Origin of the sequence: Sphingopyxis sp. A083 (assembly GCF_001468495.1) — a bacterium.
Classification (GTDB): Bacteria; Pseudomonadota; Alphaproteobacteria; order Sphingomonadales; family Sphingomonadaceae; genus Sphingopyxis; species Sphingopyxis terrae.
In genome coordinates, this window is sequence record NZ_LNSK01000006.1 from 55,281 (window position 1) to 110,410 (window position 55,130).

56 protein-coding genes (2 of these 56 cut by a window edge) are annotated in these 55,130 nt (G+C 65.8%); 40 read left to right on the forward strand and 16 right to left on the reverse strand.

Annotated elements, in window-relative coordinates; all coding sequences use genetic code 11:
- From ATE59_RS12045 to ATE59_RS12065, 5 genes are all read left to right on the forward strand, one after another.
- On the forward strand, positions 1-1,021 hold the 3' portion of the coding sequence (locus ATE59_RS12045) for an MFS transporter (protein WP_003040213.1). 308 nt of this gene lie to the left of the window's left edge; 1,021 of the gene's 1,329 nt are visible here — the last part of the coding sequence; the start codon falls outside the window, past its left edge; its stop codon occupies positions 1,019-1,021.
- Positions 1,022-1,100: 79 nt separating this feature from the next.
- The gene (locus ATE59_RS12050; RefSeq protein WP_058812606.1) at positions 1,101-1,511 is read left to right on the forward strand and encodes a DUF2946 family protein; all 411 of its coding nucleotides are present in this window, start codon (positions 1,101-1,103) and stop codon (positions 1,509-1,511) included.
- Between the two features lie 77 nt (positions 1,512-1,588).
- Positions 1,589-2,092 (forward strand): DUF2244 domain-containing protein, encoded by a 504-nt coding sequence (locus ATE59_RS12055; protein ID WP_197409171.1) that lies wholly within the window; start codon positions 1,589-1,591, stop codon positions 2,090-2,092.
- Positions 2,093-2,262: 170 nt separating this feature from the next.
- A complete protein-coding gene (locus ATE59_RS12060; RefSeq protein ID WP_058812608.1) occupies positions 2,263-2,748 on the forward strand; it encodes a copper chaperone PCu(A)C in 486 nt (161 codons plus the stop codon).
- Positions 2,735-3,361, forward strand: coding sequence for an SCO family protein (locus ATE59_RS12065; protein WP_058812609.1), 627 nt, complete (start codon positions 2,735-2,737; stop codon positions 3,359-3,361). The genes ATE59_RS12060 and ATE59_RS12065 overlap by 14 nt, the downstream gene beginning before the upstream one ends.
- A gap of 39 nt (positions 3,362-3,400) precedes the next feature.
- Here the strand turns inward: ATE59_RS12065 and ATE59_RS12070 are convergent, their stop codons facing one another.
- The gene (locus ATE59_RS12070; RefSeq protein WP_058812610.1) at positions 3,401-5,212 is read right to left on the reverse strand and encodes a diguanylate cyclase; all 1,812 of its coding nucleotides are present in this window, start codon (positions 5,210-5,212) and stop codon (positions 3,401-3,403) included.
- 132 nt (positions 5,213-5,344) lie between these two features.
- On the opposite strand from ATE59_RS12070, the gene ATE59_RS12075 reads away from it, so the two are divergent.
- The gene (locus ATE59_RS12075; protein ID WP_058812611.1) at positions 5,345-6,568 is read left to right on the forward strand and encodes an NAD(P)/FAD-dependent oxidoreductase; all 1,224 of its coding nucleotides are present in this window, start codon (positions 5,345-5,347) and stop codon (positions 6,566-6,568) included.
- A 3-nt stretch (positions 6,569-6,571) separates the two neighbouring features.
- Here the strand turns inward: ATE59_RS12075 and ATE59_RS12080 are convergent, their stop codons facing one another.
- Positions 6,572-7,234 carry a DUF4126 domain-containing protein gene (locus tag ATE59_RS12080; RefSeq protein WP_082657412.1) on the reverse strand — a complete coding sequence of 221 codons (663 nt, stop codon included), beginning with the start codon at positions 7,232-7,234 and terminating at the stop codon, positions 6,572-6,574.
- Between the two features lie 92 nt (positions 7,235-7,326).
- Between ATE59_RS12080 and ATE59_RS12085 the strand changes: the two genes are divergently transcribed.
- Together ATE59_RS12085 and ATE59_RS12090 are read left to right on the forward strand one after the other, a co-directional pair.
- On the forward strand, positions 7,327-8,118 hold the full coding sequence (locus ATE59_RS12085; protein ID WP_058812612.1) for an NUDIX hydrolase: 792 nt from the start codon (positions 7,327-7,329) through the stop codon (positions 8,116-8,118).
- Between the two features lie 178 nt (positions 8,119-8,296).
- Complete coding sequence (locus ATE59_RS12090) at positions 8,297-8,527, forward strand: hypothetical protein (RefSeq protein WP_003040186.1); 231 nt, start codon at positions 8,297-8,299, stop codon at positions 8,525-8,527.
- Between the two features lie 127 nt (positions 8,528-8,654).
- Here the strand turns inward: ATE59_RS12090 and ATE59_RS12095 are convergent, their stop codons facing one another.
- Positions 8,655-9,515, reverse strand: coding sequence for a carbon-nitrogen hydrolase family protein (locus tag ATE59_RS12095; protein ID WP_058812613.1), 861 nt, complete (start codon positions 9,513-9,515; stop codon positions 8,655-8,657).
- An 85-nt stretch (positions 9,516-9,600) separates the two neighbouring features.
- On the opposite strand from ATE59_RS12095, the gene ATE59_RS12100 reads away from it, so the two are divergent.
- Complete coding sequence (locus ATE59_RS12100; RefSeq protein ID WP_082657413.1) at positions 9,601-12,543, forward strand: M16 family metallopeptidase; 2,943 nt, start codon at positions 9,601-9,603, stop codon at positions 12,541-12,543.
- Here ATE59_RS12100 and ATE59_RS12105 read toward each other — a convergent pair whose 3' ends face one another.
- Complete coding sequence (locus ATE59_RS12105; RefSeq protein ID WP_003040176.1) at positions 12,544-14,319, reverse strand: cation:proton antiporter domain-containing protein; 1,776 nt, start codon at positions 14,317-14,319, stop codon at positions 12,544-12,546.
- Between the two features lie 78 nt (positions 14,320-14,397).
- The gene (locus tag ATE59_RS12110) at positions 14,398-15,612 is read right to left on the reverse strand and encodes an NADP-dependent isocitrate dehydrogenase (RefSeq protein ID WP_003040174.1); all 1,215 of its coding nucleotides are present in this window, start codon (positions 15,610-15,612) and stop codon (positions 14,398-14,400) included.
- 146 nt (positions 15,613-15,758) lie between these two features.
- Here ATE59_RS12110 and ATE59_RS12115 point away from each other — a divergent pair, with 146 nt between their 5' ends.
- Together ATE59_RS12115 and ATE59_RS12120 are read left to right on the forward strand one after the other, a co-directional pair.
- A complete protein-coding gene (locus tag ATE59_RS12115; RefSeq protein WP_003040171.1) occupies positions 15,759-16,493 on the forward strand; it encodes a phosphatidylserine decarboxylase in 735 nt (244 codons plus the stop codon).
- Positions 16,493-17,266, forward strand: coding sequence for a CDP-alcohol phosphatidyltransferase family protein (locus ATE59_RS12120; RefSeq protein WP_003040168.1), 774 nt, complete (start codon positions 16,493-16,495; stop codon positions 17,264-17,266). Before ATE59_RS12115 ends, ATE59_RS12120 begins: the two co-directional genes overlap by 1 nt.
- On the opposite strand, the gene ATE59_RS12125 is transcribed toward ATE59_RS12120, so the two are convergent.
- On the reverse strand, positions 17,250-17,498 hold the full coding sequence (locus tag ATE59_RS12125) for a hypothetical protein (protein ID WP_058812614.1): 249 nt from the start codon (positions 17,496-17,498) through the stop codon (positions 17,250-17,252). The two genes, ATE59_RS12120 and ATE59_RS12125, sit on opposite strands and share 17 nt — an antisense overlap.
- 322 nt (positions 17,499-17,820) lie before the next feature.
- Here ATE59_RS12125 and rpsB point away from each other — a divergent pair, with 322 nt between their 5' ends.
- From rpsB to rpmE, 12 genes are all read left to right on the forward strand, one after another.
- Positions 17,821-18,630 carry a 30S ribosomal protein S2 gene (gene rpsB / locus ATE59_RS12130; RefSeq protein WP_003040161.1) on the forward strand — a complete coding sequence of 270 codons (810 nt, stop codon included), beginning with the start codon at positions 17,821-17,823 and terminating at the stop codon, positions 18,628-18,630.
- Positions 18,631-18,760: 130 nt separating this feature from the next.
- On the forward strand, positions 18,761-19,687 hold the full coding sequence (gene tsf, locus ATE59_RS12135) for a translation elongation factor Ts (RefSeq protein ID WP_003040157.1): 927 nt from the start codon (positions 18,761-18,763) through the stop codon (positions 19,685-19,687).
- 115 nt (positions 19,688-19,802) lie between these two features.
- On the forward strand, positions 19,803-20,525 hold the full coding sequence (pyrH, locus tag ATE59_RS12140; protein ID WP_003040155.1) for a UMP kinase: 723 nt from the start codon (positions 19,803-19,805) through the stop codon (positions 20,523-20,525).
- Positions 20,526-20,548: 23 nt separating this feature from the next.
- A complete protein-coding gene (gene frr / locus ATE59_RS12145) occupies positions 20,549-21,103 on the forward strand; it encodes a ribosome recycling factor (protein ID WP_003040152.1) in 555 nt (184 codons plus the stop codon).
- Between the two features lie 122 nt (positions 21,104-21,225).
- Entirely contained in the window at positions 21,226-21,912 is a 687-nt protein-coding gene (gene uppS / locus ATE59_RS12150) for a polyprenyl diphosphate synthase (RefSeq protein WP_003040149.1), read from the forward strand.
- 3 nt (positions 21,913-21,915) lie between these two features.
- On the forward strand, positions 21,916-22,593 hold the full coding sequence (locus ATE59_RS12155) for a phosphatidate cytidylyltransferase (RefSeq protein WP_003040145.1): 678 nt from the start codon (positions 21,916-21,918) through the stop codon (positions 22,591-22,593).
- 1 nt (position 22,594) lies between these two features.
- Positions 22,595-23,755, forward strand: coding sequence for a 1-deoxy-D-xylulose-5-phosphate reductoisomerase (locus tag ATE59_RS12160; RefSeq protein WP_058812615.1), 1,161 nt, complete (start codon positions 22,595-22,597; stop codon positions 23,753-23,755).
- Complete coding sequence (rseP, locus tag ATE59_RS12165; protein ID WP_058812616.1) at positions 23,748-24,881, forward strand: RIP metalloprotease RseP; 1,134 nt, start codon at positions 23,748-23,750, stop codon at positions 24,879-24,881. Before ATE59_RS12160 ends, rseP begins: the two co-directional genes overlap by 8 nt.
- 73 nt (positions 24,882-24,954) lie before the next feature.
- A complete protein-coding gene (gene bamA / locus ATE59_RS12170; RefSeq protein WP_003040136.1) occupies positions 24,955-27,648 on the forward strand; it encodes an outer membrane protein assembly factor BamA in 2,694 nt (897 codons plus the stop codon).
- A complete protein-coding gene (locus ATE59_RS12175; RefSeq protein ID WP_058812617.1) occupies positions 27,648-28,331 on the forward strand; it encodes an OmpH family outer membrane protein in 684 nt (227 codons plus the stop codon). Before bamA ends, ATE59_RS12175 begins: the two co-directional genes overlap by 1 nt.
- Positions 28,332-28,337: 6 nt before the next feature.
- Positions 28,338-28,811, forward strand: coding sequence for a 3-hydroxyacyl-ACP dehydratase FabZ (gene fabZ, locus ATE59_RS12180; protein WP_058812618.1), 474 nt, complete (start codon positions 28,338-28,340; stop codon positions 28,809-28,811).
- Between the two features lie 139 nt (positions 28,812-28,950).
- The gene (gene rpmE / locus ATE59_RS12185; protein WP_003040127.1) at positions 28,951-29,178 is read left to right on the forward strand and encodes a 50S ribosomal protein L31; all 228 of its coding nucleotides are present in this window, start codon (positions 28,951-28,953) and stop codon (positions 29,176-29,178) included.
- Positions 29,179-29,211: 33 nt separating this feature from the next.
- On the opposite strand, the gene ATE59_RS12190 is transcribed toward rpmE, so the two are convergent.
- Complete coding sequence (locus tag ATE59_RS12190) at positions 29,212-30,684, reverse strand: glycerol kinase (RefSeq protein ID WP_058812619.1); 1,473 nt, start codon at positions 30,682-30,684, stop codon at positions 29,212-29,214.
- Positions 30,685-31,003: 319 nt separating this feature from the next.
- Between ATE59_RS12190 and ATE59_RS12195 the strand changes: the two genes are divergently transcribed.
- Both ATE59_RS12195 and ATE59_RS12200 read left to right on the forward strand, forming a co-directional pair.
- On the forward strand, positions 31,004-32,392 hold the full coding sequence (locus tag ATE59_RS12195; protein WP_058812620.1) for a DEAD/DEAH box helicase: 1,389 nt from the start codon (positions 31,004-31,006) through the stop codon (positions 32,390-32,392).
- Between the two features lie 49 nt (positions 32,393-32,441).
- The gene (locus ATE59_RS12200; RefSeq protein ID WP_058812621.1) at positions 32,442-33,485 is read left to right on the forward strand and encodes an alpha/beta fold hydrolase; all 1,044 of its coding nucleotides are present in this window, start codon (positions 32,442-32,444) and stop codon (positions 33,483-33,485) included.
- Here ATE59_RS12200 and ATE59_RS12205 read toward each other — a convergent pair.
- The 4 genes from ATE59_RS12205 to ATE59_RS12220 all read right to left on the reverse strand — a co-directional run bounded on the left by ATE59_RS12205 (position 33,430) and on the right by ATE59_RS12220 (position 35,844).
- Positions 33,430-34,191 (reverse strand): alpha/beta fold hydrolase, encoded by a 762-nt coding sequence (locus ATE59_RS12205; RefSeq protein WP_231737327.1) that lies wholly within the window; start codon positions 34,189-34,191, stop codon positions 33,430-33,432. The genes ATE59_RS12200 and ATE59_RS12205 overlap by 56 nt on opposite strands.
- 58 nt (positions 34,192-34,249) lie before the next feature.
- Positions 34,250-34,495 (reverse strand): hypothetical protein, encoded by a 246-nt coding sequence (locus ATE59_RS12210; RefSeq protein ID WP_040589328.1) that lies wholly within the window; start codon positions 34,493-34,495, stop codon positions 34,250-34,252.
- A gap of 184 nt (positions 34,496-34,679) precedes the next feature.
- Entirely contained in the window at positions 34,680-35,153 is a 474-nt protein-coding gene (locus ATE59_RS12215) for a hypothetical protein (protein WP_003040108.1), read from the reverse strand.
- 64 nt (positions 35,154-35,217) lie between these two features.
- Positions 35,218-35,844, reverse strand: a complete 627-nt coding sequence (locus ATE59_RS12220) for a class I SAM-dependent methyltransferase (protein ID WP_058812623.1) — start codon at positions 35,842-35,844, stop codon at positions 35,218-35,220.
- A 101-nt stretch (positions 35,845-35,945) separates the two neighbouring features.
- Between ATE59_RS12220 and trxB the strand changes: the two genes are divergently transcribed.
- Positions 35,946-36,911, forward strand: coding sequence for a thioredoxin-disulfide reductase (gene trxB / locus ATE59_RS12225; RefSeq protein WP_058812624.1), 966 nt, complete (start codon positions 35,946-35,948; stop codon positions 36,909-36,911).
- A 173-nt stretch (positions 36,912-37,084) separates the two neighbouring features.
- Here the strand turns inward: trxB and rplI are convergent, their stop codons facing one another.
- The 4 genes from rplI to ATE59_RS12245 form a co-directional block, all read right to left on the reverse strand.
- On the reverse strand, positions 37,085-37,714 hold the full coding sequence (rplI, locus tag ATE59_RS12230) for a 50S ribosomal protein L9 (protein ID WP_058812625.1): 630 nt from the start codon (positions 37,712-37,714) through the stop codon (positions 37,085-37,087).
- A 13-nt stretch (positions 37,715-37,727) separates the two neighbouring features.
- A complete protein-coding gene (gene rpsR, locus ATE59_RS12235; RefSeq protein WP_003040094.1) occupies positions 37,728-37,952 on the reverse strand; it encodes a 30S ribosomal protein S18 in 225 nt (74 codons plus the stop codon).
- 11 nt (positions 37,953-37,963) lie between these two features.
- Positions 37,964-38,329 carry a 30S ribosomal protein S6 gene (rpsF, locus tag ATE59_RS12240; RefSeq protein WP_003040085.1) on the reverse strand — a complete coding sequence of 122 codons (366 nt, stop codon included), beginning with the start codon at positions 38,327-38,329 and terminating at the stop codon, positions 37,964-37,966.
- Between the two features lie 158 nt (positions 38,330-38,487).
- The gene (locus ATE59_RS12245; protein ID WP_058812626.1) at positions 38,488-39,876 is read right to left on the reverse strand and encodes a Mur ligase family protein; all 1,389 of its coding nucleotides are present in this window, start codon (positions 39,874-39,876) and stop codon (positions 38,488-38,490) included.
- Between the two features lie 102 nt (positions 39,877-39,978).
- On the opposite strand from ATE59_RS12245, the gene ATE59_RS12250 reads away from it, so the two are divergent.
- The 4 genes from ATE59_RS12250 (at position 39,979) to ATE59_RS12265 (ending at position 43,204) form a co-directional block, all read left to right on the forward strand.
- A complete protein-coding gene (locus ATE59_RS12250) occupies positions 39,979-40,806 on the forward strand; it encodes an LD-carboxypeptidase (protein ID WP_058812627.1) in 828 nt (275 codons plus the stop codon).
- Positions 40,807-40,933: 127 nt separating this feature from the next.
- Complete coding sequence (fabD, locus tag ATE59_RS12255) at positions 40,934-41,872, forward strand: ACP S-malonyltransferase (RefSeq protein ID WP_058812628.1); 939 nt, start codon at positions 40,934-40,936, stop codon at positions 41,870-41,872.
- Positions 41,873-41,894: 22 nt separating this feature from the next.
- The gene (gene fabG, locus ATE59_RS12260) at positions 41,895-42,635 is read left to right on the forward strand and encodes a 3-oxoacyl-[acyl-carrier-protein] reductase (RefSeq protein ID WP_003040073.1); all 741 of its coding nucleotides are present in this window, start codon (positions 41,895-41,897) and stop codon (positions 42,633-42,635) included.
- A gap of 29 nt (positions 42,636-42,664) precedes the next feature.
- The gene (locus tag ATE59_RS12265; protein WP_156416782.1) at positions 42,665-43,204 is read left to right on the forward strand and encodes a hypothetical protein; all 540 of its coding nucleotides are present in this window, start codon (positions 42,665-42,667) and stop codon (positions 43,202-43,204) included.
- A gap of 65 nt (positions 43,205-43,269) precedes the next feature.
- Here the strand turns inward: ATE59_RS12265 and ATE59_RS12270 are convergent, their stop codons facing one another.
- Positions 43,270-45,342, reverse strand: a complete 2,073-nt coding sequence (locus ATE59_RS12270; protein ID WP_058812630.1) for a TonB-dependent receptor — start codon at positions 45,340-45,342, stop codon at positions 43,270-43,272.
- 195 nt (positions 45,343-45,537) lie between these two features.
- Between ATE59_RS12270 and ATE59_RS12275 the strand changes: the two genes are divergently transcribed.
- The 10 genes from ATE59_RS12275 to mraY all read left to right on the forward strand — a co-directional run.
- On the forward strand, positions 45,538-46,518 hold the full coding sequence (locus tag ATE59_RS12275) for a cysteine synthase A (protein WP_058812631.1): 981 nt from the start codon (positions 45,538-45,540) through the stop codon (positions 46,516-46,518).
- Positions 46,515-46,901: a hypothetical protein gene (locus ATE59_RS12280; protein WP_058812632.1), complete on the forward strand. Its 387-nt coding sequence runs from the start codon at positions 46,515-46,517 to the stop codon at positions 46,899-46,901. Before ATE59_RS12275 ends, ATE59_RS12280 begins: the two co-directional genes overlap by 4 nt.
- Positions 46,898-48,052 carry a Gldg family protein gene (locus ATE59_RS12285; RefSeq protein WP_058812633.1) on the forward strand — a complete coding sequence of 385 codons (1,155 nt, stop codon included), beginning with the start codon at positions 46,898-46,900 and terminating at the stop codon, positions 48,050-48,052. Before ATE59_RS12280 ends, ATE59_RS12285 begins: the two co-directional genes overlap by 4 nt.
- Before the next feature lie 277 nt (positions 48,053-48,329).
- Positions 48,330-48,830 carry a division/cell wall cluster transcriptional repressor MraZ gene (locus ATE59_RS12290; RefSeq protein WP_003040056.1) on the forward strand — a complete coding sequence of 167 codons (501 nt, stop codon included), beginning with the start codon at positions 48,330-48,332 and terminating at the stop codon, positions 48,828-48,830.
- Positions 48,827-49,819: a 16S rRNA (cytosine(1402)-N(4))-methyltransferase RsmH gene (rsmH, locus tag ATE59_RS12295; protein WP_082657414.1), complete on the forward strand. Its 993-nt coding sequence runs from the start codon at positions 48,827-48,829 to the stop codon at positions 49,817-49,819. Before ATE59_RS12290 ends, rsmH begins: the two co-directional genes overlap by 4 nt.
- Positions 49,813-50,409, forward strand: a complete 597-nt coding sequence (locus ATE59_RS12300) for a hypothetical protein (protein ID WP_058812634.1) — start codon at positions 49,813-49,815, stop codon at positions 50,407-50,409. The genes rsmH and ATE59_RS12300 overlap by 7 nt, the downstream gene beginning before the upstream one ends.
- Positions 50,406-52,100 carry a peptidoglycan D,D-transpeptidase FtsI family protein gene (locus tag ATE59_RS12305; protein ID WP_058812635.1) on the forward strand — a complete coding sequence of 565 codons (1,695 nt, stop codon included), beginning with the start codon at positions 50,406-50,408 and terminating at the stop codon, positions 52,098-52,100. Before ATE59_RS12300 ends, ATE59_RS12305 begins: the two co-directional genes overlap by 4 nt.
- Positions 52,100-53,539 carry a UDP-N-acetylmuramoyl-L-alanyl-D-glutamate--2,6-diaminopimelate ligase gene (locus ATE59_RS12310; RefSeq protein WP_058812636.1) on the forward strand — a complete coding sequence of 480 codons (1,440 nt, stop codon included), beginning with the start codon at positions 52,100-52,102 and terminating at the stop codon, positions 53,537-53,539. Before ATE59_RS12305 ends, ATE59_RS12310 begins: the two co-directional genes overlap by 1 nt.
- Positions 53,536-54,912, forward strand: a complete 1,377-nt coding sequence (locus ATE59_RS12315) for a UDP-N-acetylmuramoyl-tripeptide--D-alanyl-D-alanine ligase (protein ID WP_058812637.1) — start codon at positions 53,536-53,538, stop codon at positions 54,910-54,912. Before ATE59_RS12310 ends, ATE59_RS12315 begins: the two co-directional genes overlap by 4 nt.
- Positions 54,912-55,130, forward strand: partial view of a phospho-N-acetylmuramoyl-pentapeptide-transferase gene (gene mraY, locus ATE59_RS12320; RefSeq protein ID WP_003040039.1) — the 5' end (the start) only. The gene runs 852 nt beyond the window's last position; the window shows 219 of its 1,071 coding nt (coding positions 1-219); its start codon is at positions 54,912-54,914; its stop codon lies beyond the right edge, outside the window. The genes ATE59_RS12315 and mraY overlap by 1 nt, the downstream gene beginning before the upstream one ends.

Sequence of the window (55,130 nt, forward strand, 5' to 3'; positions counted from 1 at the left end):
AAAGCTGACGACCGCGCTGTTCCTGCTCGGCGGATCGACCGCGGCGATCGCCTTCCTGCCCGGCTATGAATCGATCGGTATAGGCGCCGCGCTGCTCCTCGCGCTGTTCCGCATGGGCCAGGGCGTGGCGCTCGGCGGGTCGTGGGATGGGCTTGCCTCGCTGCTCGCGATCAATGCGCCCGCGGGCAAGCGGGGCTGGTATGCGATGATCCCGCAGCTCGGCGCGCCGCTCGGCCTGATCGTCGCCAGCCTGCTCTTCATGTTCCTCATCTCGGCGCTGCCCGCGCAGGATTTCCTCGACTGGGGCTGGCGCTATCCCTTCTTCGTCGCCTTCGCGATCAATGTCGTCGCGCTCTTCGCCCGGCTGCGCATCGTCGTCACGCCCGAATATGCCGCGTTGTTCGAGGACAAGTCGCTCGAACCCGCGCCGCTCACCGAAACGGTGCGGTCGGAATGGAAAGTCATCCTGACCGGCGCCTTCGCGCCGCTCGCCAGCTTTGCGCTCTTCCACATGGTCACGGTTTTCCCGCTGTCGTGGGTGTTCCTGTTTACCGAGGAAACGCCGGCGCGCTTCCTGATGATTGAAGCGGTGGCGGCGTTCGTCGGCGTGCTCGCGATCATCGCGTCGGGCCGGCTCGCCGACAGCTTCGGCCGCCGCACCGTGCTTGGCGCGACCGCCGCCGCCATCGCCGCGTTCAGCGGCTTCGCGCCGCAACTCCTCGACGCGGGCGAAGCGGGTGAGGCGGTGTTCATGATCCTCGGCTTCGCGCTGCTCGGCCTGTCGTTCGGCCAGTCGTCGGGCGCGCTCTCGTCCGAATTCCTTCCGCGGCACCGCTACACCGGATCGGCCTTCACCTCCGACCTTGCCTGGCTGTTCGGCGCGGGCTTCGCGCCGATGGTCGCGCTCTGGCTGTCGAGCAGCTTCGGCCTGATCGCCGCGGGTGGCTATCTGTTGTCGGGCGCGGTCGGCACGCTTGTCGCCCTGTGGCTCAACCGCGAACTGGCGCGCACCATCGGCTGATCGGCCTGAGACAATTTGTCCGGCCGCCGCGGCGCGCGCGGCCGGTGACAGGGACCGCGCGCCGGCGTAAAGGGGACCAATGACGGGGGTACGCGCCTGGATTGCACGCCATCGCGGGCTGGCCATGTGGCTGGTCGCGCTGGCGTTGCTTTCGAAAGCGCTGGTTCCCGCGGGCTATATGCCCGGCCATGATGCATCGCGGACGATCGACGTCATCCTCTGCTCCGATCCCGGCGGCCAGCCGCTCGCGCAGCAGATCGTGATTCCCTTCGAAAAGGGCGGCGAAGATGTGCCCGCCAAGCATGGCGGCAAGGGCGAATGCGCCTTTACCGCGCTCGCGCATGGCGCCGTCGTCGCCGCCGATCCGGCGCTTTTGCTTGCGGCGATCGCGTTTCTGTTCGCGCTCGGTTTCGCGCCGCTTCCGGTGCCGCCGCTGCGCCGTCTTTCCCGTCTCCGCCCGCCGCTGCGCGGCCCTCCGGCGCACGCCTGACACGCTGAACCCGCTGTGTCGGACAGCCGCGCGCTTTGATCGCGCGGTCCTGCCGGAGATTGTCCATGTACGAAATAATGCGCCGTCCTGAGGGGCGGCATGCGGACGATGAAGCGTCCGCGTTCGATGCGCCCGATGGCATCCGCCTGCGCATGCGCGAGAACCGGTCGCGCCTGACGCAGCACGGGCGTGAGACCTTTACCGTTCTGATCCTGCTGTTCATGGCGATGGCGATCCTGCCCGCGCTGCAGGGGCGCTGGCTCGTGCCGCTGTTTGCGCTATCGACCATGGCGGCGCTGGTGCTGGCGCTCGAATGGCACCAGCGCAATCCGCCGCCCGAGGAATGGCTCGAACTGTCGGATGGGCGGTTCCTCTGGCGCGGGCGCAGCAGGGCGGCCATCGACCTGCCGTCCTATTGGCTTCGCTTCGAGCTGGAGCGGCGCGGGCCGACCGACTGCCGGCTCGTATTCCACCACCGAATGCAGCGCTTCGAGGTCGGGCATTGTCTGAACCTCGACGAGCGGCGCGAGATCGCCCCGATCCTCGCCCGTGCGCTCGCGGCAAGCAACCACATGAGGTAGGACATGGCCCCATCTCCGCCTCGCCGCATTGCCGCCTTGCGCCGGTTTCGCCGCCGCTGCTGGGCGGCTGTCGGTTTGTGCCTGCTGATGCAGGTCGGATCGGCGGCCGCTCAAAACTGGGCCGCCGCGCATCCCGCGCAGACAATATTTTTTCAACAGGAGATCGTTCGATGAAATCTTCAATCCGCATCATGTTCGCGGCAACGGCGCTGGTCGCCGCGCCGCCGCTGCTCGCGCACGGCGTCGCCGCCGGCGCGCTCGCCATCGGCCACCCCTGGTCGCGCGAAACCGCGCCGGGGCAAAAGGCCGGCGGCGGCTTTCTGACCATAACGAACAAGGGTAAAACCGAGGACCGGCTCCTCTCGGCGACTTCGCCCGCCGCCGCCGACGTCCAGATCCACATGATGAAGGTCGAGGACGGGGTGATGCGGATGCGCCAGGTCACCGGCGGCCTCGCCATCCCGGCGGGTGGCACGCTCGAACTCAAGCCCGGCGGCTATCACATCATGTTCATGGGTCTCAAAAAGCCGTTCAAGCAGGGCGACATGATCCCCGCGACGCTGGTCTTCGCGCGGCAGGGGAAGGTCGCCGTGCGCTTCAAGGTGCAACCGATCGCATCGACCGCGCCGATGGAGGGCGGTCATGGCGGACATTGAGGGTGGCACCCCGCCGATGGTCGTCGTTCGCCGCATCCTGTGGGTGCTCGTCGCGGTCGCCGCGGTCTTCGGCGTCATATTGGCGGTTGGTGGCGGAGACGGCAGCAAGAGCGCGCCGGCCGCCTCCGCCGGCGCCGCGATCGGCGGCCCGTTCACGCTCACCGCGGCCGATGGCTCGACGCTCACCGACCGGACGCTGAAGGGCCGGCCCTTCGCGATCTTCTTCGGTTTCACCCGCTGCCCCGACGTCTGCCCGACCAGCCTCGCGCGCATGGCGCAGCTCCGCGAGCAGCTCGGTCCCGACGGGATGAAGTTCGACATCGTCTTCGTCTCGGTCGATCCGCAGCACGATCGGCCCGCCGACATCGGCAGCTATGTCGCGCTGTTCAAGACGCCGATCACCGGGGCGACCGGAACCGATGCCCAGCTTGCCCAAATCCAGAAGGAATATGGCGTCTATGTCCGCAAGGTGCCGATCGAGGGCGGCGACTATACGGTCGATCACACCGCCGCCATCTATCTGATGGGCAAGGACGGCCGCTTCGTCACCACCATCGACTATCACGAGAATGACAAGACGGCGCTCGAAAAGCTTAAGCGCATCATTGCCTGACCTTGCGATCGGCGGGCTGCGTCCTGGCGGCGCGGCCCGTCAGACCGCGGCGAAGGAATCGCGCTGCTGCGCCACCTCGGCCCGGTCGCGGCCCATCGCTTTCGCACGCAGCAAGGCGGCGTCGGCGGTGCGGACCAGCCGGTCGGGCGGGCAGTGCAGGGGGGTGATCGCAACGCCGATCGAAACCGTAACCGGCCCCATATTTCCGGCCTCCGATCCCAGCGCCAGCGCCGCGACGCGGGTGCGGATTTCCTCGGCGCGCTCGGTCGCGCCCTCGACCGACAGGCCGGGGAGCAGCAGCATGAACTCCTCGCCGCCATAGCGAAAGGCGAGGCCCGCATCGCGCGTCACGCCCGCCAGCACCTTGCCGACTTCGCGCAGCACCATATCGCCCGCGTCGTGGCCGTGGACGTCGTTGAAGCGCTTGAAATGATCGACATCGATCATCAGGCAGCCCAGATCCTGCCCCAGCCGTTCGGCTTGCGCGATCTGGATACCGAGCAGCTGGTCGAGCTGGCGACGGTTCGACAGACCGGTCAGCGGGTCGGCGAGCGCCATTTCGCGCAGCGTTTCGCGCAATTGCAGATTGGCGATCGCCAGCCCGATATTCTCCGCCAGCATGTCGAGATAGATTTCGGGACCGGACAGCGCGCCGGGGTTACCCGCCGGCGCTTCGAAATAAAGGAGGCCCAGCGTCTCGCGCTGCGCGGTGAGCGGCAGGCACAGCGTGTCGACGGGCGCCGCGGCATCGCTGCGGTCGACATGGTCGCACGGCACATCGACATTGTCGCCCGCGGGACGGTGCGGCAGTCCGCGGCGCAGCGCCCAGCAGGCGAGCGCCGAAAATTCGGCGCGCGAATGGCCGGGGTTCTGCCACCCGCACGCCTCGACCACCATGTTGCGCTGGCGGTCGAGCAGATAAAGGCGCCCGGCAAGCCCCGGCGTGATTTCCGGGACGAAGCGTTGCACGACGTCTTTCAGGTCGTCCATCGTGTCGCAGCCCTGCAGCCGCTGCGTCATCCGCGACAACAGGTCACGCATCGCGCGATCGGCGTCGCGTTCGCTTTCCAGTCTTTGCCGTTCCAGCCCGTTTTCGCGGAAGATGCGGATCGCCTGCGCCATGTCGCCGATCTCGTCGACCTGGTCGAAGGCGGGCGGCTCGGCGGCGAAGTCCTGCGCCGCCAACCGGTTGACGACGTCGCTCAGCTTGACGACCGGGTGCAGCACGCGCTGCTTGAAGACGAAATACAGCACGCACAGCACCAGCAACGCGGTCAGCGCCAGCGTGATCTCCGAAATGCCCTTCCACAGCCGCGCCACCTCGGTCGCGGAATTGACCTGCGACTGGACCCGCGCATCGAGCCGGTCGCGAAAGCGCTTGAGTTCGAGTTCGGCGCGGTCGAGCTGGCGTTCATATTCGGCGCCGAACAGCAATTGCCGTGCTTTCGCTTCGTCGCCGCCTTCGTGCGCGGCGACCGCCGCGCGCTGTTCGTCGTGGAGCAGGTCGGCCAGCCGCACCGCATCGGCCAGCGCTTCGATCTCGCCGGTCGATGCTCCGGCATCGCCGACGTGCGCGATACGCTCCTCGATCGATTTGAGCGCCGCCTCTTCGGAACGATAGCCAACCAGATAGGTCGGGTCGCCGGTGTTCACATATTGCCGCGCCCGGTCGCTGAGCAGGAAGACATCCTCCTCCAGCGTCGCGGTCGCCTGATCGAGCCGGTATCGCTGCTCGACCGCCGCCCGTTCGCGGTCGGTCGCGTTCGAGGCCAGCAGCATCGTCGTGCTCGACGCGATCGTCAGCACGACCGTCGCGGCATAGGCCCAGTTGGTGATTGTCGCCAAACGCATGCTGCCCCCCTAATAGGATCGCTTCCATTGTGAAATGTTAATGCGATGATCGGGTGACCCCGCGCTTGCACAGGCGCGCCGTGCGTGTCACGGGGCCGCAGCGCGAGCGGCTATCCGGGAGATGGGCGGACCATGAACTTCGACGTATTGATAGTTGGCGGGGGCCACGGGGGTGCGCAGGCGGCGATCATGCTGCGGACGCAGAAGTTCAGCGGCAGCATTGCGATCGTGGGGGAGGAGGCGGAGCTTCCCTATGAGCGGCCGCCCTTGTCGAAGGAATATTTCGCGGGCGAGAAAGAATTCGAGCGCATTCAGTTGCGCCCCGCCAGATATTGGGACGAGCGCGACGTGACGATGCTGCTCGGGCGCCGCGTCGTCAGCGTCGATCCGGCGGCGCACCGCGTCACGACCGACGACGGCGAGACCATCGGCTATGGCAAGCTCGTCTGGGCAACCGGCGGCCATCCGCGGATGCTGCCGATCCCCGGCGGCGGCCTGCCCGGGGTGCAGGGGGTGCGCACGCGCGCCGATGCCGACGCGATGAAGGCGGCGGCGGAGACCGCGCAGCAGATCGTGGTGATCGGCGGCGGCTATATCGGGCTCGAGGCGGCGGCGGTGCTGACCAAGGCGGGCAAGAAGGTCGTGCTGCTGGAGGCCTTGGACCGGGTGCTTGCGCGGGTCGCGGGCGCGGATCTGTCGCGCTTCTTCGAGAAGGAGCACCGCGATCATGGCGTCGACCTGCGGCTCGGCGCCCAGGTCGCGGCGATCGAGGGCGACACGCATGTCACCGGCGTGCGGCTGGCGGACGGCGAGGTCATTCCTGCCGATCTCGTCATCGTCGGCATCGGTATCGTCCCCGCGGTCGAACCGCTGCTCGCGGCGGGGGCCGAGGGCGGCAACGGCGTGCTGGTCGATCCGCTGTGCCGGACGAGCCTGCCCGACATCTATGCGATCGGCGACTGCGCGGCGCATGCGAATGATTTTGCCGAAGGCGCGGTGATCCGGCTCGAATCGGTTCAGAATGCCAATGATCAGGCGAATGTCGTGGCAAAGGGCATCTGCGGCGCCGAAGCGCCCTATCATGCGATCCCCTGGTTCTGGTCGAACCAATATGACCTCAAGCTGCAGACCGCCGGGCTGTCGACGGGCCACGACCGGGCGGTGCTGCGCGGCGATCCCGCCAGCCGCAGCTTCTCGGTCGTCTACCTGAAAGCCGGCAAGGTCATCGCGCTCGACTGCGTCAATGCGACCAAAGACTATGTCCAGGGCCGCATGCTCGTCACTGCCGGCACCGCCGCAACCCCCGAACAGCTCGCCGATACCGACACACCCCTCAAGGAACTGATGACAGGCTGACGATCAGACGATGGGCGGCGGGGCGTCTGCCGGGTCGCCGAGCGCGCGTTTGAGCCCGCCTCTGACGCTGCGGAGCAATTTTCGCAGCGCAATGATGACGAGGACAGCGGCGATCAGCAGCAATAGGGCGATGACGATGGCGACCGCGGGAAAGGCGATTACCAGCGCGAGAAGTCCCGTCGTCGCGACGTCTTCGCCGGTCGATACCGCGGCATTGCTATAGGGTTCGGGGCTGATGTTGACGACCGCGCGGGTCGTTGCCTTGGCGCTGTGACTGATGAGCGCGCCGCCGCCGCCGAGGATGAAAGCGATCACCTGCCACGCCGGATCGGCGCTGTCGACGAGCGCGAGCGCCAGCAACGCGCCGCCGAGCGGGCGGACAATACTGTGGACGCTGTCCCAGATGCTGTCGACCCACGCGATCTTGTCGGCCAGAAACTCGGCGATCGTACCGATCGCGGCGACGCCCATGACCCAGGGGTTCGCCAATATCTGCAGCGCCTGCAAATGTTCGGGCAGCGGCAGCCAGCCGAAATGCATCGCGATGCCGGTCGCCAGGATCGTGAGGTAGAGTCGCCAGCCCGACAACAGGCTGATGCTGCCCGCGACCCCCAATATTTCGGCCAATCCCATTGCCTTGCCTCCGGCCGCGCCAAGATGCAGCATCTTGCACCCTCTTGAATGCCGCGGCAATGGGGCCGTCGTCGCTGGCGGCAATGGCAGATGACAAGCGCGCAAAGCCTAGTTATCGAATTTCCATGACCGATCCCGCGCCACCGCAATCGCCCAAGCTGCCCGACGGGGCTATCCCGGCCGCCACGCTCGTCATCATGCGGCCTTCCGGCAACGATGGTCCCGACGAGATATTGATGGTCAAACGCGCGAGCAACATGGCATTCGCGGCGGGGGCGGTGGTTTTTCCCGGCGGCCGCGTCGATCCCGACGATCATCTGGTCGCGGAGCGCTACGGCTTTGGCGACGATCCGGCCGAAGGCGCGGCGCGGGTCGCGGCCTTGCGCGAAACGCTTGAGGAAACGGGGCTTGGCGTCGGGCTACCCGACCTTGCCGAACCCGACCTCGCCGATGTTCGCCGCGCGCTTCTGGGCGGCACGTTGCTGTCCGACATATTGGCCGCGCATGGGGCGCCGATCCATCTCGGAGGGCTGGTGCCCTTTGCGCGCTGGTGCCCCAATTTCAAGGAAGCGCGAACCTTCGACACGCGCTTCTATGCCGTTGCGGCGCCGCCGCACGGGCATGAACTGACGGTCGAGGAAGCCGAGCATAGCCACATATTCTGGTCCAGCGCCCGTGATACGCTGGCGCTCGCCGATCGCGGCGACGTGTCGGTTATCTTCCCCACCCGCCGCAACCTCGAACGAATCGCGCAGGCCGAAGGTTTTGCGGGCTTCGCGCGCCACGCGGAAAATTATCCGGTCGAACTGGTAACGCCGTGGATAGAGGAGCGGGAGGGCACCCCGCATCTGTGCATTCCGGGTCATTTGGGCTACCCCGTGACCAGCGAAGCGTTCGAGCAAGTCAGGCGGGGTTAGAATCGCGACCAGTTGCGCAACTTTTGCAATATTTAGCAATTTGCTAACTAGTACCGAAATAGGGAATTGATGATTGCAATCGATGGCAATTACGCTTAAACCGATCGGGCAGGTCCATGGCGGGAAAGCCATTTCGCGGTGTGGATCGAGACGATATATCCAGTGGACGGAGAATAAGATGAACCTGCTTAAGAAGGCTGCGATCTCCCTCGCGGCGACCTCGATGCTGGCGGCGCCGATCGCCGCGTCGGCTCAGTCGTTCGACTCGGCTCGCGCCAATTCGGAACTCAACGGTGAAAGCAAGCTGGAAGGCAGCGGCTGGATCATCGCTGTTGTCGCTCTCGCGGCTATCATCGGCGGCATCATCATCGCTTCGGATAACAACGAAGACAGCCCGACCAGCCCGTAACAGGCTCCGGGTCAAACCGATACCAAAGGGCTCCGGGCTTTGCTCGGGGCCCTTTGTGATTCTACATGCGTCGATTCTACATGCTGCGATGCTGCATGATGGCAGCGCCTGACTTAAAGCCCCCAGCCTAAAGCTCTATATTCCGCACCGCGCGCGATCGGGCGAGGGGGATGGCCGCGCGAGCCCGGTTACGCGCCTCGGCGTCGATCGCCACGAAGCCGATATCATAGCTCGCCGCGCCACTGGATTGTTGCGCGTCCACGTCCATCAACACCGTCCCCCAGGGATCGACGGCGAGGCTGTGGCCAAAGGTCGCGCGCCCGTCTGCATGCGTTCCCGCTTGCGCCGCCGCAAGAATGTGACAGGCGGTTTCGATTGCCCGGGCGCGGAGCAGCGGGTGCCAATGCGCCTCGCCGGTCGGCACGGTAAAGGCGGCGGGGATCGCGATCAGTTCGGCGCCGCCATCCACAAGGGCGCGATAGAGCTCGGGAAAGCGCAGGTCGTAACAGATCGAAAGTCCCAGCCGGCCGAGCGGCGTATCGACGAGGACGATTGTTTCGCCCCCCGCATAGGCGGCCGACTCGGTCCAGTTCTCGCCCGTCGGCAGGGTCACGTCGAACATGTGGATCTTGTCGTAGCGCGCGCGAATCTCGCCCTTGTCGTCGATAACATGGCTGCGGTTGACGCGGCGGCCGCCGTCGTCGGCGAGCAGGGGCATCGATCCGCTGTGGAGCCAGATATGGTGGCGCCGCGCCATGTCCGCGAGCGCCGCGGGCCACGGGCTGTCGGCCTCGCGCCGGATATGCGCAGCCGATCTTTGCCGGTCGCGGTCGAGCAGCAGCGACATCTCCGGGAAAAAGGCCATCGCGGCGCCTTCGGCGGCCGCCGCGGCCAGCGCGCGGTCGATCACTCGCAGATTGGCGTCGGGATCGATTCCGCTCGTCATTTGAACGATGGCGGCAACCGGGGCGTGCGGTGGGCGTTGCATCGGTTCTGGCTAGGCGCCTCCTTCGCGAAGGACAAGCTGTGACAGTTCAGTGGCCAGCAAGGTTCGAAAGCGATAAATAGCCGCAATGTCCGTCTCTCCCCCGTCGACTGCGCGTCGATCGCTCTCCCTTTTCCTGCTTCCCGCCTGCGCCAGCGCGCTGGCGCTGCTGATCGCGCCGCTCGCTTCGGCGCAAACGACGCCGGCACCGGCGGCCGCATCGACGCTCGCGGGGCAAGCAAGCGACTGGCTCTATGAAGGCAGCGATATTCCGCGCGATGAGGGCTGGCGCTTCGGGGTGCTGCCCAATGGCTTGCGCTACGCCGTTCGCAACAACGGCGTGCCGCCAGGACAGGTGTCGATCCGGGTGCGGATGGATGTCGGGTCGATGTTCGAAACGGACAGCGAACGCGGCTTTGCGCATCTGCTCGAACATCTCACCTTCCGCGGCTCGCTGCATATTCCCGATGGTGAGACGAAGCGCATCTGGCAGCGTTTCGGTGTCACCTTCGGCAGCGATTCGAACGCGCAAACGACGCCGACGCAGACCGTCTATCAACTCGACTTGCCCAGCGTGACATCGACGACGCTCGACGAAAGCATGAAATTGCTGTCGGGCATGGTGCGCGAACCGCGGATCACCGATGCCGCGGTGACGGCCGAGCGCGGCGTCGTGCTGTCCGAACTGCGCGAACAGGACGGGCCGCAAAAGCGCATCGCCGATGCGACGAGCGCGCATCTGTTCGCAGGACAGTTGCTCGGCGAACGCTCGCCGATCGGAACCACTGCGGCGCTCGGTGCGGCTAACGCCAACAGCGTTCAGGCGTTTCACGATCGCTGGTATCGCCCCGACCGCGCCGTTGTCGTGATGGTCGGCGATGGCGATCCCGCACAGTTCGCCGCGCTGATCGGCAAATATTTCGGCGACTGGAAAGAAGCGGGTGCGAATCCGGCGCAGCCCGATTTCGGCAAGCCCGATCCGTCGCAACCGGTCGCGAAGGAAATCGTCGAGGCGAACCAGCCGCTCGCGCTGACGCTCGCAATGATCCGGCCGTGGAAAAAGCGCGTCGATACCGTCGAAAACACCCGGCGCCTCTACCTCGAATATCTCGCGCAGGCGCTCGTCAATCGCCGGCTGGAAAATCGCGCGCGCAGCGGCGGCAGCTACCTCGTGGCCACCGTCAGCCAGGATTATGTCAGCCGCAGCGCCGATGTCACCTCGGCCGAAATCGTCCCGCTCGGCGACTGGAAGGCCGCGCTCGCCGACGTGCGCGGGGTTATCGCCGATGCCGTCCAGACGCCGCCGTCGCAGGCCGATATCGACCGCGAAGCGAACGAGATCGAGGCTTTCCTGCGCAAGGAACTCGAAAATGCGCCCAACGAGCCGGGGTCGCGCCTCGCCGATGACATGGTGCGCGCGGTGGATATCGGCGAGACGGTGACGAGCCCCAAGGGGCAGGTCGATATGTTCGCCGCGATCCGCGCGTCGGCGACGCCGCAGGTGATGCTCGACATCAGCCGGGCGATTTTCGCGGCGCCCGTCACGCGGCTCGTGCTGACGACGCCGACGCCGATCGAAGGCGGCGACAAGGCGTTGCTCGCTGCGCTTGCCGCGCCCGTCACCGCGCGCGACGATCGCGTCGCGGCGGCGAAGGTCGATTTCAGCCAGCTTCCCGCGCTGGGGCAGCCCGGCACGATCGCATCCGAAACGCCGCTCCCCGGGCTGCGCGTCCAGCGTCTCGAATTCGCCAATGGCGTGACAGCGCTGGTTGCCGACAACAAGGTCGAACCCGGCAAGGTGCGCGTCAACGTCCGCTTCGGCAGCGGCAATCGCAGCGTCGCGGGGAATGCGCCCAATCTGCTGTGGACCGGCGATTATGCGCTGATGGCAAGCGGTGTCGGTCCGTGGGGCCAGAACGAGCTCGATCAGGCGACCAACGGGCGCCAGATCCAGATGGGCTTCGACATCGACGACGACGCCTTTGAAATGACCGCAGAGAGCAACCCCGCCGATCTGCGCGATCAGCTGCGCCTCATGGCGACAAAGCTCGCCGCGCCGCGCTGGGATGCCTCGCCGATCGAGCGGCTGCGCGTTGGCCTGCTGACCGGTTTCGACCTCAATGACGCGACGCCCAACGCGGTACTCGACCGCAATCTGCGCGGCTGGCTGGCGGGCGGCGACACGCGCTGGGCGCCCCCGTCGCGCGCCGCGATTGAAGGGCTAACTCCCGCCGCCTTTCGCGCTTTCTGGGAACCGCGCCTGAAGAGCGGCCCGATCGAGGTCCAGATTTTCGGCGATCTCGAATCGGTCGATTATAAGCAGTTGCTTGCGGAAAGTTTCGGGGCGCTTGCGCCGCGCCAGCCGCTCGCACCGCCGGGCGGACAGAGCGTTGCCTTCGCGCAGCATAATGCAAAGCCGTTCGTCGCCTATCACACCGGCGACAAGGGGCAGGCGGCGGCGATGATCGCCTGGCCGACGAGCGGCGGGATCGATAATATGCGCGACGCGCGGGCGATGGATGTGCTCGCTGCGATCTTCAACGATCGCCTGTTCGACCGGCTGCGCGCCGAACAGGGCGCAAGCTATGGCCCGGTCGTTGACAGCCATTGGCCGACGGGTTTCGAAAAGAGCGGCGGTTATCTGCTCGTCGGCAGTCTGCTGGCGCCAAAGGATGTGAACCGGCTCTACAGCATCGCCGACGACATTGCCGCCGATCTCGTCGCGCGGCCCGTCAGCGCCGACGAACTCGCGCGCAACGCCGGGCCGATCCGCGAACAGGTCGCGCGCGCGACGACTGGCAATCTTTACTGGATGTATCTGCTCGAGGGCGCGACGCGCGATCCGCGCTATATCAAGGCGGCGATGGCGATCGAGGACGATGTGACGAATATCAGCGCCGCCGATATTCAGCGTCTGGCGCGGCAATATCTGGTGCCGGGACGGAAATGGTCACTGGCGGTGTTGCCGAAGGGAATGACGCTGGCGCAGGCGGCGGCGCTCGATGCCGGAGCCATCGGCGGCGGGAAATAGTCAGGCGCTGCCTTCGGGGCGGCGCAGCTTGCGGATGCGCGGTTCGTCGGCGAGCTCGCCCTTGGTCATGATGTCGTGGCGCATGCGCGCCCGGACATCGTGGATCGAGGCGATGACGGGCCCCATTGCAACCCCCAGATCGACCAGCACCGCTTCGGCGAGTTGCAGCGAGCTTTCGAGCGTTTCGGGCACTGCGTCGGTGGCGCCGGCCCGATAGAGCGCCGCGGCATGATCGGCGTCGCGCGCGCGGCTGATGATCGGCAGCTCGGGATATTTCTGGCGAAGCTGGCGCGTCATGCGCAATTGCTGCACCGGATCGTCCATCGTCAGCACGATCGCGTCGGCATTTTCGATCCCCATCCGGTCGAGGCTGCCCGGGCGCGCCACATCGGCGAAGCGGACCGAAAATCCGTCGCGCCGCGCCGCCGCGACGGTGTCGATATCGGCGTCGACCGCCACATAGCGTCGCTGATGTTCGCGCAGCAATTCGGCGACGGTGCGCCCGACGCGGCCGAAGCCGACGACGACGGTGCGGCCTTCGGGCGTTTCTTCTTCCTGCGCGTCGCCGCTGCGCATCTCGATCCGGCGCGCGACATCGTGGCCAACGCGGGCGAGGAGCGGCGTGATCGTCAGGCCGATTGCGGTGACGAGCTGCCAGAATTCGGCGGTGGTGCGGCTGATGAGCTGCGCCTGCAGCGCCGTTGCAAGAACGATCAGCGTCGTTTCCGACGGGCTGGCCATCAGCAATCCGACCTCGGCCGCCGTGCCGCGCCGCGCGGCGCCCGAAAAGCGCAGCAGCGCCGCGGTCACGATCGATTTGATCAGGACCACGCCGACCACGGCGGCGATCAGCTCGGGCCATTGCGCCGCGATCGTCTTGAGGTTGAGCCCCATGCCGACGCTGATCAGGAACACGCCGAGCGCGAGGCCTTTGAACGGCGCCGTGATTGCTTCGACTTCGCCATGATATTCGGTCTCGGCGATCATCAGGCCGGCCAGCAGCGCGCCGACGATCGGCGACAGGCCGACCGCGGCGGTCGCCAGCGCCGCGACGATCACGACCAGCAGGCTCGCCGCCAGAAACAGCTCGGGATCCTTGGCGCGCGCGGCCTGCGCAAAGATGCGCGGCAGCAGGAACCAGCCCGCGACCGCGAGGATCGCCACGACCAGCGCGCCTTGCCACAGCGTCGTCAGCATAAGCTCGGTATTGTCGCTCGCCGCGATGGGGGACAGCGCGCCGAGAACGAAGATGATCGGGACGATCGCCAGATCCTCGAACAGCAACATCGCAAAGGAAGCGCGGCCGACGGCCGATTTGGTGCCCGCGATCGGCAGCACCAGCGCCGTCGATGAGAGGGCGAGGGCGATGCCGAGGCCATAGGCCGCGGCGGTCGAATGATCGCCTAGTAGGAACAGCGCCGTGCCGAGTATCGCGCCGCCGAGCAACAGTTCGGCGGCCCCGATGCCGAAGACCAGCTTGCGCAGCTGCCACAGGCGTCGGAACGACAGTTCGAGCCCGATCGAAAAGAGCAACAGGATGATGCCGAATTCGCCGAACAGCGCGATGTCTTCGCTTGACGCGATGGTGATGTGCCGCAGCCACGGATAATCGGCGGCGAGCGCGCCGAGCCCCGATGGCCCGACGAGCAGCCCGACGAGAATGAACCCGATCACCGGCGAGATGCGAAAGCGCGCAAAGGCCGGGATGACGATTCCCGCCGCCCCCAGCACCACCAGCGCGTTGCCGATAGCCGATGTGTCCTGTTCACTTACCATAAGGGCCGACCTTATGCACGCCGGCCCCGATTGGCTAGATGCCTATCCCAACCTTTTCGGTTGTTTAAGCCCGATGGCTCAGGCGCCCATCTTCTTTTCGAGATTTTCGACGATCGCTTCGAAGAAGCCCTCGGTGGTCAGCCAGTTCTGATCGGGACCGATCAGCAGGGCGAGATCCTTGGTCATCTTGCCGCTTTCGACGGTTTCGATGCACACACGCTCAAGGTCTTCTGCAAACTTCGTCACCTCGGGCGTGCCGTCGAGCTTGCCGCGATGCTTGAGCCCGCCGGTCCAGGCAAAGATCGACGCGATCGGGTTCGTCGAGGTCGCCTTGCCCTGCTGGTGCATGCGGTAGTGGCGGGTGACGGTGCCGTGCGCGGCTTCGGATTCCACGGTCTGGCCGTCGGGCGTCATCAGCACGCTGGTCATCAGGCCGAGCGAGCCGAAGCCCTGTGCCACCGTGTCCGACTGGACGTCGCCGTCGTAATTCTTGCAGGCCCAGACGAACTTGCCCGACCATTTGAGGGCCGAGGCGACCATGTCGTCGATCAGGCGATGCTCGTAAATGATGCCGGCTGCTTCGAATTTGGCCTTGAATTCGTTCTGATAGACTTCCTCGAACAGATCCTTGAAGCGGCCGTCATAGGCCTTCAGGATCGTGTTCTTGGTCGACAGATAGACGGGCCAGCCGCGCGCGAGGCCATAATTCATGCTGGCGCGCGCGAAATCGCGGATCGAATCGTCGAGATTGTACATCGCCATCGCGACGCCGGACGAGGGGAACTGGAACACTTCCTCGTCGATGATCGTGCCGTCCTCGCCTTCGAACACCAGGCGCAGCTTGCCGGGGCCGGGGACGCGATAGTCGGTGGCGCGATACTGGTCGCCGAAGGCGTGACGGCCGACGACGATGGGGTCGGTCCAGCCGGGGACGAGGCGCGGGACATTCTTGATGACGATCGGTTCGCGGAACACGACGCCGCCCAGGATGTTGCGGATCGTGCCGTTGGGCGACTTCCACATCTTCTTGAGGCCGAATTCCTCGACGCGCGCTTCGTCGGGGGTGATCGTCGCGCACTTCACGCCGACGCCATATTTCTTGATCGCATTGGCGGCTTCGACGGTGATCTTGTCGTCGGTGCGGTCGCGCTCCTCGATGCCGAGGTCGTAATAATGCAGGTCGACGTCGAGATAGGGCAGGATCAGCCGTTCGCGAATCCACTGCCAGATGATCCGCGTCATTTCGTCGCCGTCGAGTTCGACGACCGGGTTGACTACCTTGATCTTGCCCATGCTGCTGCCTTTTCCTTGGGGAGTCGAATTGCAGGGGGCCTTAGGCAAAGCCGGGGCAATGTTCAACCGCCCTGGTGCCGTCCCACGAGCGGGCGGGGCGGGATAAGCGATTGTCAGTGCCCGATGCGCGCCCTAGAACAATCGCCATGTCCACCACCATCTCTTCCAACCGCCCCGGCGGCGGCATCAAGTGGCGCTGGCCGTCGATTCACCCCGAGGGCCGCAAATTCCTGTTGATCGCGGCGATCGTCACCGTCTGTTTCTGGCTGCTCGGCTGGGAAATCGCCGGCTGGCTGATGGCCGGAATCACCGCGTGGGTCGGCGCCTTTTTCCGCGACCCGGTGCGCGTGACGCCGACCAGTGCCGACCTGGTCATCGCACCCGCCGACGGGCTCGTCACCCAGATTGCCGAAGTCCCGCCCCCGCCCGAAATCGCTGGGGCCGACGGGCTGGGCGATGCGCCGATGCTGCGCGTATCGATCTTCATGAGCGTGTTCGACGTCCATATCAATCGCACCCCGGTTGCCGGGACGCTGCGCAAGCTGGTTTATATCCCCGGCAAGTTCGTGAACGCCGATCTCGACAAGGCGAGCGAGGAAAACGAGCGCCAGCATTTCGTTGTCGAACGCGCCGACGGGGTGCGCATCGGTTTCACCCAGATTGCGGGGCTGGTAGCGCGGCGCATCATGCCCTTCGTCAGCATGGGAACCGAGCTTGCGACAGGCCAACGCGTCGGCCTGATCCGCTTCGGCAGCCGTGTCGATGTCTATCTGCCGCAGGGTACGGCGCCGCAGGTGTTGCTGGGGCAGCGCACGCTGGCCGGCGAAACGATTGTTGCCCGGCTCGGCAAGGGCGACACGATCGACGGCATCGGGCAATAATGGCGGGCGATCGCGATCCGCGGACGGGCGTCGACCCGCGCCGTATCGGCGGCATTCCGCTGCGTGCCTTTGCGCCCAACGCGATTACCGCGCTCGCCCTGTGCTTCGGCCTGACGGGCGTGCGTTTCGCGATCGGCGAGGAATGGGAAAAGGCGCTGGCGGCGGTGATCTTCGCCGGGGTGCTCGACGGGATGGACGGGCGCATCGCGCGCCTGCTGCGCGCGCAGAGCAAATTCGGCGCCGAACTCGATTCCCTCTCCGACGTCATTGCCTTCGGCGTCGCGCCGGCGATGATCCTGTTTCTGTGGTCGCTGGACGACGCGCCGAAATTCGGCTGGACCGCAGCGCTGGCGCTCGCGGTCGGCTGCGCGCTGCGGCTGGCGCGGTTCAATTCGCGGATGGACGCCGATGTCCAGCCGCACAAGTCGGCGGGCTTCAACACCGGCATTCCGGCGCCTGCGGGGGCGGGACTTGCCTTTGTTCCCGTCTATCTCTGGCTTTCGACCGGCAGCGACCTGTTCCGCGAATGGTATGTCGTCATGCCGTGGGCGCTCGGCGTCGCGATGCTGATGATCTCGGCAATCCCGACCTACAGCTGGTCGTCGATCCGCCTGCGCCGGTCGTGGCGGCTGTTCGCGCTGGCGGGGGTGGGGCTGCTCGGCGCGGCGCTCGTCACCGCGCCGTGGCCGACCTTGCTTGCGATCTGCGTCTTCTATGTCGGGCTGCTGCCCTTCGGACTTGCGAGCTACGCGAAAGTCAGGCGGCGCGGCTGATCAGAGGTTGAACGCGAACCGGGGTGCGAACGCCGCGCGGCATGTCGCGGCGGCGTAGCGGCACGACGGTCGCGGCCGGGCCGGTCTGCGGGGACGAGCCGTGCGGGAAGGCGCCTTCGCCGGCAAGCGCCGACAAGATCGCATCGCCATTGGTGCGCAGCATGGCGAGAATCACCAGCACACCCAGTCCGGCGGCACTTGCGAAGAGAAGAGCGGCGGCGACCTGAACCATTTTCTTGTCCTTTCGGCTTCCCTGTGCGAAACCTTCGCCCGGAGCTACGGTTTTGCTGACCTTTTCGTTCCATGTTCTCTATTTGTTCTCAATGCCAATGCGACGAAGCGTTATGTTTTGTCGATGAGTTGAGTCGGGCGCGGTGCAAGGCGCACCGAGCGGGCAGGGCGGCTAATCGACGCTTGGGCCTTGCTTTTCGCGGGCAAGCCGTCTAACGGCCCGCCCATTCCACATGGAAGGCGCACATACCGGTGCCGGGATGATTCCCTAGCGGATCGCTCGGTTCTTGCCTTTCAGAGGACTAACCGGAAGGAGAAAGACTATGGCGGCTCCTGTCGTCACGATGCAGAATCTTATCGAAGCTGGCGCCCACTTCGGCCACCAGACCCACCGTTGGAACCCGCGCATGAAGCCGTATATCTTCGGCGCGCGCAACGGCATCCACATCCTCGACCTGTCGCAGACCGTGCCGCTTTTCGCGCGTGCGCTCGACTTCATCTCGTCGACCTCGGCCGCCGGCGGCAAGGTGCTGTTCGTCGGCACCAAGCGCCAGGCGCAGGGCCCGATCGCCGATGCGGCCCGCGCTTCGGGTCAGCACTTCGTCAACCACCGCTGGCTGGGCGGCATGCTCACCAACTGGAAGACGATCTCGAACTCGATCAAGCGCCTCAAGTCGCTCGAAGAACAGCTTTCGGGCGACACCTCGGGTCTGACCAAGAAGGAAGTGCTCAACAAGACCCGCGAACGCGACAAGCTCGAGCTCAGCCTCGGCGGCATCCGCGACATGGGCGGCATTCCCGACGTGATGTTCGTGATCGACGCGAACAAGGAAGAGCTGGCGATCAAGGAAGCCAACGTCCTTGGCATCCCGGTCGTCGCGATCCTCGATTCGAACGTCTCGCCCGATGGCATCGCTTTCCCCGTTCCGGCGAACGACGATGCGGCGCGCGCGATCCGTCTTTACTGCGAAGCGGTTGCCCAGGCGGCGACCCGCGGCGGCCAGCAGGCCCGCGCCGATCGCGGCGAAGATCTGGGTGCGGCGGTCGAACCCGTTGCCGAGCCCGTGCTGACCGAGGACGAACAAGTCCCGGCCGAAGCGGCTGCCGAAACCGAGCGCCAGGCCGACGCCTGAGCCCGTGCGGCATGACGGGGCGGCGCGCCGACCGGCGGTCGCCCCTGTCATCCCTTTGACTTATCGCCCCGCCATGCGCGCGGGCGTCCCGCGGGCCCGATTGCGCCCGCCCTTTTGAAAGGAACATCCGATGGCTGAAATTACGGCCGCTCTCGTCAAGGAACTGCGCGACCGCACCGGCGCAGGCATGATGGACTGCAAGAAGGCGCTTGCCGAAAACAACGGCGACATCGAAGCGTCGATCGACTGGCTGCGCACCAAGGGCCTTGCCGCCGCCGCCAAGAAGGCCGGCCGCGTCGCCGCCGAAGGTCTGGTCGGCGTTGCCGCCGACGGCACCAAGGGCGCCGTCGTCGAAGTCAACAGCGAAACCGATTTCGTTGCCAAGAACGAACAGTTCCAGGCGTTCGTTCGCGACGTGACGCAGGTCGCGCTCGCCGAAGGCATCACCGACATCGAAACGCTCGCCGCCGCCGGCTACCCGACGGGTGGCACGGTCGCCGAACAGCTCACCAACAACATCGCCACGATCGGCGAGAATCAGTCGCTGCGCCGCGCCGCGATCCTGTCGGTGAACTCGGGCGTCGTGACCGGCTATGTCCACAATGCCGCGGCGCCGGGCATGGGCAAGATCGGCGTGCTCGTCGCGCTCGAATCGACCGCTGGCGCCGACGTTCTCGAACCGCTGGCCAAGCAGCTTGCGATGCATGTCGCCGCCGCCAACCCGCTGGCGCTGAACGGCGACGATCTCGACGCCGATCTCGTCGCGCGCGAACGGGCGATCGCGGAAGAAAAGGCGGCCCAGTCGGGCAAGCCGGCCGAGATCGTCGCGAAGATGGTCGATGGGTCGATCGCCAAGTTCCGCAAGGAAAATGCGCTGCTGTCGCAGCTCTTCGTGATGGACGGCAAGACGCCGGTCGCCGAAGTCGTTGCCGCTGCGGGCAAGGATGTCGGCGCGACGATCACGCTGACCGGCTTCATCCGCTTCCAGCTCGGCGAAGGCATCGAGAAGGAAGAGAGCGACTTCGCCGCCGAAGTCGCCGCCGCCGCGGGCGTCTAAAAGAAGAACCGGATTGCTGCGCCTGCGGCGCCGCAGTCCGCTTGGCAATGGCGCGCACTCTCTCTAGGGTGCGCGCCATTCGCATATTACGAGTTTGCAAGAGGTTCCCCCCGACATGGCATTGCCCGGCATGAAACGCATCCTGCTCAAATTGTCGGGCGAGGCGCTGATGGGGCCGACGCCCTTCGGGATCGATCCCGCAACGGTCGCGAGCATGGCGGCCGAGGTCAAGGAAGCGAAGGATCGCGGCCTCGAAATCTGCCTCGTCATCGGCGGCGGCAATATCTTTCGCGGCATGGCGGGGGCGGCGAAGGGCATGGACCGCGCGCAGGCCGACTATATGGGCATGCTGGCGACGGTGATGAACGCGCTTGCCATGCAGAATGCGCTCGAGCAGCTCGGCGTCCAGACCCGCGTCCAGTCGGCGATCGAGATGGACAAGGTGTGCGAACCGGTGATCCGCCGCCGCGCCGAACGCCACCTCGAAAAGGGCCGCGTTGTCATCTTTGCCGCGGGCGTCGGTGCGCCCTATTTCACGACCGACAGCGGCGCGGCGCTGCGCGCGGCGGAAATGAAATGCGATGCGTTGCTGAAAGGCACCAGCGTCGATGGCGTCTATAACGCCGATCCGAAACAGGATCCGAGCGCGGTGCGCTACGACAGCCTGAGCTATGACCGTGTCCTCGCCGACAATCTGAAGGTGATGGACGCGAGCGCCGTGGCCTTGTGCCGCGACAACAATATTCCGATCGTCGTGTTCAATATTCGCGAAGCCGGAAATCTGGCGCGGGTGCTGGCCGGCGAGGGCGTCGCCACCGTGGTCGGCGGCGCGGCCTGAAACGATCAAGAGAGGAAAGACAGATGGCGAAATATGACAAGGCCGACCTGGAGCGCCGCATGCACGGCGCGGTCGAATCGCTGAAGCACGACCTTGCGGGGCTGCGCACCGGCCGCGCCAATTCGGCGCTGCTCGATCCGGTGACGGTCGAGGTCTACGGCAGCCATATGCCGCTCAACCAGGTCGCCTCGGTTAGCGCGCCCGAACCGCGCATGCTGGCGGTGCAGGTGTGGGACAAGTCGAACGTCGGCCCGGTGGACAAGGCGATCCGCTCGGCCGGGCTCGGCCTCAACCCGATCGTCGATGGTCAGCTTCTCCGCTTGCCGATCCCCGAAATGACGCAGGAACGCCGCAAGGAATTGTCGAAGCTTGCCGGGCAATATGCCGAAAAGGCGCGCGTCGCCGCTCGCAACGTCCGCCGCGACGGCATGGACAATCTGAAGCAGGACGAGGCGAAGAAGGAAATCAGCGAGGACGAGCGCAAGCGCGCCGAAACCGAAGTGCAGAAGCTGACCGACGCGACGATCGCCGAAATCGATGCGGCGGCGGCGGCGAAGGAAAAGGAAATTCTGGGCTAGTGCTCCTCCGCGCTACCCTCTCGGCCGTTCGGGCTGAGCCTGTCGAAGCCCCGTCCTTTTCTTGCCCAGCAAAGAACGGCCCTTCGACAGGCTCAGGGCGAACGGAGTCTTAGGCTTTTCCGGTGTCCGAAACGCATCACGGTGCCCGCCATGTCGCCATCATCATGGATGGCAACGGCCGCTGGGCCAAGAAGCGCCACCTGCCGCGCATCGCCGGTCATCGCGCGGGGGTCGAGGCGGTGCGCACGATCGTGCGTGCGGCCGGCGACCTGGGGATCGAGGCGCTGACCCTCTATGCCTTTTCGTCCGAAAACTGGAAGCGGCCCGAGGACGAGGTCAGCGATCTGATGGGCCTGCTCAAGCGGTTCATCGTCAGCGATATCGACGAATTTGCCGCCAATGATGTGCGGCTCAAGATCATCGGCGATTGGCGCGCGCTCGCGCCCGATGTCGTCGCACTGATCGAGGATGCGATCGCGCGCACCGCGCATAACCGGCGCACCACGCTGGCGGTCGCGCTCAATTATGGCGCGCAGGATGAACTGGTGCGGGCGGCAAAGGCCGCCGCGGCGGAAGGCGAGATCAGCGCCGAGACGATCGCGGCGCATCTCGACACCGCCGACATGCCGCCGCTCGACCTGTTGATCCGTACCTCCGGCGAAGTGCGGCTGTCGAATTTCCTGCTGTGGCAGGCGGCTTATGCCGAGCTTTATTTTACCGATCGGCTATGGCCCGATTTCAAACCCGCCGACCTCAAGGCGGCGCTCGATCATTTTGCGGCGCGCGAGCGCCGTTTCGGAGGATTATAAGGCATGGCGGGCGCAGCGAAGTCGGATCTGTGGGTGCGCATCGGGTCGGCGATCATCCTGTTCGCGATCGCCGGCACCGCTCTGTGGTTCGGCGGCATCGCCTTCGGCCTGCTGCTGCTCGTCGGCGGCGCGCTGCTGCTAGTCGAATGGTTCCAGCTCGTCCGCGCGATGGGGCTCGGCAGCGGCGGCAAGGCGGCCTTCTCGGCGCTCGGGTTGCTGCTCGTCATCGGGGCGATCGGCGGGCTCTGGTATATCCGGCAGAATCTGGGAATGACGGCGGCGCTGTGGGTGTTCGGCATGGTCTGGGCGACCGATATCGGCGCCTATTTTGCCGGACGCGCCTTTGGCGGCGCGCGGCTCGCGCCGACGATCAGCCCTTCGAAAACCTGGTCGGGGCTCGTCGGCGGCATGATCGCGGCGCTGATTGCCAGCGCGACGATCGGTGACCGCGGCCAGATTATCGGTGTCCCGCTGTGGATCGGCCTGTTCATGGGCCTCCTCGCGCAGCTCGGCGACCTTGGCGAAAGCTGGATGAAACGCCGCGCCGGGGTCAAGGATTCGGGCAAGCTGATTCCGGGGCATGGCGGCATTTTCGACCGCGTCGACGGCCTGCTGCCGGTCGCGCTCATTCTCGGTGCGCTCGCCGTCGCGGGCCAGATCGCGGTCCGGGCGGCCGGCTGACATGCGCCGCCTCTCGGTCTTTGGCGCAACGGGTTCGGTCGGGCAATCGGCCCTCGACCTCGTACGCCGCGACCGCGACGCGTGGCAGATCGTCGTGCTCAGCGCCAACAGCGACGTTGCCGAACTGGCGCGTCTGGCGCGCGAGTTCACCCCCGAAGTCGCCGTGATCGGCGATCCCGCGCGTCATGACGAACTCAAGACGGCGCTGGCGGACACGCATATCGGCGTGGCGGCGGGCGCCGACGCATTGGTCGACGCTGCGCGGTTGCCGGCCGATCTCGTACTCGCCGCGATTGTCGGGACCGCCGGGCTCGCGCCTACGATGGCGGCGATCGAAGCCGGGTGCGACGTGGCGCTCGCGAACAAGGAATCGCTGGTGTCGGCGGGCGAGTTGATGATCGCGGCGGCGCAGCGGTCCGGCGCGACGATCCTGCCGGTCGATTCCGAACATAATGCGATCTTTCAGTGCCTGGCGGGCGGGCGCCTTGATCAGGTGCGACGCATCATTCTGACCGCGAGCGGCGGCCCGTTCCGCACCATGTCGGCCGAGGCGATGGCGCGCGTCACCCCGGCGCAGGCGGTCGCGCATCCCAATTGGTCGATGGGCGCCAAGATCAGCGTCGATTCGGCGACGATGATGAACAAGGGCCTCGAACTGATCGAGGCGCATCATCTCTTTCCCGTCGGCCTCGACCGGATCGAAATCCTCGTTCACCCGCAATCGGTGATCCACAGCCTCGTCGAATATGTCGATTGTTCGACGCTGGCGCAGCTTGGATCGCCCGATATGCGCATTCCGATCGCGAGCGCGCTCGCTTGGCCGCAGCGTATGGCGACGCCGTGCGCGCCGCTCGATCTTGCCGCCATCGCGCGGCTCGATTTCGAAGCGCCCGACGAAGCACGCTTTCCGGCAACGGCGCTCTGCCGTGCCGCGATCGCCGAGGGCGGCGCGCGGCCGGCGCAGCTCAACGCCGCCAACGAGGTGGCGGTCGCCGCTTTCCTTGCGGGGCGGATATCCTTTCCGGCAATCATCGACACGGTAAAGCGCGTCCTCGACGCCGATGCGCCCGCCGTGCCGGGCGCGCTTCAGGACATATTCAGCGTCGACGCCGCATCCCGCGCGGCCGCGCAGCATTTTGTGGACCAACTCGAACATGCTTGAGTCGCCCGGTTTCCTGTTCACCATTCTTGCGTTTCTGGTCGTGCTCGGCCCGCTCGTGTTCGTGCACGAATATGGCCATTACATCGTCGGCCGCTGGTGCGGCGTAAAAGCCGACACCTTTTCGATCGGTTTCGGGCGCAAGATCCTCGGCTGGACCGACAAGCGCGGCACCGAATGGAAGATCGGCTGGCTGCCGCTTGGCGGCTATGTCCAGTTCGCGGGCGACCGCGATGCGGTGAGCCAGCCCGACGCCAACTGGCACAATATGCCCGCCGAAGAACGCTCGCACAGCTTTCCCGCGCAGCCGGTCTGGAAACGCGCGCTGATCGTCCTCGCCGGGCCGGTGACCAACTTCCTGTTCGCCATCGCGATCTTTGCCGCCTTCAACATGGCTTATGGCGTGCCGACGACGCCCCCCGTCGTTGGCGCGGTGGAGCCGGGCAGCGCGGCCGAAGCCGCCGGTCTGCGGGTCGGCGACCGGATCGTGGCGATCAACGGCGGCGCGATCGAGAAATTCGACGACATTCCGATGGCCGTGGCCTTCGACCTTGGCAAACCCGCCGAGCTTGCGATCCAGCGCGGCGGCGAACGCATCGATGTGCTGCTGCGGCCGCGCGTCATCACCGAAACCGATCGCTTCGGCAACAAGGGCGAACGCGCGGTGATCGGCATCCGATCGGGTGAGATTGCCTTGGAACCTGTCAATCCGCTCGCGGCCGTTCAGGCTGGCGCGGCCCAGACCTGGGGTATCGTGCGGTTGACCGGGGATATATTGGGGCAATTCCTCACCGGGCAGCGGTCGGTCAAGGAAATGGGCGGCCCGCTCAAGATCGCGAAACAATCGGGCGAGATGGCGACGCTGGGGCTTTCCAGCCTGATCTTCTTCGTCGCGTTCGTTTCCATCAATCTGGGGTTCATAAATCTGTTGCCATTGCCCATGCTCGATGGTGGCCATCTGCTTTTCTACGGCTATGAAGCAATTCGGCGGCGGCCGGCGCCGCCGCAGGCGCAGGAGTGGGCGTTCAGATTCGGTTTTGCGGTGATCGTGACGTTGATGCTGGTCGTGACTTTCAACGATTTGGGCTCAATTGGCGTTTGGGACAGGATCGCCCGCTTGATTGGATAGCCAGACTAAGGCAGGGAGAGCGCGCACTTGGGCCGGAGCGGGACCTGGGCGCAGGGATACGGATTTTTGCGGGATGAACGGTGTGGCTTCACAGAAATTTTCGGCACGGACGCGACTGACCGCGGTGCTTTTGACCGGGTCGATGCTGGCGTGGCCGGTTGCGGCGCTGGCGCAGGTCGCCCCGCCGCCGGTGACATCGACACTGCCCGTTCCGCCGACCGAGGCGGCACCGACCGCGGCGACGATCAAGACGATCACCGTCGTCGGCAACCAGCGGCTCGAGGCGCAGACGATCCTCTCCTATCTGCGCCTGCGCGTGGGGCAGCCCTATGACCGTTCGGTACTCGACCAGGCACTCAAGGATCTGGCGTCGACCGAATTGTTCAAGGATTATCAGATCAGCGACGACAATGGCGCGCTGACGATCCAGGTGACGGAAAACCCCGTCATCAACCGCGTCATCCTCGAAGGCAACAAGCGGCTGAAGGAAGACAAGATCCGGCCCGAGATCAAGCTTGCGCCGCGGCAGATTTTCACCCGCTCGAAGGTCCGCGCCGACGTCGCGCGTATCATCGAACTCTACAAGCGGCAGGGCCGCTTCGCCGCGACCGTCGATCCCAAGATGGTCCAGCTCGACCAGAACCGCGTCGATGTGGTGTTCGAGATCGACGAAGGGCCGAAGTCGAAGGTCCGCCAGATCAACATCATCGGCAACGAACAGTTCAGCGACGGCGAACTGCGCGGCGAAATGGCGACGAAGCAGGCCAGCCTCGGCAATATCCTGTCGTCGAACACGACCTACGATCCCGATCGTCTGGCCTATGATCAGCAGAAGCTGCGCCTCTTCTATCTCCAGCACGGCTATGCCGACTTCCGCGTGATTTCGGCGGTGGCGGAGCTGACCAGCAACAAGCAGGACTTCATCATCACCTATGTGGTGGAGGAGGGCGAGCGCTACAAATTCGGCGACATCGACGTGAAGAGCCAGCTGCGCGACTTCAAGCCGGAGACGCTGAAGCGCCTGCTGCCGATGAAGACGGGCGACTGGTACGACGCCAAGCTTGTGGAAGATACAGTGGAAAGCCTGAGCGAAACCGCCGGCCTCTTCGGCTATGCCTTCGCCGACATCAATCCCGAATTCCGCCGCGATCCCGAAACGCGGACGATGGCGATCACTTTCGACGTCGGCGAAAGCCCGCGCACCTATGTCGAGCGCATCGACGTCAACGGCAATACGCTGACGCATGACAAGGTGGTGCGCCGCGAGTTTCGCCTCAACGAAGGTGACGCCTTCAACAGCTTCGGGGTCAAGCGCACCGAGAACCGCCTGAACAGCCTTGGCTATTTCCAGGACAAGCTGGAGATCGAGCGCAAGGAAGGCTCGACCCCAGATCGCATCATCCTCGAAACCAATGTCGAAGAAAAGCCGACAGGCGAATTGTCGCTTTCCGCTGGTTTCTCGTCGATCGAGAATTTTCTGCTCCAGGCGTCGATCCGCCAGCGCAACTTCCGCGGTCTCGGCCAGCAGCTTCAGGCATCGGTCAATTATTCGAGCTATTCGAAGTCGGTAGAGCTTGGTTTCACCGAGCCTTATCTGTTCGACCGCAACATCTCGCTTGGCGGCAGCATCTATCGCCGCGACCTCAACTCGTTCAACTTCATCAACAACAACCGCCAGACGACCTTCCAGCAGATTACGACGGGTTTCCAAGTCAATATGGGCGTTCCGCTTACCGAATTCATGTCGGTGTTCGGTCGCTACAGCCTCAATCTCGACGATGTGACGCTCGACAAGAATCTCTATTATTTCGGGGGCAATTGCGACCCGCTGGTCGCCGGCCGCTATCTTTGCGACGCGATCGGCAAGCGCACGACGTCGCTCGTCGGCTACACCATCGCCTATGACGATCGCGACAACCGCCTGCGCCCGACGCGCGGTCAGTCCTTCACGCTGGGACAGGATTTTGCCGGCCTCGGCGGCAGTGTTCGGTATGTCCGGACGACCGCGACGGCGAGCAAGCATTTCAACCTCGGCAGCAAGTTCATCCTGAACATCTCGGCCGAAGGCGGCTATATCTATCCCCTTGGCGATGCTCCGTCGCCGACCAGCGACAAGGTGCGTTTGACCGACCGCTTTTTCCTTGGCGAACCGCAACTGCGCGGCTTCGACATCCGCGGCGTCGGCCCCCGCGTCGTGCGCTACGGCAATGTCGATCTGACCGATCCCATGAACCCGATCCTCGACACGTCGGACAATGCCCGCGTCGACGACGCCTTGGGCGGACGCGCCTATTACAAGGGGCGGTTTGAGGTCGATATTCCGCTCGGCAGCGGCGCCAAGGAGCTTGGCCTTCGCCCGTCGGTATTCCTCGACTTCGGGTCGGTCTGGGGCGTTAAGCGCCCGACGCTGACAACGCTGGCCGATTTCAGAGACCCGGCCGATGGTATCACCAAATATCTTTGCCGTAATGCCTCGACCGGCGCGACGACCTTTGCGAGTCAGACCGTCGTCACCGACACAACGACCGGTGTGGTGACGCCGACTGGGCAATATACCACTTGCGACGCCACCAACGGCTTCACGCCGCTCGCACCATTCGAGGAACGCTATCTGGGCGACAGCTGGAAACCGCGCGTCGCGATTGGCGCTGGCGTCAACTGGAACTCTCCGTTTGGTCCTTTCCGGATCGACTTCGCTTACGCCCTCCGCAAAGAAGAGGGTGACGATACGAAACGCTTCTCATTCAATGTAGGAACACAATTCTGATGAAGAAAATTATTGCCGCTTCGGCGCTCGCCATTGCCGCGCTTTCGGTTTCGCCGCTTCTGTCGGCTCCGGCCATTGCACAGGCAAAATCGGTCGCGCTCGCCGACGTTCGCGTTGCGGCCTCGCGTTCGAACGCCTTCACTGTCGCATCGCAGCAGATCCAGACGACCTACAAGGCACAGATCGACCAGCAGGAAACCCGCGGTCAGACGCTGCAGGCCGAACTGAACGTGCTGGTGGCGAAATATAATGAAGAAGCGAAGAAGGCGCCGCAGAATCAGGCTGCGCTCCAGGCCGCTGCCAAGGCCGTGCAGGACAAGCGCCAGTCGGCTTCCGCCGAGCTTAACAAGATCGGCGAACCCGTCGACCTCGCGATCGCCTATGTCGAGGATCAGATCAGCGTTCGCATGAACGAGGCGATCCGCGCCGCGATGACCGCCAAGAAGGTCGACCTGCTGCTGCAGCCCGACGCCGTGCTGGCGCGCGACCCGAGCACCGACATCACCGATGCGGTCGTTACCGAACTTAACCGCATTCTGCCGAACGTGTCGATCACGCCGCCGGCGGGTTACAAGCCCGGCCAGCTCGTGCAGCAGAAGAACCAGCAGGCGATGGACCAGGCACGCGCCGCCGCAGCTGCCCAGCCGGCCGCGTCGGGCGGCACGCCGCCGGTCACCCGCTAAGCGCGCATGACCGACAGCGATGACAAGACGATGGGTCCGGCGGATATCCGCCGGATCCTGAGTCTGCTTCCGCATCGTTACCCGATGCTACTCGTCGACCGCGTCGAATCGATGGTCCGCGACACCAGCATCCATGCGGTGAAGGCGGTCACGATCAACGAGCCCTTTTTCCAGGGTCATTTTCCCGGCCGGCCGATCATGCCCGGCGTCCTCATTATCGAGGCGCTGGCGCAGGCGGGCGGGGTGCTCGCGATTGAATCGCTGGGACTCGCAGGGTCGGGCAAGCTTGTCTATTTCATGGGGATCGACGGGGTTAAGTTCCGCAAACCCGTGGAGCCGGGCCATCTGCTCGACCTGCACGTCAAGATCCTGCAGGCCAAGCGGAACATCTGTAAGTTCGAAGGCCGGGCGATGCTGGGCGATCAACTGGCAACCGAATGCCAGTTCACCGCAATGATCGCCGATCCGCCGAGCGATTGAATGATACGCGCCCGCCCGGCCATGCGGCGGGTTGCAATTCCTTCCGTTCGTCGTTAGGGGCAGCCGCTTCGCGGCCCCCTGCGGGGATCGTACCGACTCACGCCGCTGGTCGGAAACCAGCGGCACAGGAGCTTAAGACATGAAAAAAGACATCCATCCGGCCTATCACATGATCACGGTCAAGATGACCGACGGCACCGAATATCAGACGCGCTCGACCTGGGGCAGCGAAGGTGACGTGATGACGCTCGAAATCGACCCCACCGCGCACCCGGCGTGGACCGGCGGCAACCAGCGCCTGCTCGATCAGGGCGGCCAGGTCGCCAAGTTCAACAAGCGCTTCGGTGGCCTTACCCTCAAGCGCTGATCGACGTCGCCCCCGCGAAGTCGGGGGCGAAGATCAGGTCAAGATTTTCGCGAGCGCGCTTTGCCAGCCGGCAAGGCGCGTTTTGCGTTGCGCGTCGTTCAACGCCGGGATGAAGCGTGTCGCACGCCCGCGCATCGTCCCCGCTGCGGTGGCGAGGTCGGGGTAGAGTCCTGCGCCGCAGGCCGCCAGCATCGCGGCGCCGAGGGCGGTGCTCTCGACAAATTCGGGTCGCTCGACGATCAAGGCGAGCATGTCGGCCAGATCCTGCGCCATCCAGTCGTTCGCCGCCATGCCGCCGTCGATCCGCAGATCGGCCCAATCGACGCCGTCGGCCGCGAAGGCGGCTTTCAGATCATGCGCCTGATAGGCCTGCGCTTCCAGCGCGGCGCGGGCGACATGCGCCTTGCCACTCGCGAAACTCAGCCCCGATATTGCAGCGAGCGCATCGGGTCGCCAGTGCGGTGCACCCAGTCCTGCAAGCGCGGGGACCAGATAGACACCGCCATTATCCGGAACCGAGCGGGCCAGCGCCTCGCTCTCACCTGCGTTCGCAAGCAGGCCGAGGCCGTCACGGAGCCACTTTATCAGGCTTCCCGCCACGAATACTGACCCTTCGAGCGCATAGCTGCGGCGCCCGTTTTCCTGAACCAATATCGTCGCGAGCAGCCGGTTGGCCGAATGCGGCCGTTCCGTGCCGCTCGCCGACAGGATGAAGGCGCCGGTGCCGAAGGTTGCCTTGGTCTGTCCCGGTTCCAGACAGGCCTGGCCGATCGTTGCCGCCTGTTGGTCGCCCGCCATCCCCGCAATCGGGATCGCGCCGCCGAACAGCTCCGGGTCGGTGGTGCCGACCGTGGCAGTGCAATCGACGATTTCGGGCAGCAGTCGCATGGGAACGCCGAACAGGTCGCACAGGCCGCCGTCCCAGCCCCCATCGCCGTCGATCGCCATCAACAGCGTGCGTGAGGCATTGGTCGCGTCGGTCACATGCGCGCCGCCGGTCAGGCGATAGACGAGATAGGATTCGATCGTCCCGACGGCGAGCCGATCGCCCGCCGGGGCCAACTGCGGCCAGTTGCGCAGCGCCCAGCCGATCTTGCTGCCGGAAAAGTAGGGATCGAGCAGCAGGCCGCTCTTGGCCTGCACCGCCGGTTCGTGCCCGGCCTCCTTGAGCTTCGCGCAATCGGCGGCGGTCCGCCGATCCTGCCACACGATTGCGGGGGCGAGCGGCCGGCCGGTCGTCCGGTCCCAGAACACGATCGTTTCGCGCTGGTTGGTGATGCCGATCGCGGCAATATTGGCCGCGCCGCCGGCCTTGTCGATCATCGTGCGCGTGCACGCGAGGGTCGCCTGCCATATTTCCTCGGCATCATGTTCGACGAGCCCGGGGCCCGGATAATGCTGGCGAAACTCGCGCTGCGCGCTGCCGAGCGGCGTGCCGCTCGCGTCGAAAAGCATGGCGCGGGTCGATGTCGTGCCTTCGTCGATGACGATAATCTTTTCCGGCATGGCGCTCCGGCTCTCCCCTTCATTCGGTCTTGCAGGAACAAGATCAGCACGAACCGGCGTGGGGGGCAATCCCGGCCCGAGCAATCATCTTGCAATTTCGCGTAATATTCGCCATATGCTTGTGCAGCGCAGCATGGCGGACTTCACCGCCGCAACCACCGGCAGCGTGATTTTCCCGCCCAAAGCAGGCGCGGGACGAGCCGGCACCGCGCTTTGTCCCTTGAGGCACCCTTTCACGCGGGTCGTTTCGAACCCGCGGCCGTGCGCCGTCCGTTCGATGCGAACGGGCGCTGTGCGCGTCGCCCATTGTGAGTATGTTATGACAAGTTTCAACGACTTTGGCCTGCACGCCGACATCAATCGCGCGCTTGCCGCCAAGGATTATACAACCCCGACCCCGATCCAGACGCAGGCGATCCCGCCGCTGATGAAGGGCCGCGATCTGTGTGGCATCGCGCAGACGGGTACTGGCAAGACGGCCGGTTTCTCGCTGCCGTCGATCCACCATCTGCTGACCTATCCGCATCGCGCCAATCCGCGCGGCTGCCGCATGCTGGTGCTGGCGCCGACGCGCGAGCTCGCGGCGCAGATTGCGCAGAGCTGCCGCGACTATGGTCGTTTCACCAAGCTGCGCGTTTCGACCGTGTTCGGCGGCGTGCCGATCAACAAGCAGATTCGTGACCTTGCGCAGGGCGTCGATATTCTCGTCGCCACCCCGGGCCGCCTGCTCGACCTGATCGATCAGCGCGCGCTGCGCATGGACGATGTCGAAATCTTCGTCCTCGATGAAGCCGACCAGATGATGGACATGGGCTTCATCCATTCGCTGCGCCGTGTTGCCAAGCTGCTGCCGTCGCGGCGCCAGAATCTCTTCTTCTCGGCGACGATGCCGAAGGAGATTGCGGGCCTTGCCGATCAGTTCCTGAACGATCCGGTCACCGTGTCGGTCGCGCCGCAGGCGACGACTGCTGAAAAGATTCGCCAGCGCGTGACCTTCGTCGAGCAGAAGGAAAAGCAGGCGCTTCTCCACCATGTGTTACGCACCGAGGACATCGACCGCGCCCTGATCTTTACGCGCACGAAGCACGGCGCCGATCGCGTCGTCCGCCATTTAAAGGGCGCGGGCATCGAGGCCTTTGCGATCCACGGCAACAAGAGCCAGGCGCAGCGCACGACCGCGCTGCAGGCGTTCCGTTCGGGTCAGGTCCGTTTGCTCGTCGCGACCGACATTGCGGCGCGCGGCATCGACGTGTCGGGGGTCAGCCATGTGATCAATTTCGAGATCCCGAACGTCCCCGAACAATATGTTCATCGCATCGGCCGCACCGCGCGCGCCGGGGCGGAGGGTGTTGCGATCAGCTTTGTCGCGCCTGACGAGCGCCCCTATCTGCGCGATATCGAACGCGTGACGCGGACCCAGGCCGAGCCGGCGAAGCTGCCCGACAATTTCGGCGAGATGGTTCGCAATCTGCCCAAGCCGGCACAGCCGCCGCGCGACACCGGCAGCAAGGGTCGTGACCCGCAGCGCCAGCGCGACGATGCGCAGCGCCGCAAGGGGCATGGCGAGGGCGGTTCGCGCGACGGCGGCCATCGCGGCCCGCGCCGCGAGGCAGCGGCCGGCGACGGCGCACAGCCGCAGCGCAAGCGTCGCTTTCGTCCGCGCGGCGGGGTCGGGGCGCACAAGGGATCGGTGAAGCGGGTCGGTTGACGCCCGCCCCCGGCACGCTAGGTTTGCGCGCGGGTCGAGGGGACGGACGATGATCGACGACGACGAATATGAACCGCTGCCGCCGCGGCGGCCGCTCTTCCGCCGCAAGCGGGTGCTCATCCCGCTGGCGGTGTTGCTCGTCATCGCCGCGATCTTCCTTGCGCTGCGCACGCCCGACACCGACCGCGATGCCATGATCGCCAAATATGGCGGCCCCGACGCGAGCTTCGCGGCGGGGCCGGCAGGGCAGCGAATCCATTATCGCGATCAGGGCAGGCGCGACGGCCGCGCCATCGTGCTGCTCCACGGGTCGAACAGCAGCCTCCAGACGTGGGAACCGCTCGTCAAAAGGCTCGGCGGCGATTACCGGATCGTGACGCTCGATCTGCCGGGGCATGGCCTGACCGGCGGCACGCCCGACAAGGATTACAGCGCTGCGGGGATGATTGCCGCGGTTGATGTGGTGGCGGCCAAGCTCGGCCTCGATCATTTCATCCTGGGCGGCAATTCGATGGGCGGCTGGGTCGCGTGGCGCTATGCGCTTGCCGAACCAGAGCGCGTCGATGCGCTCCTGTTGCTCGATGCGGCGGGCATGCCGCTGCGAAAAGGCGAAAAGGCGCCCGAATCAAATCTCGGCTTCCGGCTTCTCAAAAATCCGGTCGGACGCTGGCTCGCCGGACAGATCACGCCGCGCTCGCTGGTCGAAAAGTCGCTCCGTCAATCGGTCGCGAAAACCAGCATCGTCGATGATGCGATGGTTGACCGCTATTGGGAGTTGCTCCGCTTTCCGGGCAATCGCGAGGCGACGGCGCTGCGCGCCACGCTCGACCGCGAGCCCGCGATGGCCGACCGGATCGGCGAGATAAAGGTGCCGGTGCTCATCCTTTTCGGCAAGCAGGACCGGCTGATCAACCCGAGCGCCGCGCTAACCTTTCACGACCGGATTGCGGGATCGGAGGTCGTTCTGCTCGACGGCGTCGGCCATCTGCCGATGGAGGAAGCGCCCGACGCCACCGCGATGACGATCGCGGATTTCCTTACGCGGCGGCTTGCTCCGCCGTCGCCTCTGCCGGCTGCTCTAGAAAAGCGCTGATCCGCGCCGCCGTGTTCGCGGCGTGGGTGAAGGGGAAAAGGTGCGATCCCGGCACGACTTCCAGTATCGCGCCGTCGATCAGGTCGGCGATCGCCTGGCCGTGCGCCGCCGGCACGACGCCGTCGCGCCGCCCCATCAGGATCAGCGTCGGCATGTTCTTGAGCTGCGGCAGCATAGGCGCACTGGTCCAGCCGGCCATCGCCATCGCCTGATAGGCCAGGCCAAGCGGCGTGGCGGTGGGAAGCTTCAGTCCGCTCGCCAGCATGTCGTCGTCGAGCAGTGCGGCCCAGCCGATTCCCGGCGCCCCCACGCTCGGCGTCGTTGCCATCAGGATCATGCGCCGGATGCGCGCCGGAAATTGCACCGCGATCTGCTGCGCCAACGCACCGCCCCAGCTGAAGCCGGCAAGGTCGAGCTGCGGGTGACCGAAGCGTTCGGCAATCTCCATCACGATCGCGGCCATTGTCGGGGCGGTGTAGGGAAGGATTGCGTCGGGCGACCCGCCGACGCCGGGCATGTCGAGCGTCCACACCTCGCGGCCATGTATCTGCGCGAGCAGCGGTGCCGCGGCGGCGATGTCGGCGCCGATCCCGTTGAGGAACAGCAACGGCACCCCGGCGCTGCCTTTACGCCAGCGCGCCGTGCGAAGCGCGAGGCCATAAAGATGTTCGGTGCCGATGACCGGGCGGCCGCTGATCCTGCTCATGCCCATGGCTTTGGCATGTTTTGGACGTGGACGGAAGCGCCTCGCCAGTTTCCTGACCCTAGCCGGCGGGTGGCTCGGTGGCCCGCCTTTCGGCCTGTTCGTAGCGCAGGCAGTCGAAGATTTTGGCGCCAGCAAGAAATACCGAGCCGCTGCACGCGACGAGCAGCAACTGGCCGCCGTACCCCGGAAATTCATGGAGATAGGCTGTTCCGCGCGCCATGGCACCCGCCGCCAACGCATAGATGATCAGGCAGGCCTCGAACCTGGTCTTGATGATAAACAGCCGTCCGATTTTCTTCAGCATCGCCACCATCCGAAGCAAGGGATGTGCCAGTGGCGCAAATCGGGGATTCGCCGCCACCAGCTTATGGTAAACTGTAAGTTAATCCGACATGTTAGGGAAGGACGGCGGTAATTGCCCGTCTATGAAGCGGGTTTCGGGGGTAGGCACCGGGCGTGGCCATGCCGGAACGGGAATCCGGCTTGGCCTACGCGCCGATCAGATATTTGAAGCCGTTCAGCGCAACCACGCGGTCGTCCTCACAAACCGGTGCGGCGATCAGACGGACCCAGCGTGGTTTGCGCCGCGACGCTTCGATTGCGACATCAAGGGTGAAGCCGCGACGATGGGTAATCGCGTACGCGCGCAGTCTTTCCATCGCGGCGCGCGATTCCTCGCGATAGAGCGCGACGGCATCACTGCGCGCAACCTCGACGCCGCGCGGCAGGCCGAAGATGTCATAGACTGTGTCGGACCAGACAAGATGATCGTCGGCAAGGTCGCAGGTCCAACTGCCGACGCCGTGGCGCTCCATGACCGCAGCAGCGTCGTCGTCGTCCGTCGCTGGCGTGCGGCCCGGCGGACGGATCGATCGCCGGTCGACCCAGCCCAGATCGAAATGATGTCCCCGCTCGAAAAGCGGCCAACTGTGATGCAGCGGAAGAGGGTATTGATGACGCACGCGAATCCGATCCTTCGCCCCCAAGTCTAGGCGGCCCATATTAAGGAATTGCTGCGTCCGGTCATCAGGCGGGAGCGCGCGCGGTTCCATATTCGACCCAGCCGAAAGGGCGAGGGGTTTTGGGCATATAATGTGCCGCCTGCCGTTCCACCGCAAAGCCCGCGCCCGCATAGGCGTCGGCGATCGGCCGCGTCAGATGGCAATTGCCGCCGATGCGTTTCCAGACGGGCTCGATCCGCCGTTGCCAGCGCGCGACCCCGGCGTCGGGGGCGCGGCCATGTTCCAGAAACAAGGCGGTTCCGCCCGGTTTGAGCACGCGGCGGATTTCGGCCAGCACCGCCGCCTGATCGTGCACCGAACAGAGGGTGAAGGTGGTGACGACGGTGTCGAATCGGCCGCTCTCGAAGGGCATCGCTTCACCGACGCCGCCTTCGATCGTCGCCGCGATGCCGCGCGCCTGCGCCGCCGCGCGGCTCATCGCAAGCAGTTCGGGCGACGGATCGAGCCCGGTGAAGCGCGTCACCCGGTTCCAATCGTAAAATTCCATATTGATGCCGCCGCCGCAGCCAAGCTCCAGCACGTCGCCCGCCGCCGCCGGCACCACCTTGCTGCGCGCCTTCATGATCTGCCCCTGCGAGCAGGCGCATTTGATCAGCCGCGGCACTCCATGACGTTCCCACCAACTCGCCATTCCCGTCTCTCCCCTTGGCGTGCAGCCTGTCCCTTGCTAGCGCGATTGGCAACACCCATCTGAGCGTCCTCGCTCATAGCCGCCAACAACGAAAGACCGCCATGCCCGCCACGCACCACACCAAGATGCTGATCCTCGGTTCCGGCCCCGCGGGGCTTTCGGCCGCCATCTATGCGGCGCGCGCCGGGATGCAGCCGATCGTGGTGCAGGGGTTGCAGCCGGGCGGGCAGTTGACGATCACCACCGACGTCGAAAACTATCCCGGCTTTGCCGAAGTCATCCAGGGTCCGTGGCTGATGGAGCAGATGACGGCGCAGGCGACGCATGTCGGCGCCAGCATGATCTGGGACACCATCGTCGACGTCGATCTGTCGCAGCGGCCGTTCCGCCTGACCGGCGACGGCGGCGACGTCTATGTCGCCGAAACGCTGGTGATCGCGACCGGCGCGCAGGCGAAATGGCTGGGCGTTCCCGGCGAACAGGAATTGGGCGGCAAGGGCGTTTCGGCCTGCGCGACCTGCGACGGATTTTTCTATCGCGGCAAAAAGGTGGTGGTGATCGGCGGCGGCAATACCGCGGTCGAAGAGGCACTGTATCTGACCAATCATAGCGACGACGTGACGCTGATCCACCGTCGCGACACCCTGCGCGCCGAAAAGATCCTGCAGGACCGGTTGCACGCCAATCCGAAGATCAAGGTGCTCTGGAACAAGAAGGTCGATCGCTTCGTCGCGGGCGAAGGGACGGCGGGACTGGTTGGAGTCGACCTGATCGACACGGTGACGGGCGAAGCGAGCCACGAGCGCACCGACGGTGGCTTCGTCGCCATCGGCCACAGCCCCTCGACCGAATTGTTCAAAGGCAAGCTGCCGCTCGACGCCGACGGCTATCTTGCGGTGACGCCGGGCACGTCGCTGACCGCGGTGCCGGGCGTGTTCGCGGCGGGTGACGTGACCGACAAGGTGTATCGCCAGGCGATCACCGCGGCGGGTATGGGCTGCATGGCCGCACTCGACGCCGAACGCTTCCTTGCGGAAGCGGAGTATCATGCGATGGTTGATGCTTGAACGCTGAGGGCGGACAGCGACCGATTGTGGAGGTTGGCCGACTTTTCTTCCATCGTCATCCCGGCGCAGGCTCCCACCCCAAAGCCGGTCTCCCGAAATAGCCCGCGCACGAAAAAGGCCCCGGAACCGATGTGGTTCCGGGGCCTTTTTGTTTCGTGCGAGCCGAAGATGCGTTAAGCGTCTTCGTCCTCGTCAGCGGCCGGCGCTTCCGCGGCCGGAGCGTCCGACGGCGGGGTGGCGTCGTCGAATTCGTCTTCGCTGTCGGGTTCGAGAGCAACCGCAGCCGCCGCAGCCTGTTCTTCTTCGAACATGGCGGCAATGACGTCGATGCCCTGCTTCTGCATTTCGGCTTCGTCCGGCGAGCGGGCGACGTTGACGCCCACGGTGACCGCGACTTCGGGATGCAGCTTCACCTTGACGTCGAACAGGCCGAGCGACTTGATCGGACGTTCGAGTTCGAACATCGCCTTGGTCAGGTTCGTCGCACCGTCTTCGATCAGCGCGTCGAGGATGTCGCGCACCGAAACCGAACCGTAAAGCTGGCCAGTGTTCGACGCCTGACGGATCAGGACGACCTGCTTGCCGTCGATGTCCTTCGCGCGGCCTTCTGCCGCGGCGCGGCGGTCGGCGTTGTCCGATTCGATCTTCGCGCGATTGGCTTCGAAGAGCTTCTTGTTGGCTTCGTTCGCGCGCAGGGCCTTGTTGTTGGGCAGCAGATAGTTGCGGGCAAAGCCGTTCTTGACGGTGACGACGTCGCCGATACCGCCCAGTTTCTCGATGCGTTCGAGCAGGATGATTTCCATCGGTCCGCGCTCCTTACTTCACAATGTAGGGGAGCAGGCCGATGTGACGGGCGCGCTTGATCGCCTTCGCCAGCTCGCGCTGCTTCTTGGTGGACACCGCGGTGATCCGCGACGGGACGATCTTGCCGCGCTCCGACAGGTAACCCTGGAGCAGGCGGACGTCCTTGTAATCGATGACCGGTGCGTCCTTCGCGCTGAAGGGGCAGGTCTTGCGGCGACGGAAAAAGGGTCGTGCCATGGTCGTTATCCTTATTCTTCGCCGTCGCGGTCACGGCCACGGCCGCCCCGACGTTCCTGCTTGCGCATCATTACCGACGGACCCTTTTCGAGTTCGTCGACCTTGATGGTCATCCAGCGGATGATGTCTTCGTTGATTGCCGCCTGGCGTTCGATTTCGGCGACGGCTTCGCCCGGCGCTTCGACCGACAGCATCGCGTAATGACCCTTGCGGTTCTTCGCGATCTTGTAGGCGAGCTGCTTCAGGCCCCAGGTTTCGGTCTTGTGGACCTGACCCTTAAATTCGGTCACGATGTTCGTGATACCTTCGGCGAGCGCATCGACCTGAGCCTGGCTCAGATCCTGACGCGCGATAAAAACATGCTCGTAAAACGGCATGGTTTGCGTCCTTCGATTTGGCCGATCGCTGATTCCGCGCCAATCGCGAAACCCCTCCGGCTGTCGTCCGGCTTTGCGTATTGGTGCAAAGCAAACGGGGCGATGGCAACGTGGCCTCGCCCCGAATGAGCGCGCCTATACAGATTCGCGGGGATTAATCAAGCGCGCGATGCAAGCTTTTCCAGCAATTCCCGCCCGAATTCGGTAAGCGTATCGTCGCGCGCGCCGAGGATCAGGATGCGATCGCCGGGCGCCGATTCCTGAACCATTGTCGTACCGCAATCGGCGCGCACCGGCACATGGACGGCGTCGCCGCCGCCCGCGACGATGTCGGCGACGAGCGTTTCGCTCCCCATGCTGCGATCGACGGTGCCGCCGAAATAGACGGGATCGCAGACGAAGAGCCGGTCGCCGGGACGCATGCCGCGCGCAAAGCTGGCGGCAAGCTCGCGCCCCATCTGGCGGAGCGGGCCATAGCCGTGCGGCTGGAAGAAGAGCAAGGCGCGGCCGGGAAGTTCGGCGACGGCGGCGAGCGTCGCGGCGACCTTGTCGGGATTATGCGCGAAATCGTCGATCACGGTGACGCCGTTCGCCTGGCCGAGCACCTCGTACCGGCGCGCGAGCCCGGCGAAGTCGGCGAGCGCCTCGACCGAGCGCGCGACCGGAATGTTGAGCGCGCGCGCGGCGGCGATTGCGGCGAGCGCATTGGCGGCATTGTGTCGGCCGGGCATCCGCAGCACCGCCGCGTGGGTGTCGCCGGCGAAATGGACCTTGAAGCGGCACCCGTCGGGAAGTGCCTCGAAGTCGCTGCCGCGCATCGCGGCGCTCTCCGAAAATCCGAAGCGCAGGACGTTTCCTCCCGCCAGCAGCGGCGCCGATTCGGGATCGTCGGCATTGACCACGGCAACGCGCGCCTTGGCCGCGAAATCGCCGAACAGGCGGTGCAGTTCGGCAAGGCTCTTGTGGTCGAGGCTGATGTTGGTGACGACCGCAACGTCGGGCTGGTAGAGGGCGATCGACCCGTCGCTTTCGTCGACTTCGCTGACATAAGTTGCCGGATCGCCGACGAGTGCGCTGGCGAAGGGGGTTTGATCGTCCGCGAAATTGCGCATTACCGCGCCGTTCATCACGGTGGGATTGGCGCCCGCGCGATCGAGGATCCAGCCGATCATGCCGGTGACGGTCGACTTGCCGCTCGTCCCGCCGACGCCGACCGCGCGGCCCGCTTCGTTGAACATGGCCGCGTTGAGTTCGGCGCGCGTCAGGCGCGGCAGGCCGAGCCGGTTTGCCGCTGCGACGTCGGGCACGCTGTCCTCGACCGCCGCCGAAGCGACGAGCGTCTGCCCGGCGGCAACGCCGCTGCCATCCTGCGGGAACAGCGCAATGCCGCGGCTTTCGATCCAGTGAAACTTGTCGGCGCTGCGACCCTGATCGCGGCTGCGATCGGACCCTGCGACCGCCGCGCCGCGCGCCGCGACAATCATCGCGAGCGGCAGCATCCCCGATCCGCCGATGCCGCAGAAGAAATAGGATTTGTTTTCGGCCATGCCGGCGCGATATGGCGTTGGCGAAGGGTTTGCAACTGGCGCAAGGCCGAGGGGCATCTCGACTTCGCTCGATGCGAACGGATCGTTGGGTTATTTCAAGTCATGCGCATAGGCATCATTGCCCCCTCCACCCCCATTCTTCCCGACGATGCGGAAGCGGTGCGGGCCATTGCGGCGCTGGGCTATCCCGAGGTCGAACTGGTGTTCGATCCGCAATGCTTTGTCGTTCACGGGCATTTTGCGGGCGCCGATGCGGTGCGGCGCGAAGCGCTGGTGGCGATGGCCAACCGCCCCGACATCGACGCGATCTGGTTCGCGCGCGGCGGCTATGGTGCCTGCCGCATCGCCGAGGATGCCGTCGCCGCCATGGGCGAGGCTGCGCGCCACAAGGCCTATCTCGGCTATTCGGATCAGGGCAATCTGCTCGGCTGCCTGTACCGCGAGGGCTTCGATCATGTCGCGCACGGCCCGATGGTCGCCGACATCCGGCGCGAAGGCGGTGAAGCGGCGGTGACGCGGGCGCTCGACTGGCTCGTCGCGCGCGATCCGGCGGCCTGCGAGCCCGGCCTGCGGCACGGCGCGCGCCATGCCGCGTTCAACCTGATGACGCTGTCGATGCTTCTCGGCACGCCGCTCGAGCCCGATCTGTCGGGGCATCTGCTGATCGTCGAAGAAGTAAGCGAATATCTCTACGCCTTCGACCGCGCCTTTTTCCATGTCGCGACCTGTCTGGCGCCGCGCGGGCTGGCGGGGGTGCGGCTGGGACGGGTTAGTGACATTCCCGAAAACGACCGGCCGTTCGGAATGGAGGCCGAGGAAATCGCGCAGGACTGGTGCGCGCGGACCGGCATCACCTGGCTTGGCCGCGCCGACATCGGCCATGACGTGGCCAACAAGGTCGTGCCCTTCGGCTTGCATCGGGCGGGGTGAGCGAATAGGCGCGGCACTTTCCGTCGCCCCCGCGAAGGCGAGGGCCGTCGTCGGCCTGGTCCGACGGCAAGGTGTAAAACGACAGCGGCCCCCCGTCTTAGCGGGGCCGACGATAAGGGGCTAGGTCATGCGCGCATTCATCTTTCCGGGTCAGGGCAGCCAGGCCGTGGGCATGGGCAAGACGCTCGCCGAGGCGTCGGCGCATGCGCGCGAGGTGTTTCAGGAGGTCGACGAGGCGCTCGGCCAGCATCTTTTCAAGCTGATGAGCGAAGGGCCGGAAGATCAGCTCACGCTGACCGAAAACGCCCAGCCCGCGATCATGGCGAATGCGATCGCCACGCTGCGCGTACTCGAACGGGACGGCGGCGTGACGCTGGCGGGCAAGGCGGCCTATGTGGCGGGCCACAGCCTCGGCGAATATAGCGCGCTGTGCGCCGCCGGTGCCTTTAACCTCGCGACCACAGCCCGGCTTTTGAAGACGCGCGGGCAGGCGATGCAGGCGGCGGTTCCGGTCGGGGTCGGCGCGATGGCAGCGTTGCTCGGCGCCGACATCGACACCGCGCAGAAGCTCGCCGACGCCGCGGCCGAGGGCGAGGTCTGCACGGTTGCCAACGACAATGACCCGTCGCAGGTCGTCATCTCGGGCCACAAGGGCGCAGTCGAGCGCGCCGTGGCGATGGTAAAGGATTATGGCATCAAGCGCGGCGTATTGCTGCCGGTGTCCGCACCCTTCCACTGCCCGTTGATGCAGCCCGCCGCCGATGCGATGGCCGAGGCGCTAGGAGCCAACCCGCCGACGGCGCCGCTCGTGCCGGTGATCGCGAACGTCACCGCCAGTCCGGTGAGTGATGCCGATACCATCAGCAACCTGCTCGTCGAACAGGTGACGGGCCGTGTCCGCTGGCGCGAAAGCGTCGGCGCCATGGAAGCAATCGGCGTGACACAGTTCGTCGAATTCGGCGGCAAGGTGCTCGGCCCGATGGTCAAGCGCAGCGCATCGGGTGATGTGGAGACGGTGAGCGTGATATCGATGGACGACATCGAGGCATTGCTCAAGACGCTCTGAAAACGGATTCCAGGAGAAAAATATGTTCGATCTCACCGGTATGACCGCGCTTGTTACCGGCGCCAGTGGCGGCATCGGGTCCGCAATCGCGCAGGCGCTTGCGGCGCAGGGCGCGCGGCTTGCGGTGTCGGGTTCCAATGCCGATAAGCTGAACGCCTTTCGCGATAGCTTGGGCGGCGATCATGTCGCGCTCCCGTGCAACCTGGGCGATGCCGCGGCGGTTGACGCACTCGTGCCCTCCGCGGTCGAGGCGCTTGGTCAGCTCGATATCCTCGTCAATAACGCGGGCGTGACGCGCGACAATCTGATCATGCGGATGAAGGACGAAGAGTGGATGGACGTCATCCGCATCAATCTCGAGGCCAATTTCCGCCTCGCGCGCGCTGCCGCCAAGCCGATGATGAAGGCGCGCTTCGGCCGCATTATCTCGATCACCAGCGTCGTCGGAGCCACCGGCAATCCGGGGCAGGCGAACTATGCCGCGTCGAAGGCGGGCGTGACCGGCATGACCAAGGCCTTGGCGCAGGAACTGGCGAGCCGGGGCGTCACTGCCAATTGCGTCGCTCCCGGTTTCATCGCCACTGCGATGACCGACGATTTGCCCGATGCGCAGAAGGAAGCGCTCAACCAGCGCATCCCCGCGGGCCGCATGGGCGAGGGGAGCGATATCGCCGCCGCCGTTGTCTATCTCGCGTCGAGAGAAGCGGGCTATGTCACCGGACAGACCTTGCACGTGAACGGCGGCATGGCCATGCTGTCCTGAGGGGCGCGTTTCAGGGGGTGAAAGCAGAAATGACAAGGATTTGGATAGCGGCGGTTGCACTCGGGTTCGCGGGCGTGCCCGGGGCCGCGCTGGCGCAGGACGGCGCCGCGCTCGATTGCGTCGCCAAGACGATATCGCCCGACCTGCGCGCGCAGATCGGCGCGGCGATGGCGGGTAGTGACAGCGACGCCGCGCGGCCGCTGTTCGAACAGTTCGGTGCGCTCTCGACCGACTGTATGACGAAGAACGGGATCGCGGCCGATCGCAAGGATGTCTATTTCGACTATAATCTTGCCCGCGTGTCGCGCGAATGGTTCGCAGGCCAGATCAGGAAGGCCGGCCTGTCGGTCGACCCGGTCGATCGCTCACTCGACTTCGGGCCGAAGGGGGCCAACCCGGATCTCAGCAGCGAGATGACCGAGGATCAGATCAACACGATCATTAATGCCTATACCGCCGCCGGCGTCGATGTCGAAAGCGTCGATCAATCGGTATGGGAAAAAGTCGGCGCCTATGCCGCGGCCAGTTCAATTTACTGGAACCGCCGCCAGCAGTTTCTGAGCCACTAGAAGCCAAGGGGCAAAAAAGAGGGCCGGGTTTCGCACGGAAACCCGGCCCCTTTTTCGGCGCTCGGTCAGAAACTCGCGCGCGCGGTAATGCGGATGTCGCGGCCGGCAAGCGGCACATAATCCTTGGTGAAGCTGGCGTGGCGGCGGGCATCGACGTCGAAGATATTGTCGGCTGCCAGCGTCAGCGACAGATTCTTCGTATCGGGAAGCGGGCGCCAGGTCAGCGAGGCGTTGACCAGCGTAAAGCCCTTGGTCGCGGTTTCGAACGGCGCGATGCGGGTCTGGTCGTCGGTCCATTCGACCTCGGCGCGTGCATCGACGCGGTCGCTCTGCGCTTCGAGCCCTCCCCGGATGCGCAGCGGCGGGATGCGCGGAACATAGGGACCGTCGACGATCTTGGCGCGCGTCATGTCGGCGGTCGCGTCGGCAACGAAGTTGAAGCCGCCCGCCTGCGCCAGCGGGGCGGTGCCCTGAAACTCGAAGCCCCATACCCGCGCTTTGTTCTGGCGGAATTCGAACAGCGGCAGGTCGTCGGCGATCAGGCCGGTGTCGGTTTCATAGATGAAATTGTCGAACCAGCTCGCATAGCCGGTCAGCCCCATCGACCAGCCGTCGCGGGCGAACTTCAAGGATGCCTCACCGCCCCAGCTCGTTTCCTTGGCGAAATCGGGGTTGCCGCGTTCGTAAGTCAGCGTTGCGGCATGCGGCCCGTCCGAGAGCAGCTCTTCGGCCGAGGGCGCGCGTTCGCTACGCGAAACCGACACGCTGGCCTTGAGGCCATCGGCGAGCTGATACGACAGGCCGGCCGCGCCCGACAGGCTGTCGAACGAGCGGTCGAAGCCGATGCTGTTCGCCGCTACTTTGGAATTTTCGAAACGCAGCGCGCCTTCGAGCGTCACCGGGCCGCGTTCGAGCTCCTGCAGCGTGAAGGCGGCGAGGCGCGTCGTTTCGTTGGCGGGAAGAAAGGCTTCGTCGCCGATCGCCGCGAAATCGCGGAAGCTGTACTGGACCCCGCTCGCACCGCGCCAGCCGCCACGATCATTCTGGGCGAGTTCGGCGCGCGCCTCGATACCGCGATTGGTAAAGCGCGTGCCGGGCTGACCATCGTCGAATTCGGTGTGGGCATAGTCGGCATAGGCGCCGCGGATACGCAGCTTGTCGAACAATCCGTCGCCCAGATTGACCTCGCCGCGCACATCGACGCGATACTGGCGCGCCTTGATCGTCGGCAGTTCGTTGATGTCGGCGCGCGGCGGGATGCCATATTCGTCCTCGAGATAGCCGAAGCTGATGCCGAGCGACCCGCCATCGTCGACGAAGGCCGCACCGACGCCGGCGCTCTTGCTCGTGCTCTGGCTGTTCGGCACGCGGCCGCGGCTGTTTGCGGCGTCAGTCAGCCGCGCCGCTTCCTCGGCGTCGCCGCCGGCGCTCGCATCGGCGGCGAGGTCGAGTAGATGCGCGCGCAGTGCAGGCGCATAGATCAGCCCGCCGACGCGCACGTCGTTCGAATCGCGATAATTGCCGTCAGCATGGACGACGAAGCGCTGGCCGAGCGGCACGTCGATCGAGGCGCCGATGCTCTTGTCCTGCGCCGCGGTGCCATAGCTGGCGAGCGCATCGATGTGGGCGGGGCTTTCGGGGATGGCGCGCGGGATGCGGCGGTCGAAGACATTGACCGCCCCGCCGACGGCCTGGCTCGAGAAGAGCAGCACCGACGGGCCGCGCAGAATTTCGATGCGATCGGCGGTCAACGGATCGATCGACACGGCATGATCGGCCGACGTCGAAGACGCGTCGATCGCGCCGAGGCCGTCGACCAGCACCGCCGCGCGTTCGCCCGAGAAACCGCGCAGGATCGGGCGCGACGCGCCGGGCGAGAAGCTGCTCGACGATACGCCGGGCTGCGACGCCAGCGTGTCGCCGATCTGGCCGCGAATATCCTGTGCCAGCTTTTCGCCCTGCATCACCGACACATTGCCCAGGATGTCGAGGCTGCGGACATAAGGCGCGGTGACGACGATGCCCTGGTCCGTGTGAAAATCATCGTCGCTGCCCGACTGGGCGGCGCCCTGCTGCGCGAAAGCGGGGGTAGTGAGGAGCAGGGCGAGGGTCAGGCTGGTGGCGGGGAGCAAGCGCATGGCGACAATTTCCTGTTATATCGTGACGAGTTCGACGGGCGCAGTAATGATATACTGTTACAGATGCAACCCCGCGCCCGGCTCAGGACCCGTCGTTGGTCGGCGTCGGTGCCCCGTTCGTCGACAAAGCGCGGCCATGCGCGCCGCAAGCGAAGCTGTCTTGCAGGCGCAGGGGCGCGGGCCTAGATCAAGGACATGATCAATGCGAAGAACAGCCTCGACCTGATCGGCAACACGCCGATCGTGTTGCTGCGGGGCGCCAGCGAAGCCACGGGCTGCGAAATCTGGGCCAAGTGCGAATATGCGAACCCCGGCGGATCGGTGAAGGATCGCGCCGCGCTCTACATCGTCCGCGATGCCGAAGCGAACGGCCTGCTGCGGCCGGGCGGGACGATCGTGGAGGGTACGGCGGGCAACACCGGTATCGGGCTGGCGCTCGTCGGCAACGCGCTCGGCTACCGGACGATCATTGTCATGCCCGACAATCAGAGTGCCGAGAAGATGGCGACGATCCGCGCGCTTGGTGCCGAGCTGGTGCTGGTGCCGCCGGCGCCCTTTGCCAACCCCGGCCATTTCGTCCACACCTCGCGCCGCATCGCCGAAGAAACCGACAACGCGATCTGGGCCAACCAGTTCGACAATATCGCGAACCGCAAGGCGCACATCTGCGGCACCGCGGAGGAGATCTGGCAGCAGATGGAGGGGCGCGTCGACGGCTTCACCTGTGCGGCGGGGACCGGCGGCACGATCGCGGGAACCGGCCTGGGCCTCAAGGCCAAGGACGAGCGGATCACCATTGCGCTGACCGATCCGCGCGGCGCCGGCCTCTATAATTACTACAAGTGCGGCGAGCTGAAACCCGAAGGGTCGAGCGTCGCCGAAGGCATCGGGCAGAACCGCATCACCGGCAATCTGGACGGCGCGCCGATCGACACGCAATTCCGCATTTCGGATGCCGAAGGCCTCGCGGTCTGTCGCAGCCTGCTCGACGACGAGGGGCTGTGCGTCGGCCTGTCGTCCGGGATCAATGTCGCGGGCGCGATGGCGCTCGCGCGCGAGCTTGGTCCGGGCAAGCGCATCGTGACGATCCTGTGCGACAGCGGCTTTCGCTATCTGTCAACGCTCTACAATCCCGAATGGCTGGCGAGCAAAGGCCTCGCCGAGGCGGCGTCATGAGTAGCAAGCCCGACATCAAGCCGGCGATCGCGCCGAACCCCGCGGCACCCGCCGAGGCGGCGCCGCCGCCGCCACATGATGCGATGCGGCGGCTCCAGATCGGCATTGCGGGGGTGTTGACCGTCCTGCTGCTCGTCGGGATGGCGGGGCTGATCGGCGACCGGGCGCGCGAACGCGCCGCTGCAGACCCCGATACGGCGGCAGAGGTCAAGGTGCCGGGCGCCGACCAGAAGCCCGCGAGCGCGCCGCTCGAGGAGCTGGGCGTGCAGCCTGTTTCGAAGGAGCAGAATGACGACCCCGCGGCGAAGGTGCCGACCGCGCCCGCCGTCCCCGACCTCGAACCCGATCCTGAACTCGAGCGCGTTCGCCAGTCGAAACAGTGACATTGCCGCCTCCCGGCGCTCTGCTGCGTGGCGCACTGGCGGCGGCCGCGGTGCTGGCGCTGGGCTGGTTCGTCGGCGGACAGGCGATGCTCGGCCGGATCGATCCCGCGCTGCTGCTGCCTCTATGGCCGTTGCCGCTGGCGGCGCTGGCGTGGACGGCGCGCCGCGCCTCCCGAACTGAACGCCGCGCCGCCTTTGGCGTCGCGATTGCTTTGACGCTGATCGGGCAGGCGCTGCTTGCGGCCTGGCTCGCGGGAGCCTTCCCCTGGCTGCAACTCGTGCTGAGCGCGGGTTGCGGGAGCGTGGTGGCAGTCGGTGCCGACCGCATGGTCCAGGCCGCGCGGCCGCGCGGGCCTTTTCGCGTGCTGCTGATCGCCGCCGCGATCCTTGGCTGGTTTGCCGCCGCACACGGGCTGCTGGCGCTTGCCTATCGCGCTCCGGCGCCGCGCGCCGTGCCGGTGACGATGATGACAAGCCTGCCGCTGCGCTGGTCGGGCGGCGATCTGGCCGCGATGCTTGCCGAGGGCGCCCGCGACGACCCTGCACTCGACCGGATCGCGCGCGGCGGGCCGCTGCGGCTCGTCGACAGCCTTGCCGACCACCCGCCCGCGCGCGGCGATGCCCTGTTGCTCGCGCATCCCCCCGCGCTTGCACCGCGCGATCTTGTCGCGATCGACGCCTTTGTGCGTGGCGGCGGGCGCGCGGTGATCCTAGCCGATGCGCTTTCGGGCTGGCCGCCGCGCCACCCGCTCGGCGATCCGCGCAATCCGCCAGTGACGAGCCTGCTCACCCCGTTGCTCGACCATTGGGGCATCACGCTCGCCGCGGCGCCCGATACGGAAACAAGGCCGATCGCCGCCGATGTCGGCGGCGCACACCTGCGCCTGTTCAGCGCCGGTCGCTTCACGCAGGCGCCGCCTGCCTGCGAGCGGATCGCGGGCGGTCATCTGCTCCATTGCCGGATCGGGCAGGGCGAAGCGTGGCTGGTCGGTGACGCCGATATGCTGTTCGCCCCGCTCTGGCAGCCGCAGCCCCGCTGGGCGGCGCATCTGCGTCATGCCGACACGATGGAGTGGCTGGACGCGCGCTTGCGCGGAGGCGACGCGAGCGGCTGGTTGCGCCCGTTCTGGATAGGCGCCGCCGCCGACTGAGAGGTCGCGGCCCCATTACACCCCGAATTTCTGCTTCCCGCGGCTAGCGTTTCGGCGCCGGAGCCCGCTTTGCTTGATCAATTGAGCGCATTTTTGCCCATTTGGGGCGTAATTACCCTGTTTTGCCCTAAAATACCCCTTTTCACCCTAATCGACTCTTGATACTCAGGAATCGGAGAGGGGCAATCTCCACCCGAGTCTGTTGGCGCGAAATCCTGCGATTCTCGCGGACGGGGAAGTTTTGCCCGGAGGCGCGAAACGGGGGGGAGCTTCAGCGATGGCAGTTGTGACGCCCGGCCGGTATTCGGGTACCAACTTCGCCGCGATCGATGGCAAGGGACGCATCGCCGTCCCTTCGCAGTTCCGCAATAATGTGCCCCTCAATGCGGACGGCCAGCGCGTGCTTTGGGTCGGCTTCCATGAAAAGCTGCCTTGTCTGGTCGCCTATGGCCAGGATCAATATGATCGCCTGACCGATGAGATCGAGCGCGACCGCGACACCGCGCTCGCCCGCAATCTGGATTTCGACGAGGACGAGGCATTCAAGAAGCGGTTCAGCTATACCGAGGCCTATACGCTCGACGACAGCGGGCGCTTCCTTCCCAATTTTACCGCGCGCGACCGCGTCGGCGATGCCGGCGCGACCGCCTTTGTCGGGTCGGGCCGCCGGTTCGAAGTCTGGTGGCTGCCGACGCTCGCCGACTGCGTCGATGCCGATCCGGTGCTCCAGCGATTGGCCAAGGCCTGGGAAGAGACGAAGGGGAAGGGGCGCAAGTGACCGATCTTTCCCCCGACCTGCCTCGGGATCCCCGCCACGATCCGGTCCTCCGCGAAGAAGTCATCGCCGCCCTCGCCATCGCTCCGGGCGAGCGGCATGTCGACGCGACCTTCGGGGCCGGCGGCTACACGCGCGCGATGCTCGCCGCGGGGGCCGAGGTGATCGCGTGCGACCGCGACCCCGACGCGATTGCCGAGGGGCAGGCGCTCGTCGCCGAAGCCGACGGCAAGCTGATGCTGATCCACGGCCGCTTCGGCGAAATCGACCGCCTGCTCGCCGAACGGGGCATCGACGCGGTTGACGGCATCACCTTCGACATCGGCGTTTCGTCGATGCAGCTCGACCGCGATGCGCGCGGCTTCTCGTTCCAGAAGGACGGCCCGCTCGACATGCGCATGGCGCAGGAGGGCGAGACTGCCGCCGAATGGCTCAATCGCGCCGACGAGGCCGAGATCGCCGACGTGCTGTACCATTATGGCGACGAACGTCAGTCGCGCCGCGTCGCGCGGGCAATCGTCGCTGCGCGCCCGCTGTCGCGCACCGGCGAACTGGCGACGGTGATCCGCAAGGCGCTGCGCCATCCGCCGGGCGCGCCCAAGGATCCGGCGACGAAGAGCTTTCAGGCGATCCGCATCCACATCAACGGCGAACTCGACGAACTGATGCAGGGGCTCGCCGCGGCAGAGCGCATCCTGCGCCCCGGCGGCCGGCTTGCGGTGGTCAGCTTCCACAGCACCGAAGACCGGATCGTGAAGAACTTTCTGCGCGAGCGTAGCGGCGGTGACGCCGTCGGCTCGCGCCACCGGCCCGCGCCGATCGGAGCGGCGCGGGCCGCCACCTTTCAGCCGCCGGCGCGCAAGGTGCGCCCCGGCAAGGCCGAAGAGGCGCGCAACCCGCGCGCGCGCTCCGCGACGCTGCGCAGCGCGGTGCGCACCGCAGCCCCGGCCTGGCCGACCCAATTGACGACGAAGGAGGCAATCTCATGCTGATGGCGGCCCGCAAGCTTCAGGGGATCGGCCTGGTGCTGCTCGTGCTCATCTTCGCGATGATGCTTTATCCGGTCTCGTTGAAGGTCGCCGCGACGCGCAGCGAACTCGCGCGCATCAATCATCAGATCGAGCGCACGCGCGACAATATCCGCTACCTTGAATCCGAACTCGCGGTTCGCGCTTCGATGCGCCAGCTCGAACAGTGGAACGCCGACAGCTTCGGTTACTCGGCGCCGGATGCCTCGCAATATCTATCGAGCGAGCGCCAGCTTGCCTCGCTCGATGGTCTGCCGCGCGCTCGCGGCGCCAATGAAGTCGCGCCGGTGCTGATGGCGATGGTCAGCCCCGTCGGAACACCCGAACCCGCCGCAACGCCGGTCAAGGCCGAGGCGAAGCCCGCGGCCGAAAAGTCCGTCGTGCTGGCGCAGGCGGAAACGCCGGTGCGCAGCGACAGCGCGCCGCGCCTGGCGCCGACGCGTCGCCGCGAACAGCTCAAGATGATCGAGGATCAGCTCCTTGCCGAATCGACTCTCGCCGACCTCAAGCGTGCCGCGGCGCGTGAAGCGAAGGAGGGCAAATCGGGCCAATGAACACGCTGGTCGTCCGTCCGACCCGGGTTCGAACCGCTGGGGTGCGGCAGCAGATATTGCTGACCGCGCAACAGCGGCTGATGATGCTCATGCTGCTGTTCATGGCGGCATTTTTCCTCGTTTCGGTGCGGCTGCTCTATTTTGCGCTGTTCGACAGCGATGCCGGCCGCGGCAGCAGCAGCACGGCCTTCGTGCCCGCGCGCGCCGATATCGTCGATCGCAATGGCGTGCCGCTCGCTCGGACGATCGACGGCTATTCGATCCGGGTGATGCCGTCGAAACTGCTCAACGACCGCCAGTATCTTGCCGACGAACTGCACAAGATATTTCCCGACATGACGCGCGAGGAACTGCTCGCCAAGCTGACGGGGCCGCGCCCGACCTATATCCGTCGCCGCGCGTTGCCCGATCAGGTGGCGGCGGTGAATGCGATCGGCGATGTCGGGTTCGACTATCCGCGCGAAAAGGAGCGCCTCTATCCGCAGATGTCGCTCGCGGCGCATGTGCTGGGCTTTACCAACGCCGAAGGCCATGGCGTCACCGGCGTCGAGGGCGCGTTCGACCAGCGGCTGATCGACAAGGCGACGCGCGGCGATCCGCTGACGCTGTCGATCGACGCGCGCGTGCAGGGCGTGCTCGAAAGCGAATTGTCGAATGCGGTCGCCAATCTGGAGGCGATCGGCGGGGCGGGCATCATCCTGGACGTCCACACGGGCGAAGTGATGGCGATGACGTCGCTGCCCACCTATAATCCCAACAAGCTGGCGGGCAGCGATCCGACGACGCGGCGCAACGCCGTGACCTATAATCTCTACGAGCTTGGATCGGTCGTCAAACCGCTCTCGATCGGCGCCGCGATCGACAATGGCGTCGTGACGAGCATGGCGAAGCGCTACGATGCGACGCAGCCGCTGGCGATCGCCGGTTTCCGCATCCGCGATTCGCACATGATGAACCGCTGGCTCAACGTCCCCGAAACGCTCATCCACAGCTCGAACATCGTCACCGCGCAGATTGCTGACCAGCTCGGCAAGGAAAAGATGGAGGCGATGTTCCGCAGCCTCGAATTCAACAAGCGCCCCGAAATCGAACTCAAGGAGCGCGCCTTTCCGCTGTGGCCGCGCGAATGGGGCCGACTGTCGACGATGACGACCAGCTACGGCCACGGCATCGCGGTCACCCCGCTACACCTTGCGAGCGCCTATGCCGCGCTGGTTAACGGCGGCATCTGGCGCCCGGCGACGATCCTGAAGCTGGGCGACAAGGCGCCGCCGCAGGGACGCCGCGTGTTCAAGGCGTCGACGAGCGCGCGGATGCGCCAGCTCCTGCGCCTGATCGTGTCCGACGGCACGGGCCGCCAGGCCGACGCTCCGGGCTTTCGCGTCGGCGGCAAGACCGGCAGCGCCGAAAAGCCGGGCGCCGGCGGCTATCGTCGCCATTCGCTCGTATCGACCTTCTCCGCCGTCTTCCCGATGGACAATCCGCGTTACGTGGTGCTGGTGATGATCGACGAACCCAAGGGCAACGCCTTCAGTTCGGGGCAGCGCACCGCGGGCTACACTGCCGCGCCGGTGGTCAAGAAGGTGGTGATGCGCGCGGGACCGATGCTCGGCGTATTCCCCGACGAAAGCCGCGACGTCGACGTGTCGGAACTGACGCCGCTGCTGTGGAAGAACGGGGAAAGCGAATAATGCGGCTCGCGGCGCTGACCGGCGGCGACCATGTCGATGGGGAGGGGCCGGTGGTGACCGGGCTTGCCATCGATCATCGCAAGGTCGCGCCGGGCAATGTCTTCGGCGCCTTCGTCGGCGAAAAATTCAACGGCGAGGATTTCATCGCCGCCGCGGTGGCGGCGGGCGCCGTCGCCGTCGTCGCGCGGCCCGAAGCCGTGGTCGAGGGCGCGGTGCATATCGCCGATGCCAATCCGCGGCGTGCCTTCGCGCGGCTTGCGGCGCGCTTCTTTCACCGCTTTCCAGTGACCTGCATCGCGGTCACTGGCACCAATGGCAAGACTTCGACCGTCGAGATGACGCGTCAGCTCTGGCGAATGGCGGGCTTTCACGCAGCATCGATCGGAACGCTTGGCGTGACCACCGGCGCCGACCGGGTTGTCACCGGACTGACGACGCCCGACATCGTGACCTTTCTGTCGAACATGGCGGGACTGGCGGCCGAGGGCGTAACCCATGCGGCCTTCGAGGCGTCGAGCCACGGGCTCGATCAATATCGCACCGAAGGCCTGCCGGTGAAGGCAGCGGCCTTTACCAACCTCAGCCACGATCACCTCGACTATCATGGCACGATGGATGCCTATCTGGCCGCCAAGTTGCGGCTATTCGCCGAGGTTGTCGAACCCGGCGGAGCCGCGGTGGTCTGGGCCGACGATGCCCATTCGCCCAAAGTGGTGGAGACGGCGCGCGCGCGCGGACTGCGTCTGCTTACCGTGGGAACGCAGGGTGAGGAACTGCGCCTTGTCGCGCGGACGCCGACGCAGCTCGGGCAGACGCTGACCGTTGCGGCGGGTGCTGTGACGCAGAAAGTCGACCTGCCGCTGATCGGCGCCTATCAGGCCGCCAACGCAATGGTCGCGGCCGGGCTGGTCATCGCGACCGGCGGAGATGTTGCGCAGACGCTCGCCAATCTGGCGCGGCTTCAACCGGTGCGCGGACGGCTCGAGCGTGCGGCGATCACGCGCGCGGGCGCCCCTGTCTATGTCGACTATGCCCACACCCCCGACGGGCTGGAGGCGGCACTCGATGCGCTGCGGCCACACGCCACGGGGCGGTTGATCCTGGTGTTCGGTGCGGGCGGCGACCGCGATCGGGCTAAGCGCCCGGAAATGGGCCGGATCGCCGCGGCCAAGGCCGATATTGCGATCATCACCGACGACAATCCGCGCGGCGAAGATCCCGCGTCGATCCGCGCCGCCATCGCCGAAGGCGCGCCCGGCGCCCAGGTGATCGGCGACCGCCGCGCCGCGATTGCTGCTGCGATCGAGATGGCGCGCGCCGACGATATTATCTGCGTCGCGGGCAAGGGGCATGAACAGGGGCAGATCGTCGGCCGCGGCGACGCGCTGCGCGTCATCCCCTTCGACGATGTCAGCGTCGCGCGCGAGGTGGCGGCATGACCCCGCTGTGGACCGCACGCGCGATCGCGGCGGCGTGCGGCGGCACCGCCAGCGCCGATTTCACGGTGCAGGGCGTTGCCTTTGATTCGCGCGAAGTCACGAAGGGCGACCTGTTCATCGCGATGAAGGGCGAGGCGACCGACGGCCATAAGTTCATCGACAAGGCGATCGCCGCCGGCGCGGCGGGTATCATCTGCGAAAGCGATATCGACTTTCCGCACATCCGCGTGGCCGACAGCGCCGCCGCGTTAAACGCGCTCGGCACCGCGTCGCGCGCGCGCAGCCACGGGCGGATCATCGGCGTCACCGGCTCGGCGGGCAAGACGGGGACCAAGGAGGCGCTGTTCGCGGCGCTCGACCGCTTTCGCCCCGGCAAGGCGCACCGTTCGGTCAAAAGCTACAACAACCATGTCGGCGTCCCCTTGAGCCTGGCGCGCATGCCCTCGACCGCCGATTTCGGCATCTTCGAAATGGGGATGAACCACGCGGGCGAGCTGGCGGCGCTGACGCGGATGGTGCGTCCGCATGTCGCGATCGTGACCACCATCGCGCCCGCGCACATGGAATTTTTCGGCAGCGAGGAAGCGATCGCCGACGCGAAGGGCGAGATATTCGAAGGGCTGGAGCCGGGCGGCACCGCAATCCTTCCCTTTGACAGTCCGCATTACGCGCGGCTGCGCGCCAAGGCCGAACAGCATGCGGCGCATGTCGTCAGCTTCGGGCTGGGCGAAGGAGCGGATGTGCGCGCGGTCGACTGGTTGCCCGACGGGCAAGGCGGATCGCTTGTGACGGCGCAGGTTCAGGACGCGCTGCTCTGCTTTACCATCGCGCAAGGCGGCGCACATTGGGTGGCCAATGCGATGGCGGTGCTTGCTGCGGTCAAGGCGGTTGGCGGTGACCTGCCCGCCGCGGGCCTGGCCTTCGCCGAGATGGGCGGCCTTGCGGGTCGCGGCGCGCGCACCCGCGTCGAGGTGCCGGGCGGTTCGATCCTCGTCATCGACGAAAGCTATAACGCCAATCCCGCATCGATGGCCGCGACCATCGGCCAACTCGGCAGCGAATCCGGCGCGCGCAGGGTCGCGATTCTGGGCGCGATGAAGGAGCTTGGCGATGGCGGCGAGGCCTATCATGCCGGTCTGGCCGCTCCGCTCGTCGCAGCAGGTGTGCAGTTCGCCCTGCTTGTCGGCGAAGAGATGGCGCCGCTTGCCAAAGCGCTTGAGGGGCGGATCGATTTCGAGCATGTGGCCGACCACTCGGCCGCGGCAGGGCGGCTGGGGGCCTTGATCCGGCCCGGCGATACGGTGCTGGTCAAGGGATCGAACAGCGTGGGACTGTCGCATGTCGTGACCGCGCTGACCAATGGGGATTATTGATGCTATATTGGCTGGCGGAATGGCTTGGCTTTCCGGGGGTTCTGAACCTCATCCGCTATCTGAGCTTCCGCTCGGGCGCCGCGGTTGCGACGGCGCTGATCATCGGTCTGTGGATCGGGCCGCGCTTCATCCTCATGCTGCGGATGCGGCAGGGGAAGGGGCAGCCGATCCGCGAGGACGGACCGCAGAGCCATCTTGCGAAAAAGGGCACGCCGACG

What these genes read in the sequence shown, in the direction of transcription:
- fabG (WP_003040073.1), top strand. Translation starts at nt 41,895, where the DNA reads ATGTTCGATCTCACCGGTATGACCGCGCTTGTTACCGGCGCCAGTGGC.
- rseP (WP_058812616.1), top strand. Translation starts at nt 23,748, where the DNA reads ATGCTTGAGTCGCCCGGTTTCCTGTTCACCATTCTTGCGTTTCTGGTC.
- ATE59_RS12205 (WP_231737327.1), bottom strand. Translation starts at nt 34,191, where the DNA reads ATGAGCAGGATCAGCGGCCGCCCGGTCATCGGCACCGAACATCTTTAT.
- ATE59_RS12160 (WP_058812615.1), top strand. Translation starts at nt 22,595, where the DNA reads ATGCGCCGCCTCTCGGTCTTTGGCGCAACGGGTTCGGTCGGGCAATCG.
- ATE59_RS12080 (WP_082657412.1), bottom strand. Translation starts at nt 7,234, where the DNA reads ATGCTGCATCTTGGCGCGGCCGGAGGCAAGGCAATGGGATTGGCCGAA.
- frr (WP_003040152.1), top strand. Translation starts at nt 20,549, where the DNA reads ATGGCGAAATATGACAAGGCCGACCTGGAGCGCCGCATGCACGGCGCG.
- ATE59_RS12120 (WP_003040168.1), top strand. Translation starts at nt 16,493, where the DNA reads ATGGCGGGCGATCGCGATCCGCGGACGGGCGTCGACCCGCGCCGTATC.
- ATE59_RS12175 (WP_058812617.1), top strand. Translation starts at nt 27,648, where the DNA reads ATGAAGAAAATTATTGCCGCTTCGGCGCTCGCCATTGCCGCGCTTTCG.
- ATE59_RS12085 (WP_058812612.1), top strand. Translation starts at nt 7,327, where the DNA reads ATGACCGATCCCGCGCCACCGCAATCGCCCAAGCTGCCCGACGGGGCT.
- ATE59_RS12100 (WP_082657413.1), top strand. Translation starts at nt 9,601, where the DNA reads ATGTCCGTCTCTCCCCCGTCGACTGCGCGTCGATCGCTCTCCCTTTTC.
- ATE59_RS12280 (WP_058812632.1), top strand. Translation starts at nt 46,515, where the DNA reads ATGAGTAGCAAGCCCGACATCAAGCCGGCGATCGCGCCGAACCCCGCG.
- ATE59_RS12105 (WP_003040176.1), bottom strand. Translation starts at nt 14,319, where the DNA reads ATGGTAAGTGAACAGGACACATCGGCTATCGGCAACGCGCTGGTGGTG.
- ATE59_RS12305 (WP_058812635.1), top strand. Translation starts at nt 50,406, where the DNA reads ATGAACACGCTGGTCGTCCGTCCGACCCGGGTTCGAACCGCTGGGGTG.
- ATE59_RS12275 (WP_058812631.1), top strand. Translation starts at nt 45,538, where the DNA reads ATGATCAATGCGAAGAACAGCCTCGACCTGATCGGCAACACGCCGATC.
- rpmE (WP_003040127.1), top strand. Translation starts at nt 28,951, where the DNA reads ATGAAAAAAGACATCCATCCGGCCTATCACATGATCACGGTCAAGATG.
- rplI (WP_058812625.1), bottom strand. Translation starts at nt 37,714, where the DNA reads ATGGAAATCATCCTGCTCGAACGCATCGAGAAACTGGGCGGTATCGGC.
- ATE59_RS12115 (WP_003040171.1), top strand. Translation starts at nt 15,759, where the DNA reads ATGTCCACCACCATCTCTTCCAACCGCCCCGGCGGCGGCATCAAGTGG.
- ATE59_RS12060 (WP_058812608.1), top strand. Translation starts at nt 2,263, where the DNA reads ATGAAATCTTCAATCCGCATCATGTTCGCGGCAACGGCGCTGGTCGCC.
- fabD (WP_058812628.1), top strand. Translation starts at nt 40,934, where the DNA reads ATGCGCGCATTCATCTTTCCGGGTCAGGGCAGCCAGGCCGTGGGCATG.
- bamA (WP_003040136.1), top strand. Translation starts at nt 24,955, where the DNA reads ATGAACGGTGTGGCTTCACAGAAATTTTCGGCACGGACGCGACTGACC.
- ATE59_RS12300 (WP_058812634.1), top strand. Translation starts at nt 49,813, where the DNA reads ATGCTGATGGCGGCCCGCAAGCTTCAGGGGATCGGCCTGGTGCTGCTC.
- rpsF (WP_003040085.1), bottom strand. Translation starts at nt 38,329, where the DNA reads ATGCCGTTTTACGAGCATGTTTTTATCGCGCGTCAGGATCTGAGCCAG.
- pyrH (WP_003040155.1), top strand. Translation starts at nt 19,803, where the DNA reads ATGGCATTGCCCGGCATGAAACGCATCCTGCTCAAATTGTCGGGCGAG.
- ATE59_RS12070 (WP_058812610.1), bottom strand. Translation starts at nt 5,212, where the DNA reads ATGCGTTTGGCGACAATCACCAACTGGGCCTATGCCGCGACGGTCGTG.
- trxB (WP_058812624.1), top strand. Translation starts at nt 35,946, where the DNA reads ATGCCCGCCACGCACCACACCAAGATGCTGATCCTCGGTTCCGGCCCC.
- ATE59_RS12250 (WP_058812627.1), top strand. Translation starts at nt 39,979, where the DNA reads ATGCGCATAGGCATCATTGCCCCCTCCACCCCCATTCTTCCCGACGAT.
- ATE59_RS12195 (WP_058812620.1), top strand. Translation starts at nt 31,004, where the DNA reads ATGACAAGTTTCAACGACTTTGGCCTGCACGCCGACATCAATCGCGCG.
- ATE59_RS12310 (WP_058812636.1), top strand. Translation starts at nt 52,100, where the DNA reads ATGCGGCTCGCGGCGCTGACCGGCGGCGACCATGTCGATGGGGAGGGG.
- fabZ (WP_058812618.1), top strand. Translation starts at nt 28,338, where the DNA reads ATGACCGACAGCGATGACAAGACGATGGGTCCGGCGGATATCCGCCGG.
- ATE59_RS12050 (WP_058812606.1), top strand. Translation starts at nt 1,101, where the DNA reads ATGACGGGGGTACGCGCCTGGATTGCACGCCATCGCGGGCTGGCCATG.
- ATE59_RS12220 (WP_058812623.1), bottom strand. Translation starts at nt 35,844, where the DNA reads ATGGCGAGTTGGTGGGAACGTCATGGAGTGCCGCGGCTGATCAAATGC.
- ATE59_RS12315 (WP_058812637.1), top strand. Translation starts at nt 53,536, where the DNA reads ATGACCCCGCTGTGGACCGCACGCGCGATCGCGGCGGCGTGCGGCGGC.
- tsf (WP_003040157.1), top strand. Translation starts at nt 18,761, where the DNA reads ATGGCTGAAATTACGGCCGCTCTCGTCAAGGAACTGCGCGACCGCACC.
- ATE59_RS12290 (WP_003040056.1), top strand. Translation starts at nt 48,330, where the DNA reads ATGGCAGTTGTGACGCCCGGCCGGTATTCGGGTACCAACTTCGCCGCG.
- ATE59_RS12065 (WP_058812609.1), top strand. Translation starts at nt 2,735, where the DNA reads ATGGCGGACATTGAGGGTGGCACCCCGCCGATGGTCGTCGTTCGCCGC.
- rpsR (WP_003040094.1), bottom strand. Translation starts at nt 37,952, where the DNA reads ATGGCACGACCCTTTTTCCGTCGCCGCAAGACCTGCCCCTTCAGCGCG.
- ATE59_RS12055 (WP_197409171.1), top strand. Translation starts at nt 1,589, where the DNA reads ATGCGCCGTCCTGAGGGGCGGCATGCGGACGATGAAGCGTCCGCGTTC.
- ATE59_RS12200 (WP_058812621.1), top strand. Translation starts at nt 32,442, where the DNA reads ATGATCGACGACGACGAATATGAACCGCTGCCGCCGCGGCGGCCGCTC.
- rpsB (WP_003040161.1), top strand. Translation starts at nt 17,821, where the DNA reads ATGGCGGCTCCTGTCGTCACGATGCAGAATCTTATCGAAGCTGGCGCC.
- ATE59_RS12125 (WP_058812614.1), bottom strand. Translation starts at nt 17,498, where the DNA reads ATGGTTCAGGTCGCCGCCGCTCTTCTCTTCGCAAGTGCCGCCGGACTG.
- ATE59_RS12095 (WP_058812613.1), bottom strand. Translation starts at nt 9,515, where the DNA reads ATGCAACGCCCACCGCACGCCCCGGTTGCCGCCATCGTTCAAATGACG.
- ATE59_RS12210 (WP_040589328.1), bottom strand. Translation starts at nt 34,495, where the DNA reads ATGCTGAAGAAAATCGGACGGCTGTTTATCATCAAGACCAGGTTCGAG.
- ATE59_RS12075 (WP_058812611.1), top strand. Translation starts at nt 5,345, where the DNA reads ATGAACTTCGACGTATTGATAGTTGGCGGGGGCCACGGGGGTGCGCAG.
- ATE59_RS12090 (WP_003040186.1), top strand. Translation starts at nt 8,297, where the DNA reads ATGAACCTGCTTAAGAAGGCTGCGATCTCCCTCGCGGCGACCTCGATG.
- ATE59_RS12190 (WP_058812619.1), bottom strand. Translation starts at nt 30,684, where the DNA reads ATGCCGGAAAAGATTATCGTCATCGACGAAGGCACGACATCGACCCGC.
- ATE59_RS12270 (WP_058812630.1), bottom strand. Translation starts at nt 45,342, where the DNA reads ATGCGCTTGCTCCCCGCCACCAGCCTGACCCTCGCCCTGCTCCTCACT.
- ATE59_RS12265 (WP_156416782.1), top strand. Translation starts at nt 42,665, where the DNA reads ATGACAAGGATTTGGATAGCGGCGGTTGCACTCGGGTTCGCGGGCGTG.
- ATE59_RS12245 (WP_058812626.1), bottom strand. Translation starts at nt 39,876, where the DNA reads ATGGCCGAAAACAAATCCTATTTCTTCTGCGGCATCGGCGGATCGGGG.
- ATE59_RS12155 (WP_003040145.1), top strand. Translation starts at nt 21,916, where the DNA reads ATGGCGGGCGCAGCGAAGTCGGATCTGTGGGTGCGCATCGGGTCGGCG.
- ATE59_RS12110 (WP_003040174.1), bottom strand. Translation starts at nt 15,612, where the DNA reads ATGGGCAAGATCAAGGTAGTCAACCCGGTCGTCGAACTCGACGGCGAC.